General features: G+C 71.7%; 46 protein-coding genes, 1 tRNA gene and 6 pseudogenes (1 of these 53 running past the window's edge). 25 read left to right on the top strand and 28 right to left on the bottom strand.

Going from position 1 to position 57671, the window contains the following annotated elements:
- On the top strand, nucleotides 1-542 hold the 3' portion of the coding sequence (locus tag ABZ396_RS04365; protein ID WP_358920824.1) for a hypothetical protein. 67 nt of this gene lie to the left of the window's left edge; the window shows 542 of its 609 coding nt (coding positions 68-609); its start codon lies beyond the left edge, outside the window; it ends in the stop codon at nucleotides 540-542.
- Nucleotides 543-578: 36 nt separating this feature from the next.
- Here ABZ396_RS04365 and ABZ396_RS04360 read toward each other — a convergent pair whose 3' ends face one another.
- Nucleotides 579-1115: an HNH endonuclease gene (locus ABZ396_RS04360; protein WP_093502957.1), complete on the bottom strand. Its 537-nt coding sequence runs from the start codon at nucleotides 1113-1115 to the stop codon at nucleotides 579-581.
- A 320-nt stretch (nucleotides 1116-1435) separates the two neighbouring features.
- Here ABZ396_RS04360 and ABZ396_RS04355 point away from each other — a divergent pair, with 320 nt between their 5' ends.
- The 15 genes from ABZ396_RS04355 (at nucleotide 1436) to ABZ396_RS04285 (ending at nucleotide 21513) form a co-directional block, all read left to right on the top strand.
- Nucleotides 1436-2539, top strand: coding sequence for a mechanosensitive ion channel family protein (locus tag ABZ396_RS04355; RefSeq protein WP_358920826.1), 1104 nt, complete (start codon nucleotides 1436-1438; stop codon nucleotides 2537-2539).
- 415 nt (nucleotides 2540-2954) lie between these two features.
- Entirely contained in the window at nucleotides 2955-3098 is a 144-nt protein-coding gene (locus ABZ396_RS04350) for a hypothetical protein (RefSeq protein ID WP_358920828.1), read from the top strand.
- Between the two features lie 254 nt (nucleotides 3099-3352).
- Nucleotides 3353-4564 carry an ROK family transcriptional regulator gene (locus ABZ396_RS04345; RefSeq protein ID WP_358920830.1) on the top strand — a complete coding sequence of 404 codons (1212 nt, stop codon included), beginning with the start codon at nucleotides 3353-3355 and terminating at the stop codon, nucleotides 4562-4564.
- Nucleotides 4565-4645: 81 nt separating this feature from the next.
- On the top strand, nucleotides 4646-5989 hold the full coding sequence (locus tag ABZ396_RS04340) for an ABC transporter substrate-binding protein (protein ID WP_358920832.1): 1344 nt from the start codon (nucleotides 4646-4648) through the stop codon (nucleotides 5987-5989).
- 2 nt (nucleotides 5990-5991) lie between these two features.
- Nucleotides 5992-6933: a sugar ABC transporter permease gene (locus ABZ396_RS04335; protein WP_358920834.1), complete on the top strand. Its 942-nt coding sequence runs from the start codon at nucleotides 5992-5994 to the stop codon at nucleotides 6931-6933.
- 2 nt (nucleotides 6934-6935) lie between these two features.
- Nucleotides 6936-7832, top strand: a complete 897-nt coding sequence (locus ABZ396_RS04330) for a carbohydrate ABC transporter permease (protein ID WP_358920836.1) — start codon at nucleotides 6936-6938, stop codon at nucleotides 7830-7832.
- A gap of 7 nt (nucleotides 7833-7839) precedes the next feature.
- Entirely contained in the window at nucleotides 7840-9105 is a 1266-nt protein-coding gene (locus tag ABZ396_RS04325; RefSeq protein WP_358920838.1) for a 6-phospho-beta-glucosidase, read from the top strand.
- Nucleotides 9096-10067, top strand: a complete 972-nt coding sequence (locus ABZ396_RS04320; protein WP_358920840.1) for a BadF/BadG/BcrA/BcrD ATPase family protein — start codon at nucleotides 9096-9098, stop codon at nucleotides 10065-10067. Before ABZ396_RS04325 ends, ABZ396_RS04320 begins: the two co-directional genes overlap by 10 nt.
- A 417-nt stretch (nucleotides 10068-10484) precedes the next feature.
- On the top strand, nucleotides 10485-11855 hold the full coding sequence (locus tag ABZ396_RS04315; RefSeq protein WP_358920903.1) for a hypothetical protein: 1371 nt from the start codon (nucleotides 10485-10487) through the stop codon (nucleotides 11853-11855).
- A gap of 14 nt (nucleotides 11856-11869) precedes the next feature.
- Entirely contained in the window at nucleotides 11870-12910 is a 1041-nt protein-coding gene (locus ABZ396_RS04310; protein ID WP_358920842.1) for a glutamate ABC transporter substrate-binding protein, read from the top strand.
- Between the two features lie 50 nt (nucleotides 12911-12960).
- Nucleotides 12961-14295: a hypothetical protein gene (locus ABZ396_RS04305; protein WP_358920844.1), complete on the top strand. Its 1335-nt coding sequence runs from the start codon at nucleotides 12961-12963 to the stop codon at nucleotides 14293-14295.
- Nucleotides 14292-16841, top strand: a complete 2550-nt coding sequence (locus ABZ396_RS04300) for a tetratricopeptide repeat protein (RefSeq protein WP_358920846.1) — start codon at nucleotides 14292-14294, stop codon at nucleotides 16839-16841. The genes ABZ396_RS04305 and ABZ396_RS04300 overlap by 4 nt, the downstream gene beginning before the upstream one ends.
- A 3-nt stretch (nucleotides 16842-16844) precedes the next feature.
- Nucleotides 16845-18218 (top strand): PP2C family serine/threonine-protein phosphatase, encoded by a 1374-nt coding sequence (locus ABZ396_RS04295; RefSeq protein ID WP_358920848.1) that lies wholly within the window; start codon nucleotides 16845-16847, stop codon nucleotides 18216-18218.
- A gap of 133 nt (nucleotides 18219-18351) precedes the next feature.
- Nucleotides 18352-19692, top strand: a complete 1341-nt coding sequence (locus tag ABZ396_RS04290) for a VWA domain-containing protein (protein WP_358920850.1) — start codon at nucleotides 18352-18354, stop codon at nucleotides 19690-19692.
- Nucleotides 19693-19758: 66 nt separating this feature from the next.
- Nucleotides 19759-21513 (top strand): FHA domain-containing protein, encoded by a 1755-nt coding sequence (locus tag ABZ396_RS04285; protein WP_358920852.1) that lies wholly within the window; start codon nucleotides 19759-19761, stop codon nucleotides 21511-21513.
- A 21-nt stretch (nucleotides 21514-21534) separates the two neighbouring features.
- Here ABZ396_RS04285 and ABZ396_RS04280 read toward each other — a convergent pair whose 3' ends face one another.
- Nucleotides 21535-22527: a methyltransferase domain-containing protein gene (locus tag ABZ396_RS04280; RefSeq protein WP_358920854.1), complete on the bottom strand. Its 993-nt coding sequence runs from the start codon at nucleotides 22525-22527 to the stop codon at nucleotides 21535-21537.
- Between the two features lie 79 nt (nucleotides 22528-22606).
- On the opposite strand from ABZ396_RS04280, the gene ABZ396_RS04275 reads away from it, so the two are divergent.
- Nucleotides 22607-23011 (top strand): globin, encoded by a 405-nt coding sequence (locus tag ABZ396_RS04275; RefSeq protein WP_358920856.1) that lies wholly within the window; start codon nucleotides 22607-22609, stop codon nucleotides 23009-23011.
- 14 nt (nucleotides 23012-23025) lie between these two features.
- Here the strand turns inward: ABZ396_RS04275 and ABZ396_RS04270 are convergent, their stop codons facing one another.
- The 9 genes and pseudogenes from ABZ396_RS04270 to ABZ396_RS04230 form a co-directional block, all read right to left on the bottom strand.
- Nucleotides 23026-23694, bottom strand: a complete 669-nt coding sequence (locus ABZ396_RS04270; protein WP_358920858.1) for a hypothetical protein — start codon at nucleotides 23692-23694, stop codon at nucleotides 23026-23028.
- A complete protein-coding gene (locus tag ABZ396_RS04265; RefSeq protein WP_358920860.1) occupies nucleotides 23691-24101 on the bottom strand; it encodes a thioesterase family protein in 411 nt (136 codons plus the stop codon). Before ABZ396_RS04265 ends, ABZ396_RS04270 begins: the two co-directional genes overlap by 4 nt.
- Before the next feature lie 6 nt (nucleotides 24102-24107).
- Nucleotides 24108-25772, bottom strand: coding sequence for an energy-dependent translational throttle protein EttA (gene ettA / locus ABZ396_RS04260; RefSeq protein ID WP_358920862.1), 1665 nt, complete (start codon nucleotides 25770-25772; stop codon nucleotides 24108-24110).
- A gap of 318 nt (nucleotides 25773-26090) precedes the next feature.
- Nucleotides 26091-26432 (bottom strand): annotated as a pseudogene (locus tag ABZ396_RS04255) (UTRA domain-containing protein); the annotation flags it as partial.
- A 38-nt stretch (nucleotides 26433-26470) separates the two neighbouring features.
- Nucleotides 26471-26794 carry a hypothetical protein gene (locus ABZ396_RS04250; protein WP_358920864.1) on the bottom strand — a complete coding sequence of 108 codons (324 nt, stop codon included), beginning with the start codon at nucleotides 26792-26794 and terminating at the stop codon, nucleotides 26471-26473.
- Between the two features lie 36 nt (nucleotides 26795-26830).
- The gene (locus tag ABZ396_RS04245) at nucleotides 26831-28222 is read right to left on the bottom strand and encodes a Cys-Gln thioester bond-forming surface protein (protein ID WP_358920865.1); all 1392 of its coding nucleotides are present in this window, start codon (nucleotides 28220-28222) and stop codon (nucleotides 26831-26833) included.
- A gap of 381 nt (nucleotides 28223-28603) precedes the next feature.
- Nucleotides 28604-29074: a single-stranded DNA-binding protein gene (locus tag ABZ396_RS04240; RefSeq protein WP_358920867.1), complete on the bottom strand. Its 471-nt coding sequence runs from the start codon at nucleotides 29072-29074 to the stop codon at nucleotides 28604-28606.
- A gap of 315 nt (nucleotides 29075-29389) precedes the next feature.
- Nucleotides 29390-31666, bottom strand: coding sequence for a GTPase (locus ABZ396_RS04235; protein ID WP_358920869.1), 2277 nt, complete (start codon nucleotides 31664-31666; stop codon nucleotides 29390-29392).
- A gap of 3 nt (nucleotides 31667-31669) precedes the next feature.
- Complete coding sequence (locus ABZ396_RS04230; protein WP_358920870.1) at nucleotides 31670-33277, bottom strand: dynamin family protein; 1608 nt, start codon at nucleotides 33275-33277, stop codon at nucleotides 31670-31672.
- A gap of 321 nt (nucleotides 33278-33598) precedes the next feature.
- Between ABZ396_RS04230 and ABZ396_RS04225 the strand changes: the two genes are divergently transcribed.
- A tRNA-Arg gene (locus ABZ396_RS04225) sits at nucleotides 33599-33671 on the top strand.
- Between the two features lie 140 nt (nucleotides 33672-33811).
- On the opposite strand, the gene ABZ396_RS04220 is transcribed toward ABZ396_RS04225, so the two are convergent.
- The gene (locus ABZ396_RS04220) at nucleotides 33812-34501 is read right to left on the bottom strand and encodes a GAF and ANTAR domain-containing protein (RefSeq protein ID WP_358920872.1); all 690 of its coding nucleotides are present in this window, start codon (nucleotides 34499-34501) and stop codon (nucleotides 33812-33814) included.
- Between the two features lie 627 nt (nucleotides 34502-35128).
- On the opposite strand from ABZ396_RS04220, the gene ABZ396_RS04215 reads away from it, so the two are divergent.
- Nucleotides 35129-36088: a D-2-hydroxyacid dehydrogenase family protein gene (locus ABZ396_RS04215; RefSeq protein ID WP_358920874.1), complete on the top strand. Its 960-nt coding sequence runs from the start codon at nucleotides 35129-35131 to the stop codon at nucleotides 36086-36088.
- A 121-nt stretch (nucleotides 36089-36209) separates the two neighbouring features.
- Nucleotides 36210-36446 (top strand): chaplin, encoded by a 237-nt coding sequence (locus tag ABZ396_RS04210; protein WP_358920876.1) that lies wholly within the window; start codon nucleotides 36210-36212, stop codon nucleotides 36444-36446.
- Between the two features lie 109 nt (nucleotides 36447-36555).
- On the opposite strand, the pseudogene ABZ396_RS04205 reads toward ABZ396_RS04210, so the two are convergent.
- The 8 genes and pseudogenes from ABZ396_RS04205 to ABZ396_RS04170 form a co-directional block, all read right to left on the bottom strand.
- Nucleotides 36556-37384, bottom strand: a pseudogene (locus tag ABZ396_RS04205) (tyrosinase family protein).
- Nucleotides 37368-37865 carry a tyrosinase family oxidase copper chaperone gene (locus tag ABZ396_RS04200; RefSeq protein ID WP_358920878.1) on the bottom strand — a complete coding sequence of 166 codons (498 nt, stop codon included), beginning with the start codon at nucleotides 37863-37865 and terminating at the stop codon, nucleotides 37368-37370. Before ABZ396_RS04200 ends, ABZ396_RS04205 begins: the two are co-directional and overlap by 17 nt.
- Nucleotides 37866-37989: 124 nt before the next feature.
- Entirely contained in the window at nucleotides 37990-38505 is a 516-nt protein-coding gene (locus ABZ396_RS04195; protein WP_358920879.1) for a hypothetical protein, read from the bottom strand.
- Between the two features lie 116 nt (nucleotides 38506-38621).
- Complete coding sequence (locus ABZ396_RS04190; protein ID WP_358920881.1) at nucleotides 38622-39206, bottom strand: vitamin K epoxide reductase family protein; 585 nt, start codon at nucleotides 39204-39206, stop codon at nucleotides 38622-38624.
- Nucleotides 39206-39706 (bottom strand): DUF5949 family protein, encoded by a 501-nt coding sequence (locus ABZ396_RS04185; RefSeq protein WP_358920882.1) that lies wholly within the window; start codon nucleotides 39704-39706, stop codon nucleotides 39206-39208. The genes ABZ396_RS04190 and ABZ396_RS04185 overlap by 1 nt, the downstream gene beginning before the upstream one ends.
- Nucleotides 39707-39862: 156 nt before the next feature.
- A complete protein-coding gene (locus ABZ396_RS04180; RefSeq protein ID WP_358920884.1) occupies nucleotides 39863-40153 on the bottom strand; it encodes a hypothetical protein in 291 nt (96 codons plus the stop codon).
- Nucleotides 40154-40339: 186 nt separating this feature from the next.
- A complete protein-coding gene (locus ABZ396_RS04175) occupies nucleotides 40340-41098 on the bottom strand; it encodes a hypothetical protein (RefSeq protein ID WP_358920886.1) in 759 nt (252 codons plus the stop codon).
- A 269-nt stretch (nucleotides 41099-41367) separates the two neighbouring features.
- Nucleotides 41368-41607, bottom strand: coding sequence for a chaplin (locus ABZ396_RS04170; RefSeq protein WP_358920888.1), 240 nt, complete (start codon nucleotides 41605-41607; stop codon nucleotides 41368-41370).
- A 259-nt stretch (nucleotides 41608-41866) separates the two neighbouring features.
- Between ABZ396_RS04170 and ABZ396_RS04165 the strand changes: the two are divergent.
- Nucleotides 41867-42951: pseudogene (locus ABZ396_RS04165) on the top strand (DUF3344 domain-containing protein).
- Here the strand turns inward: ABZ396_RS04165 and ABZ396_RS04160 are convergent.
- Nucleotides 42949-44207 (bottom strand): annotated as a pseudogene (locus ABZ396_RS04160) (glycosyl hydrolase); the annotation flags it as partial. The pseudogenes ABZ396_RS04165 and ABZ396_RS04160 overlap by 3 nt on opposite strands.
- A 161-nt stretch (nucleotides 44208-44368) precedes the next feature.
- On the opposite strand from ABZ396_RS04160, the pseudogene ABZ396_RS04155 reads away from it, so the two are divergent.
- Nucleotides 44369-45771 (top strand): annotated as a pseudogene (locus ABZ396_RS04155) (ATP-grasp domain-containing protein).
- Nucleotides 45696-46952 (top strand): annotated as a pseudogene (locus ABZ396_RS04150) (FAD-dependent oxidoreductase). The pseudogenes ABZ396_RS04155 and ABZ396_RS04150 overlap by 76 nt, the downstream one beginning before the upstream one ends.
- Before the next feature lie 44 nt (nucleotides 46953-46996).
- On the opposite strand, the gene ABZ396_RS04145 reads toward ABZ396_RS04150, so the two are convergent.
- The 3 genes from ABZ396_RS04145 to ABZ396_RS04135 form a co-directional block, all read right to left on the bottom strand.
- A complete protein-coding gene (locus ABZ396_RS04145) occupies nucleotides 46997-47692 on the bottom strand; it encodes a chaplin family protein (RefSeq protein ID WP_358920890.1) in 696 nt (231 codons plus the stop codon).
- A 121-nt stretch (nucleotides 47693-47813) separates the two neighbouring features.
- Nucleotides 47814-48041, bottom strand: coding sequence for a chaplin (locus tag ABZ396_RS04140; RefSeq protein WP_358920905.1), 228 nt, complete (start codon nucleotides 48039-48041; stop codon nucleotides 47814-47816).
- Nucleotides 48042-48325: 284 nt separating this feature from the next.
- Complete coding sequence (locus tag ABZ396_RS04135) at nucleotides 48326-48742, bottom strand: rodlin (protein ID WP_358920892.1); 417 nt, start codon at nucleotides 48740-48742, stop codon at nucleotides 48326-48328.
- Nucleotides 48743-49006: 264 nt separating this feature from the next.
- Here ABZ396_RS04135 and ABZ396_RS04130 point away from each other — a divergent pair, with 264 nt between their 5' ends.
- Together ABZ396_RS04130 and ABZ396_RS04125 are read left to right on the top strand one after the other, a co-directional pair.
- Nucleotides 49007-49420, top strand: coding sequence for a rodlin (locus ABZ396_RS04130; protein ID WP_358920894.1), 414 nt, complete (start codon nucleotides 49007-49009; stop codon nucleotides 49418-49420).
- Nucleotides 49421-49665: 245 nt separating this feature from the next.
- Complete coding sequence (locus ABZ396_RS04125) at nucleotides 49666-50076, top strand: rodlin (RefSeq protein WP_359183802.1); 411 nt, start codon at nucleotides 49666-49668, stop codon at nucleotides 50074-50076.
- An 80-nt stretch (nucleotides 50077-50156) separates the two neighbouring features.
- Here ABZ396_RS04125 and ABZ396_RS04120 read toward each other — a convergent pair whose 3' ends face one another.
- The 4 genes from ABZ396_RS04120 to ABZ396_RS04105 form a co-directional block, all read right to left on the bottom strand.
- On the bottom strand, nucleotides 50157-52067 hold the full coding sequence (locus ABZ396_RS04120) for an AMP-binding protein (protein ID WP_358917004.1): 1911 nt from the start codon (nucleotides 52065-52067) through the stop codon (nucleotides 50157-50159).
- Between the two features lie 54 nt (nucleotides 52068-52121).
- Entirely contained in the window at nucleotides 52122-53666 is a 1545-nt protein-coding gene (locus ABZ396_RS04115; RefSeq protein WP_358917006.1) for a von Willebrand factor type A domain-containing protein, read from the bottom strand.
- 157 nt (nucleotides 53667-53823) lie between these two features.
- A complete protein-coding gene (locus tag ABZ396_RS04110) occupies nucleotides 53824-54678 on the bottom strand; it encodes an ABC transporter permease subunit (RefSeq protein ID WP_358917008.1) in 855 nt (284 codons plus the stop codon).
- Nucleotides 54675-57326 (bottom strand): CocE/NonD family hydrolase, encoded by a 2652-nt coding sequence (locus tag ABZ396_RS04105; RefSeq protein ID WP_358917009.1) that lies wholly within the window; start codon nucleotides 57324-57326, stop codon nucleotides 54675-54677. Before ABZ396_RS04105 ends, ABZ396_RS04110 begins: the two co-directional genes overlap by 4 nt.
- Nucleotides 57327-57671: the final 345 nt, after the last annotated feature.

Here is a 57671-nt window from a genome sequence, read left to right as displayed (position 1 = left end):
CCGGGACGACCGTCTTCGCCGTCTGGGCGGCGGCCCGCCTGGACAGCTGTCTGGACCCCGACCGCCGGGTCCCGGTCGTCGCGCTGGCCCCGCTGCTGGCGGCCGCGGTGATCGGGGTGAGCCTGTACTCGCCCTCCGACGAGCTGGACCGTACGGCCGTACGACCGTGGTGGCCGCGCCGGCTGGCGCAGCTGGCCGGGCTCACCGCGCTCGCGGCCGTGCTGCTGCCGCTGGCGGTGCTGGGGCATCCGGAGACCTTCGGGCCGCCGGCCGTGATCCGCAACACGCTGGGCTGTACCGGGGTGACGGCCGCGGCGGCGGTGCTGCTCGGCGCCCGGCTGAGCTGGTTGCCGCCCTTCGGTTACGTCAGTGCCGTGTACCTGGGCTCGGTGGGGGCGCGCGGAAGCGCGGCGACGGTGTGGGCGTGGCCCGTGCAACCGGGTGCGCAGCCGGGCGCGTGGGCGGCGGCGCTGGGCGCGTTCGCGGTGGGCGGCGCGCTGTACGTCGTACGCGGCGCGCGTGCGCAAGGGCCCCGTGGCTGATCCGGGCAGCCACGGGGTATGCGAAAGCCCGGGTCGTCAGGCGGATATGCCGTCGATCCGGGCCAGGGCGTCGTCCGCGCCGTACGGCTGCAAGTACGGCAGCCAGCGCGGGTCCCTATGGCCGGTCCCGATGATGCGCCAGGCCAGACCGGTGGGCGGGGCTGGTTTGTGCCGCAGCCGCCAGCCGATCTCGAAGAGATGGCGGTCGGCCTTGACGTGGTTGCAGCGGCGGCACGACGCCACCACGTTGTCCCAGACGTGCTGACCCCCGCGACTGCGCGGGATGACGTGGTCGACGCTGGTTGCGACGCCACCGCAGTACATGCACCGGCCCCCGTCACGCGCGAAGAGCGCCCTCCGAGTGAGAGGAACGGGCCCCCGGTAGGGAACCCGTACGAATCGCTTGAGCCGGACCACGCTGGGTGCGGGGACTGTGACGGTTGCGCTGTGCATATAGGCGCCGGATTCCTCCAAGGCGACAGCCTTGTTCTCCAGGACGAGGATGAGCGCGCGGCGGAGCGGTACGACGCCGAGCGGCTCGTACGACGCGTTCAGGACCAGGACATGCGGCACTGGGGCCTCCTTGGGCGTCGGCGGCGCGTGGCTCGCGCCGGGACGATCTGTGGCCAGTCTCCCCTCTTGCCTGGTGGACGCGCCACCATGTCCGCGTAACGGGCTGGGAGTGTTTTGGACCACACCGCATTCATCCCCCGGATACCCCCGTGTCCAAGCGGGCCTGTTCAATCGGGAGTGAGCACGGTCTCTCCTTCTCGTATCGGCCGGGCACACACACATTGCCCCGTTAGTGTGGTGATCCTGCCCGTCCGGTGACCTTCCCGTGACCTTGAACGCCGTGTCGGAGGGCAGTACCGCACCGCCTGGAGGTACCCGCCGTGTCCTTGCCCGCCGTCCTGCCGGCCGCCGGTTCGTCACCGTCGCCAACCCCCTCGGACTCGTCGACCCCGGCGGTGCCCACGCTCCAGGACGCCCAGCAGAGCGCGACGAACGCGGCGAGCTGGGTGGAGCAGAACTGGTCGACGTGGCTGGCGACAGGTCTGAAGGTGCTGCTGATCCTGGTGATCGCGGTCGTCCTCAGAACGGTCGTGCTGCGGGCGCTAACGAAGCTCATCGACCGTATGAACCGGACGGCCGAGTCGGCGGAGGGCACGACCCTCGGCGGGCTGCTGGTCAACGCCGAGCGGCGGCGGCAGCGCTCGCACGCGATCGGGTCCGTGCTGCGGTCGATGGCGAGCTTCGTGATCCTGGGCACGGCCGCGCTGACGGTGCTGTCCGCCTTCCAGATCAACCTCGCGCCGCTGCTGGCCTCGGCCGGTGTCGCCGGTGTGGCGATCGGCTTCGGCGCCCGCAACCTGGTCACGGACTTCCTGTCCGGCGTGTTCATGATCCTGGAGGACCAGTACGGCGTCGGTGACACGATCGACGCGGGGGTCGCCTCCGGCGAGGTGATCGAGGTCGGCCTGCGGGTGACCAAGCTGCGCGGCGACAACGGCGAGATCTGGTACGTGCGCAACGGCGAGGTCAAGCGAATCGGCAACCTCTCGCAGGGCTGGGCCACCGCCGGTGTCGATGTCACCGTCCGGCCCAGCGAGGACCTGGACCGGGTCCGGGCCACCCTCGACGAGGTCACCGAGAAGATGGCCAAGGAGGGGCCCTGGAACGAGCTGCTGTGGGGCCCGATCCAGATCCTCGGCCTGGACTCCGTCCTCATCGACTCGATGGTGGTCCGCCTCTCCGCCAAGACCATGCCGGGCAAGGCGCTGACCGTGGAGCGCGAGCTGCGCTGGCGGATCAAGCGGGCCTTCGATGACGCGAACATCCGGATCGTCGGCGGTGTCCCGACCGCGCTCTCGGAGGACGGCCTCACGGACCCGACCGCGACCGTGGCCGCGCCGTCGGTGTTCTCCAACACGGACTCCCCGCAGGTGGCAGCGGCCACCCCGATCACTCCGCAGCGGCCGACGGCGGCAGGAAAGTAGCGGAACGGGTCAGCACACACGTTCGAGTGAACGGTGGGGCATTCCGACGCCGTGCGGCGTCAGGGGTGCCCCATTGTTCCGTCGGGGCACCCAGCACGGGCTTGGCCTGGCATCAGCGCAACGAGGAGAACCAGGGATGAGCGCCGAGCCGATCATGGAGACCGACATGACGAAGCAGGACCCCTTGACCGGTTGATCGCGATCGAGGAGGCGTCGGCAGCGCCGATTCGAACCGAGTACGTCAAGGGGACGGTCATCGCGCCGCCGCAACCGAACAACCAGCACAACGCCGGCTCCTTCAAGCTCGCTGTCCAAGCCGACCCGCGCGGACTGGGACGCCGCCGCGTACACGGGCCACAGGGGGCAGAAGGCCGTCCTGCAGTTCCGCGCCGAGGGCAGCAAGGCGTACACGAACGTGAAGGGGATCACCTCCGGCACGAACGGCGCCCTGTCCACCACGGTGAAGGCGTCGAAGAGCGGCTACTACCGCTATGTCTTCGCCGGTACGGCGACCACCGCCGCCGCGACGGCCACGGGTGACTACACCAAGGTGAAGTAGCCCCTTCGGCCGCCTCACCCCAGGGCCCGCCCGGCCTTCCGGGCGGGCCCTTCGCTGTCCGGGCCCAGGTAACGAGTGCATTGCCGCGTCGGCGGGCTATTGACGCTCTCCTTCCGGCGGCCTACGTTTTCCAGCCAACAGGAAACTTTCCTAACAGTGATCAACGGGTGAGCGATCCGGATGAGTCGCCCGGGTGGACCGATCGCCCAGGTCACTGGGAAACTGAGCGGCTGGAAGGGCAGGTGTCGAACCGCATGGCAGGAACCGCCGGTACGCCGGGCACCCCGCGCGTGCTGCGCGCCATGAACGACCGCGCCGCACTTGACCTGCTGCTGGAGCACGGCCCGCTGTCGCGTACCCGGATCGGCAAGCTCACCGGCCTCTCCAAGCCGACCGCCTCCCAGCTGCTGGCGCGCCTGGAGGCGGCCGGGCTGGTCCTCGCGACCGGGACGAGCGAGGGCCGGCCGGGCCCCAACGCCCAGCTGTACTCGGTCAATCCGGCCGCCGCCCACGCCGCCGGGCTCGACGTCAACCCGGCCCGGATCCGGGCCGCCGTCGCCGACGTCACCGGCCGTACCGTCGGCGAGTACGAACTCCCCACCCCGGGACGGCGGTCGGCCCAGTCCGTGGTACGGCAGGTCACCGACGCCCTCGACGGTGCCGTGAAGGCGGCCGGGCTGGCCCGGGACGACATCCACCGGCTGGTCATCGGCACACCCGGCGCCTTCGACCCCAACACCGGCCGGCTGCGCTACGCCTCGCACCTGCCCGGCTGGCATTCCCCCGCGCTGCTCGACGACCTCGCCGCCGCGCTGCCGATGCCCGTCGAGTACGAGAACGACGTCAACCTCGTCGCGATCGCCGAACAGCGGCTCGGCGCGGCCCGCGGCCACGGCGACTTCGTGCTGCTGTGGAACGAGGAGGGCCTCGGCGCCGCCCTGGTCCTCGGCGGCCGGCTGCACCGCGGCTGGACCGGCGGTGCCGGCGAGGTCGGCTTCCTACCGGTGCCGGGCACCCCGCTGGTCCGCCAGGTCACCAAGGCCAACAGCGGCGGTTACCAGGAACTCGCCGGTTCCCAGTCCCTGCCCAGGCTCGCCGGCGAGCTCGGCATCGAGGACCTGCCGGCCGGGTCGCACGCCGAGGCCGCCGCCGCGCTCGTCGCCCGCGCCGCCGATCACGGCAGCGGGCCGCACCACGAACTCCTGCAGACCTTCGCGACCCGGCTCGCCACCGGTCTCGCCGCCCTCGTCTCCGTTCTCGACCCCGAACTCGTCGTCCTCAGCGGCACCGTCCTGACCTCCGGCGGTGAGGTGCTGCGCGCCCTGGTCCAGGCCGAGCTGGAGGAGCTGGCGGCCGCCCGGCCGCGGCTCGTCGTCGGCGACGTCCAGGAACACCCCGTGCTCCGCGGCGCACTGGAGAGCGCGCTCGCGGCCACCCGCGACGAGGTCTTCGACACCTCGCGCTGACCCGCACCAGACCCCGCACCGGCCCCCTTCAGCCCCCGCACCGGCCCCTTCCCTCACCGCCCGCCCCTGGGAGACCTTGCCATGCCCATACCCTTCGCTGCCCGAAAGACGGCTTTTGCCCTGACCGCCCTCACCAGTTCGCTCGCTCTTCTCACTGCCTGTACCGGCCAGTCCTCCTCCGGCGCCACCGACGACGCCTCCGCGAACACCACCATCAACTTCTGGCACGCCTGGAGCGCGCCGAGCGAGGTCAAGGCCGTCACGGCGCTGATCGCCGGCTTCGAGAAGGCGCACCCCAACATCCACGTCAACGTCGTCGGCAACATGACCGATGACAAGATCAACCAGGCGCTGCGCGCGGGCGGTGACAAGGCCCCGGACGTCATCTCGTCCTTCACCACCAACAGCGTGGGCAAGTTCTGCGACTCCGGCGCGCTGGTCGACCTCAACCCCTTCTTCAAGAAGTCGGGCATCGACCCGCAGACGACGTTCCCGAAGGCGATGAACGAGTACACCCAGTTCGACGGCGACCGCTGCTCGGTACCGCTGCTCGGGGACGCGTACGGGCTCTACTACAACAAGTCGGCGTTCAAGAAGGCCGGTATCGCCGGCCCGCCGAAGACCTGGTCGGAATTCCGGGAGGACGCGAAGAAGTTGACGATCGCTCAGGGCGACAGCTTCAAGCAGCTCGGCTTCATGCCGAACTACCACGGCTGGGAGAGCACGACCGAGCACTACCTCGGGCAGTTCTCGCCGACGTACTTCGACAGCCAGGGCAAGTCGAACGTCGCCAAGGACCCGGCTTTCGCCGCTGCCTTCACGGTCCAGAAGGATCTCGTCGGCGAACTCGGCGGCTACCAGAAGCTGGAGAAGTTCCGCGCCACGCTGGGCGACGAGTGGGGCCCCAAGCATCCCTTCCAGACCGGCCAGGTCGCCATGCAGCTCGACGGTGAGTGGCGGCTCGGCATGGCCCTGGACGCCAAGCCGAACTTCGACATAGGCGTCGCCCCGATGCCGGTCCCCGACGACCAGGCCGCCCAGTACGGCAAGGGCTACATCACCGGCACCATCGCCGGTGTCGCCGCCACCAGCAAGAAGCAGAACGCGGCCTGGGAGTTCGTGAAGTACATCAGCACCGACACGGACGCGGTGGTGAACTTCTCCAACGCCATCCACAACGTGCCGTCCACGCTGGCCGCCCTGAAGTCGCCGAAACTGAAGTACGACCCGCGGTTCAAGACGTTTCTGGACATCGCCGCGAACCCGGATTCCACGACGGCGCCCGCTTCCGTCAACGGCGGTGTGTATCTGACGACCGTCCAGCAGCTCGGCTATGACTACGAGAGCGGCAAGGTCACCGACCTGAAGGCGGCCCTGAAGCAGGCGGCCGTGCAGATCGACACGGACATCGCGCAGGCGAAGTAGCGATGAGCACGATCACATTGGCGTCGAAGCGCCGTAGGTCGGCGCTTCGGACGGTCGCCTTCATGTCGCCCTGGCTGATCGGTTTCGCGGTCTTCTTCGCGTATCCGCTGATCTCGACGGTCTATTTCTCGTTCATGCACTACGACGGTTTCAAACCGGCGACGTGGAGCGGTACGAAGAACTGGACGTACGTCTTCGAGCACTATCCCTTCTTCTGGCCCGCGATGCGCAACACGCTGTGGCTGGTGGTCGTGATGGTCTCGCTCCGGGTCGTCTTCGGCCTCGGCATCGGCATGCTCATCACGAAGATCAAGACGGGTACGGGTGTCTTCCGCACCCTCTTCTATCTGCCCTACCTGGCCCCGCCGGTCGCGGCCACCATGGCCTTCGCCTTTCTCCTCAACCCCGGTACGGGACCCCTCGACTCGATCCTGGAGAAGGTCGGCATCCCGGCCCCGGGCTGGTTCAACGACCCCACCTGGTCCAAGCCGGCCCTGACCCTGCTGGCGCTGTGGGGTGTCGGCGACCTGATGGTCATCTTCATGGCCGCGCTGCTCGACGTACCGGCGGAGCAGTACGAGGCGGCGGAGCTGGACGGCGCGTCCGCATGGCAGCGCTTCCGCTATGTGACGCTGCCGAACATCTCGCCGATCGTGATGTTCGCCGTCGTCACGGGTGTCATCCAGACGATGCAGTACTACACGCAGCCACTCATCGCCGGGAAGGTCGCCTCGGGCGTCATTCAGGGCGCGGGCACCCAGTTCGAGCCCGGCTACCCGGAGAAGTCGACGCTCACCCTCCCCCAGCTCGTCTACAACCTCGGTTTCCAGCGCTTCGACTACGGCTCCGCGTGTGTCGTCGCCCTTGTCCTCTTCGCCCTGTCCATGGTGTTCACCGCGTTTCTGATGCGGCGCCGGGGCGGTCTCATCCAGGCAGGTGACTGAACATGGCCCAGGTACTGGACCGGCCGGTGGACGTGACCCCGCAGCCGATGACGCCGGCCGAACGCACGGCCCGCCGCAAGGCGTTGCTGAACTGGGTGGCGGTCCACTCCCTCGGCGTCGCCGCCGCCCTCTTCTTCACCCTGCCCTTCGTGTTCGTCTTCCTGACCTCGCTGATGAGCGACAGCCAGGCGCTCAGCCGGGACCTGATCCCGCACACCTGGGAGTGGGGCAACTACCGGAAGGTCTTCGACACCCCCGGTTTCCTGACCTGGTGGCGGAACACGCTGTTCTACGCCGGTCTGGGCACCGTCCTGACCGTCGTCTCCTCGCTGCCGGTGGCGTACGCGCTCGCCAAGTTCCGCTTCCGGGGCCGCAATCTCTCGCTCATGCTGGTGATCTCGATGATGATGCTGCCACCGCAGGTGATCATCATCCCGATGTACCTCTTCTGGGCGAAGCAACTCGGCCTCTCCGGCACCCTGTGGCCGCTGATCGTCCCGATGGCGTTCGGCGACGCGTTCTCCATCTTCCTGCTGCGCCAGTTCCTGATGACGATCCCGAACGAGTACCTGGACGCGGCGAAGGTGGACGGCTGCGGAGATCTGCGGACCCTGCTGCGGGTGGTGATCCCCATGGCGAAGCCGGGCATCGCCGCGGTCGCCCTCTTCCAGTTCTTCTACGCCTGGAACGACTACTTCGGCCCCCAGATCTACGCCTCGGAGAACCCGGGCGCCTGGACCCTGTCCTACGGCCTGGAGTCGTTCAAGGGCATGCACCACACCGACTGGAACCTCACCATGGCCGCGACCGTACTGGTCATGGCCCCCGTGATCCTCGTGTTCTTCTTCGCCCAGAAGGCGTTCGTCGAGGGCGTCACGCTCACCGGAGTGAAGGGTTAACCCTGGTATGAAACTCACCGTGGTCGGCGGCGGCTCGACCTACACCCCCGAACTCATCGACGGCTTCGCACGGCTCAGGGACACCCTGCCCATCGAGGAACTGGTCCTGGTGGACCCGGCCGCCGAGCGCCTGGAACTGGTGGGCGGACTGGCCCGGCGTATCTTCGCCAGACAGGGCCACGACGGCCGTATCGTCAGCACCTCCGACCTGGACGCGGGCGTCGAGGGCGCCGACGCGGTGCTGCTCCAGCTGCGCGTCGGCGGCCAGGCGGCCCGGCAGCGGGACGAGACCTGGCCCCTGGAGTGCGGCTGCATCGGCCAGGAGACGACCGGCGCCGGGGGGCTCGCCAAGGCCCTGCGGACCGTCCCCGTCGTCCTGGACATCGCCGAACGCGTCCGCCGGGCCAACCCGAACGCCTGGATCATCGACTTCACCAACCCGGTGGGGATCGTGACCCGCGCCCTGCTCCAGGCCGGGCACCGGGCGGTCGGACTGTGCAACGTGGCGATCGGCTTCCAGCGGAAGTTCGCGAAACTGCTCGGTGTCACGCCGTCCGAGATCCACCTGGACCACCTCGGCCTCAACCACCTCACCTGGGAGACGGCGGTACGCCTCGGCGGCCCCGAGGGCGCGAACGTCCTGCCCAAGCTGCTCGCCGACCACGGCGACACCATCGCCGACGACCTCCGCCTGCCCCGCCCGCTCGTGGACCGCCTCGGCGTGATCCCCTCCTACTACCTGCGCTACTTCTACGCCCACGACGAGGTGGTACGGGAGCTGCGCACCAAGCCGTCCCGTGCGTCCGAAGTGGCAGCCATGGAAAAGCAGTTGCTGGAGATGTACGGCGATCCGGCGCTGGACGAGAAGCCGGAGCTGCTGGCCAAGCGGGGCGGCGCGTACTACTCGGAGGCGGCGGTGGACCTGGCGGCGGCGCTGCTGGGCGGAGCCGGCAACCCCTACCAGGTGGTGAACACGTACAACGGCGGCACGCTCCCCTTCCTCCCCGACGACGCGGTGATCGAGGTGCAGGCGGCGGTGGGCGCGGGCGGGCCCGTACCGCTGTCCGTCCCGGACGTCGACCCGCTCTTCGCCGGCCTGGTCGCGAACGTGACGGCGTACGAGGAACTGGCCCTGGAGGCGGCGCTGCGCGGCGGCCGCGACCGTGTCTTCAAGGCCCTCCTCTCCCATCCCCTCATCGGCCAGTACGAGTACGCCGAAGCCCTGACCGACCGACTGATCGCGCACAACCGGGAGCACCTCGCGTGGGCCTGACCGCAAGTGTCCTCGCCATCGACGCGGGCAACAGCAAGATCGACGTCGCGGTGGTGGCGGCCGACGGCGACGTCCTCGCCACGGCCCGCGGCGGCGGCTTCCGGCCGCCGGTGGTGGGCGTGGAGCAGGCCGTGGACGAGGTGGCGGCGGCGGTCGCGGAGGCGTACCGCGCCGCCGGGGTCACCTCCGTCGCCCATGTCTCGGCCTGCCTCGCCAACGCCGATCTGCCGGTGGAGGAGAAGCAGTTGGCCGCCGCGCTGGCCGCTCGCGACTGGGGCGGTTCGGTGACCGTCCGCAACGACACCTTCGCGATCCTGCGGGCCGGCGTGGCCGAGCCCCGGGGCGTCGCCGTGGTGTGCGGGGCGGGCATCAACTGCGTCGGCATGCGCCCCGACGGCCGCACCGCCCGCTTCCCCGCGATAGGGCGTATCTCCGGTGACTGGGGCGGCGGTTGGGGACTGGCCGAGGAGGCCCTCTGGCACGCGGCGCGGGCGGAGGACGGCCGTGGCGAGCCGACGGCCCTGGTCCGCACCCTCCCGGCCCACTTCGGCCTGCCGTCCATGTACGCGCTGATCGAGGCGCTGCACCTGGAGCACGTCGCGTACGGCCGCCGGCACGAACTCGCACCGGTGCTGTTCGCGACGGCGGCCGACGGTGACCCCATCGCCCGGTCGGTGGTGGACCGGCTGGCGCAGGAGGTGGTGACCATGGCGACGGTGGCGCTGACGCGACTGGAACTGCTGGACGAGGAGACGCCGGTGCTGCTGGGGGGCGGGGTGCTGACGGGCGGTCACCCGCAGCTGGACGACGGCGTACGGGAGCTGCTGGCGGCGCGTGCGCCGAAGGCGGTACCGAGGGTGGTGACGGCGCGACCGGTGCTGGGGGCGGCGCTGCTGGGGCTGGACGCGGTGGGCGCGGGAGCGGATGCGCAGGGGAGGGTGCGGACGTATTTCGAAGGGTGACGGTGGGTGGGGCTGGGGCCGGGGGGTGTCGCTGGGGCACAACTGCCCGCAGCTATGTATCCGACGCGACCGCAGCGCCCGGTAAGGGGCGTGGGGCTGTATCGATGTGCGGCTCCGCCGCGTGGGCGCGACCAGCCCCCACCGGCCCGCAGCCCGCGACGACGCAGCCCCAGCCCTCCGCGCCTCGGACTTCGCCACGCCGGCGGATGCCACCACACCACCCCTACGGAACCGAACCGATTCCCCCGGCGTATTCATGGGCAGGGGTTCCGCTGCGATCGGATCAGGATCCAGGGAAGGCCGGTGCCGAATATCAGTCCGGGCGGCGATACTGGGCGGCGACCGGATGACCGTGGGGGAGGTCAAGTGACACACCCGCCGACGAAGAGCGCGGCACCACCAGGCGCAGGCCCCGCCCTGCCCACCAGGCCCACCGTGCCCGCCCAGTACCGGCCGCCCTCCCCCACCGCAGGGCGCCGCACCGCATTCGCCGAAGCCGCCGAGCAGTTGCGGACCGCGGCGACGACAGAGCCCGGCCGGCTGCGCGTCATCGGCGCCGTACTGGCCGTCCTGATCGTCGCCTTCGGTGCCGTCACCGCCTGGCAGATGACCGACCGCGCGGCCGCCGCCGACGACGTGCTGCACCGCAGCCAGCCGCTCAGCTCGGGCTCGGCCGACATCTACCGTTCGCTCGCGGACGCCAACACCGCAGCCTCCAGCGGCTTCCTGGCGGGCGGTCAGGAGACGTCCGCCTCCCGCCGGCGATACGAGACGGACATACAGACCGCCGCAGCCAAGCTCGTCACCGCCGCAGCCAACTCCGAGCCCGGCTCCCCCTCCGAGGCGGCCGTGGTGAAGCTGAACAAGCTGCTCCCCGAGTACAAGGGGCTCGTGGAGCGGGCCCGGGTCTACAACCGGCAGGGCTACCCGGTAGGCGGCGCCTATCTGCGCTACGCGAACGAGAAGATGCAGAAGGAGATGCTCCCGGCGGCGGAGGATCTCTACACGAAGGAGAACGCGCGGCTGTCGTCCGACTACGCGGACGCGACCCCGTACCCGTGGGCTGCCATCGTCCTCGGGCTGCTCGCCCTCGCCGCGCTCGGCTGGGCCCAGCTGCGCCACTACCGCCGTACGAACCGCGTGCTCAACCACGGCCTGGTCGCGGCCTCCGCGGCCACCGTCATCACGCTGCTGTGGCTGGTCGTCGGCCACACCTTCGCCCGCGCCGGCCTGGACGGCTCATACGACCACGGCGTCCGCTCGCTGAACGTGCTGCACGACGCCCGGATCGCCTCCCTGAAGGCGCGGGGGAACGAGAACCTCAGCCTGGTCGCGCGGGGCGCGGAGACGGTCACGGTCGACGGCGGGACCTACGACGCGTACTACTACGACTTCGACCGGGACATGGCCGCCCTCGGCAAGGGCCTCACCCAGGCCGCGGCGCTCGCGGACGACTCGGCGGGCAGCAAACCCGTGCAGGCGGCCGAGGGCAACATGAAGGTGTGGAAGGAGCGGCACGCCGACGCCCGCACCGAGGACGAGAACGGCGACTACCAGGCGGCGCTGGACAAGGTGATCGGCGCCAAGGGCGCGACCGCCGAGTGCTTCGACAGCGTCGACACGAACCTGAAGAACGCTCTGGCCCACGAGGAGACCGAGTTCCAGCAGCGGGCCACCGACGGGCGGGACGCGATGTCCGGGCTGCCGATCGGTGCCGCCATGCTGGGTGTGGCGGCGGCGTCGGGCGCGCTGTTCGGTGTCGGGCGCAGGCTTTCGGAGTACCGGTGAGAGGAGGCGTGGCGATGTTCGTGCAGAGGATGAGGGCCTCCCTGCGCGGCTGGGGCGGAGTGGGCGCGATGGCGGTCGGCTGCGCTCTGGCGCTGGCGTTCGCCCTGCTGCTGCCGCTCACCCAGTCCGCCGGGCAGAGCGACACGGACGAGGGGCTCGGCGGTCCTGGACTGGCCACCGGCAGCCCGGCGAAGGCCGATGAATGTGTCGACTCCCAGGCGCAGAACGAGACTTGGCCGCCGTCGGGCGCGGACGGTACGACGATCGACGCCATCAAGTCCCGTACGGGCGCCAAGCGGAAGCTGATCGTCGGCGTCGACCAGAACAGCTACCGCTGGGGCTACCGCAATCCGAACAACTCGGGTGCGGAGCTGGAGGGTTTCGACATCGACCTGGTGCACCGGATAGCCCAGGACATCCTCGGCGACCCGAACGCCGTGCAGTTCAAGGCGATTCCGACCAGCCAGCGGATACCGGCGATCCAGGACGGCCGCGTCGACATGGTGGTGCGCACGATGACCATCAACTGCGACCGGCTGAAGGACGTGGCGTTCTCCGCGCCGTACTTCAAGACCGGCCAGCAGGTCCTCGCGCCCAAGTCGTCGGCGATCACCGGCTACAACGGCACGCTGGCGCACAGGAGGATCTGCACGGCGGCCGGTTCGACGGCGTACGCCAAGCTGGACGCCGACAAGAAGTCCGGGAAGCCGGCCGCCTCGGCGGACATCTCCACCACCGTGCCGAACCAACTCGACTGTCTGGTGCGGTTGCAGCTCGGTGAGGCCGACGCGGTGGTCACCGACGGCGCGCTGGCCGCCAGCCAGGCCGCGCAGGACCCGACGGTCGAACTCAAGGGCGCCGCCTTCACGACCGAGTACTACGGCGTGGCGATGAAACGGGATGCGACCGATCTGGTACGCCGGGTCAATCGGATTCTGGTGGACTACCGGGCCGACGGCTGGCAGGCGTCGTACGACAAGTGGCTGTCGGCGACACTGGGAGCGGACTCGACGGCGTCGAAACCACCCGCGCCGCAGTACCTGCGCACAAGCTGACCCGCATCCGCAGGGCCGGCCCCGACAAGCAAGCAAGCGAGAGGTGATCGATGGGCGTCACGGACCCCGCCGGGCCGGTGATGGACCGGGACGAGGTGGACCGTGCGCTGGCGCGGCTCGGCGCGGAGCACGAGGCGATCGAGACCTCGCTGCTCGCCCTGCAGGACCACGCGGGCCGCAGACTCCTGGAAGGCGCCCAGCTGACCGGGACCACCCGGGAGCGGTGGACGACCGCCGAGGCGTCGATCAGCCTGCTGTGGGCGTATTTCGACGCCTACACGGACGCGTTGCGGACCGCCCGGGAGATCCGGTCGCGGCGCCGCTGGTCCAGCCGTGAGGACCTGGTGGAGCTGACCGAGCTGCTGCGCGGCGAGTCGGTCACGGTGGCGGGCAGCGCCACGGCGACGGCGAACGCGCCGACGCTGCTGTCGGCGGCCGGCCGGCTCAGCGAGCGCTTCTCGCTGGTGACCCTGGTCGACCGGATGAACGAGCTGTACGCGACCTCGCTGGACATGGTCGTCACCGCCGACGCGGTGTGGTCGGCGCTGCCCGCGCGGATCGATTTACTCGCCGCCGAGCTGCAGCGCACCCGCAAGCTGGCGCACTCCGTCGGGGTGCGCCCGGGCGAGCACCCGGCGGGCGACGACCTGGAGCGGATCACCCGCACCCTGACCAGGCTCCGTGAGGACGTCGTGTCGGATCCGCTGGCCTTCTGGGTTCCGGCGCAGGGGAGTTCGGCGCCGGGCGGCGGCCGGCCGGACACCACGGTGTACGACCGGGAGGCGCAGGCGCTCGAGGAGGTGCGGCGGGAGATCGACGCCGTGCTGACGGTACGGCAGGACGCGGAGGCCCGGCTGATCAAGCTGCGGGACGTGCTCTCCCGCGCGGACCGCACCCTCGCCGAGGCGCGTACCGCGCGCGGTGAGGTGCTGGCGAAGATCGCGGCGACCGAGGTGCCGGTGGTCAGCGGCCCGCCGACCGCGCTGCAGGAGCAGCTGACGACGGCCGCCGAGTACCGCAGGATGGCCCAGTGGCACCGGCTGTCGCCGCTGCTGGAGTCCCTGGAGCAGAAGGCGGAGGACGAACTGCTGCGCGCCCGCGAGTCGTTGACGGCCGTCACCGCGCCGCTGGCGGTGCGCGCGGAGCTGCGCGGCCGGCTGGACGCGTACAAGGCGAAGGTGGCCCGGCACGGGCTGGCGGAGGACCGGTTCCTGGTCGAGCGGTACGACGCGGCCCGGCGGATGCTGTGGAGCGCGCCCTGCGACCTCAGGGTCGCGGAGCAGGCGGTGCTGCGCTATCAGCAGGCGGCGGCCGAGGCGCTGGGCGCGCCGCGCGTGCCGCAGCAGAGCGGTCCCGAGGACCGGCGGGGGGGAGTAGAGCCATGAGTCAGGCAGGACAGTCGTGCCAGCGGCCGGGCTGCGAGGGGTCGTACGAGGACGTGGGCGGCGGTGAGCTGTACTGCGACACCTGCGGTCTGGCCCCGGTCGTCTCGGCTGGGGGTCCCCCCTCCGGGGGAGGGCTGGTCGGCTCGCCGCCCACCGGGATCACGGCCGGCGGCAGGGGCTCCGCGAGCAGCGGGAGCTCACGCTCCAGCAGCCGCAGTTCACGTACGTCCTCGCAGTCGTCGAAGTCGCGGCGCTCGGTCTCCGGGCGGCTCTCGCGCTCCCTGTCGGGCAGGTCGACGGGCCGTTCGGTGTCGGTGCGCAGCTCCGGTTCGTCGACGAGCGGGTCGGGGCGCAGCCGGCTGGGCGCGGGGCTGGTCACGGTCCCACAGGTGCCGAGGCCGGACCCGCGCGAGATGGTGCTGGAAAACCCGGAAGTGCCCGAGCGGAAGCGGTTCTGCTCGCGCTCGGACTGCGGGGCGCCGGTCGGGCGGGGCCGCGGTGACCGGCCGGGCCGGACCGAAGGGTTCTGCACCAAGTGCGGCAACCCGTACTCGTTCGTGCCCAAGCTGAAGGCCGCCGATGTGGTGCACGGCCAGTACGAGGTCGTGGGCTGTCTCGCGCACGGCGGGCTCGGCTGGGTCTACCTCGCCGTGGACCGGGCGGTGTCCGACCGCTGGGTGGTGCTCAAGGGCCTGCTCGACACCGGCGACCAGGACGCGATGGCCGCCGCGATCTCCGAGCGGCGGTTCCTCGCGGAGATCGAGCACGCCAACATCGTGCGGATCTACAACTTCGTGGAGCACCTGGACCAGCGCACCGGCTCGCTCGACGGCTACATCGTCATGGAGTACGTCGGCGGCAAGTCCCTCAAGGAGATCGCCAACGCCCGCCGTACGGCGGAGGGCCGCCGGGACCCGCTGCCGGTGGAGCAGGCCTGTGCCTACGGCATCGAGGCTCTTGAGGCCCTCGGCCATCTGCACAGCCGCAACCTGCTGTACTGCGACTTCAAGGTCGACAACGCCATCCAGACCGAGGACCAGCTCAAGCTGATCGACATGGGCGCGGTGCGCCGCATGGACGACGAGGAGTCGGCGATCTACGGCACCGTCGGCTACCAGGCCCCGGAGGTCGCCGAGGCCGGCCCGTCGGTCGCGTCCGACCTGTACACCGTCGGCCGTACGCTCGCCGTGCTCACCTTCGACTTCCAGGGGTACACGACCGTTTTCGTGGACTCGCTGCCCGACCCGGACAACATCGAGGTCTTCCGGCAGTACGAGTCCTTCTACCGGCTGCTGGTCCGGGCCACCGAACCGGACCCGGCCCGCCGGTTCGCCTCCGCGCAGGAGATGGCCGAGCAGCTGACGGGCGTGCTGCGCGAGGTCGTGTCGGTGCAGACCGGCAAGGCCCGGCCCGCGCTGTCGACGCTCTTCGGGCCCGAGGTCAAGGTCACGGACACGGAGCTGTTCCCGAAGCTGGACGGGGACGTGTCCCGGCTGGGGGCGCGGGCGATGGCCTCCAGAACGCTCGCCCTGGAGCCGCCGGGAGCCGCCGGGGCCGCGGCCAACGCGGTCGGCCCGGCGCGCACCCCGGGCTCCCCCGCCCTGGTCAGACCCATCGACACCCCGGCCGCCGCCCTCGCCCTGCCAGTCCCGCTGGTCGACCCGAGCGACCCGAACGCCGGTTTCCTGGCGGGCCTGATGATGACCTCGGCCCCGGGCGAGCTGCTCGGCGCGCTGACCGCCGCGCCGACCCGGACCGTCGAGACCCGGCTGCGCCAGGTCCGCGCCCTGCTGGAGAGCGGCGACCACGAGGCCGCCCTGACCGCGCTGGGCACGCTGGAGGACGAGCAGCCCGACGACTGGCGGGTGGTGTGGTACCGGGGGGTGGCCGCCCTGGTCACCGGGGACTTCGAGGGCGCTGCGCTGTCCTTCGACGCGATCTACGACGCCTTCCCCGGCGAGTCCGCGCCCAAGCTGGCGCTCGGCCTGTGCGCGGAGGTGCTCGGCCAGCTGGACAACGCGGCCGAGTACTACCGGCTGGTGTGGGCGACCGACCCGAGTTTCGTGAGCTCCGCCTTCGGCCTGGCCCGGGTACGGCTGGCGGCCGGGGACCGGCGCGGTGCCGCGCGTACGCTGGAGTCGGTGCCGGAGGCGTCGATCCACTACACGGCGGCCCGGGTGGCTGCCGTACGGGCGCGGCTGCGGCACCGGACCGCGACGCCCGACGACACGCCGTTCCTGGACGATCTGACGGCCGCCGCCGGGCAGATCGAGGCGCTGGACGCCTACGGTCTGGATCCGGCGCGGCGCGAGCAGTTGTCGGCGGAAGTCCTCGGCTGCGCGCTGGACTGGATACTCTCCGGAGGCCAGGGAGCCCAGCCCGCCGTCGGCGGCCGGGTGCTGCTCGGCAGCGGTCTGGACGAGCGGGGCCTCCGCTTCGGCCTGGAGCGCTCGTACCGCACGCTGGCCAGACTGGCGACCGGCGGTGAGGAGAGGATCGACTTGGTGGAACGGGCCAACCGTTACCGCCCCCGGACGTGGGTGTAGTTGATGTCGCAGATGCCCCAGCAGGCCGCAACGGCGAAGTGCCCGAGCTGCGCGGAGCCGCTCGAATCGGGTGACCGGTTCTGCGGTGCGTGCGGGTACGACCTGTCGGCCGTGCCCGCCGCGCCGCAGGACGACCCGACCCTCACCATGGGCGCCTCCGGCGTGGACTGGCCACCGCCCGAGCCGGAGAGCTCCGGGCCGCCCGCGGCCCCGCATCTGCCGACGGATCTGCCCGGCACCGACTCGGGCGGCGAGCCGCTGCCGGGTTCGCCGCCGCACGGTTCGCCGGCGCCGCCGGCCCCCGGGGTGCGTTTCGACCGGCCGCCGGAGCCCGACGACTCCGACGACTCCGACGACTACCCGCTCCAGGCGCCGGACCCGAGGCTGTCCGCCTCCGCCGCCGACCCCGGGGACCCCGCGGACCCCGCGGACCCGGCCGACCCCGCCGAGTCGGCGGGGTCCACGCAGATGTGCGTGGCCTGCCGGGCCGGCCGGGTCGACGACGACGGCTACTGCGAGAACTGCGGGCACGCCCAGCCGCGTGAGCGCGACCACATGGAACAGGAGTCCGGCCCGTTGGCCGCCGTGAGCGACCGCGGGCTGCGCCACCACCGCAACGAGGACGCGTTCGCCGTGGGCCACACCGCGCTGCCCGACGGCACCCCGGCGATGCTCGCGATCGTCTGCGACGGCGTCTCCTCGGCGACCCGCCCCGACGAGGCCTCGCTGGCCGCCTCCCGGGTGGCGAGCGAGGAACTGCTGGCCGCGCTGCCGCAGGGCACGCATCCGCAGCAGGCGATGCACGAGGCGATCGTCGCCGCCTCCCAGGCCGTCAACGCCCTCGCCGAGGAACCCCCTTCGGCCCGCGAGCACACCCCGCACCAGAACGCCCCGGCGTGCACGATCGTCGGCTCGATCGTCGCCGCGGGCCTGCTGGTGGTCGGCTGGGTCGGCGACAGCCGCGTCTACTGGGTGCCGGTGGACCGCAGCGCGCCGCCGGCCCGGCTCACCGAGGACGACTCCTGGGCCGCGCAGATGGTGGCCGCGGGGCTGATGAGCGAGGCGGAGGCGTACGCCGACGAGCGCGCCCACGCGATCACCGGCTGGCTCGGCGCGGACGCCTACGAACTGGAGCCGCACACCGCTTCCTTCAAGCCGGACCGGCCTGGTGTGGTGGTGGTGTGCACCGACGGCCTGTGGAACTACGCGGAGTCGGCCGAGGAGATGTCCGAGGTCGTCCCCGCCGACGCAGCCGTACGGCCGCTGCACGCGGCCAGGGTCCTGGTCGGTCACGCCCTGGACGGCGGGGGCCACGACAACGTAACAGTGGCGCTGCTCCCGTTCCCGGCGCCGCCGCAAGGGGCAGGATCCGCCTGAGGTCGCGCAAAACGGCCGTAAACGGGAAACAGGATCGGGGCAGCGCAGGGGAAAGCACCGGTGGACCGGAGGGGACCGGTCCGCACATTGTCAGCACCCACCGCGCGTGGGGTGGAGGGGGACCAGAGCAGCCATGGCCAATTTCTCGAAGTCGAACGTGCCGCAGTTCTCGGTGGACGTGTACCAGAACGAGTACCTGCCGGAGGGCGGCCGGGAGGTCAACGCGATCGCCACGGTGACGTCGACCGGCGGCGGCACCGCCGGGAGCGTGGCCGGGACGTCGTACGCACCCGGGCAGGGGCCGGCGGCCGGAGTGGCGATCATGGTCGACTGCTCGGGCTCGATGGACTACCCGCCGACCAAGATACGCAACGCCCGGGACGCCACGGCGGCAGCGGTCGACACCCTGCGTGACGGCACCCACTTCGCGGTGATCGGCGGCACGCACGTCGCCAAGGAGGTCTATCCGGGCGGTGGCCGGCTCGCGGTGGCCGACCGCACCACCCGGGAGCAGGCCAAGCAGGCGCTGCGCAGGCTGAGCGCGGGCGGTGGTACGGCGATCGGCACCTGGCTGCGCCTCGCCGACCGGTTGCTGTCCTCGGCGGACCTCACGATCCGGCACGGCATCATGCTCACCGACGGCCGTAACGAGCACGAGTCGCCGGAGGACCTGAAGGCCGCACTGGACTCCTGCGCCGGGCGGTTCACCTGTGACGCACGCGGGGTGGGCACCGACTGGGAAGTGAAAGAAGTCACAGGGGTCGCCTCCGCGCTGCTCGGCACCGCCGACATCGTCGCCGACCCCACGGAACTGGCCGCCGACTTCACGCAGATGATGGAGACGGCGATGGGCAAGGAGGTCGCGGACGTCGCGCTGCGGCTGTGGACGCCGGTCGGTACGACGACCAAGTTCGTCAAGCAAGTGGCGCCCACCGTCGATGAGTTGACCGGCCGCCGCACCGAGGCGGGACCGCGCGCCGGGGACTACCCGACCGGCTCCTGGGGCGACGAGTCCCGCGACTACCACATCTGCGTGGAGGTCCCCACGGCCGGCCTCGGCCAGGAAATGCTCGCCGCACGGGTGTCGTTGGTCGTCCCGCAGCCCGACGGCACTGTCCAGAACCTGGGTGCGCAGGGGCTGATCAGGGCGGTGTGGACGGACGACATGGTCGCCTCGACCTCCATCAACCCCCAAGTCGCCCACTACACCGGCCAGGCCGAACTCGCACAAGCCATCCAACAAGGGCTCGATCTGCGCAAAGCGGGCGATATGGATGGAGCAACGGCCAAACTGGGTCGGGCCGTTCAGCTCGCCGGCGCCTCCGGGAACGCGGATACTGCGAAACTGCTTGCGAAGGTGGTGGACGTGGTCGACGCCGCGACAGGTACTGTGCGATTGAAGGCGAAGGTTGCGGAGGCCGACGAGATGACTCTCGAAACAAGGTCCACAAAGACTGTTCGTGTAAAGAAGTGACCTGGCAACACACGCAGGACACCCAGACAGGCTCAGGACGAACCTGACAGAGAGGGAAGCACCGACATGCCGACCTGCCCGAACGGACACCAGTCGGGTTCCGACGACTGGTGCGAGGTGTGCGGTCACCGCATGGCCGGTGCCGTGCCCCCGCCGCCGCCCCCGCCGACCGCCGGCGGCTACGGCTTCCCGCCGCCCGCGCCCGGCGCCCCGGCCGGTGGCCCGGCCGGTGGCCGTCATCTGTCCGCCGTGCCGAACGCGCCCGAGCCGGAGTTGTGCCCGCAGTGCCGTACGCCCCGTGAGGGTGGTGCGCCGTTCTGCGAGGAGTGCCGCTGGAACTTCCTGACCAACACGGCCACCTCGTACACCCCGGCCGCCCCGCGCCCACCCGCGGGCGGCGGCCCGGCCGCGCCCACCTTCCGGCCGCCCACCCCGCCGTCGTACGGCGGCAACACCGACTCGTACGAGTACCAGGGCTCGCGTCCCTCCCAGATGAACCGTCCGGCCGAGCCGATCCCCTCCTTCGGCAGCGAGCCCTCGGGCCCGACGCCGTTCGCGGGCGAGCGCGGCGGCGGCCCGTCCGGTCCCCCGTCCCCTCAGGCGTACGGCAACGACCGCGGCCAGTCCGGCCCACCTGGTCCCTCGGCGTTCGGCAACGACCGCGGCCAGTCCAACCCGCCCGGGCCGTCGGCCTTCGGCAACGACCGCGGCCAGTCCAACCCACCGCCCTTCGGAAGCGACCGCGGCCAGTCCGGCCCACCTGGTCCCTCGGCGTTCGACAACGACCGCGGCCAGTCCAACCCGCCCGGTCCCTCGGCCTTCGGCAACGACCGCGGCCAGTCCAACCCGCCGCCCTTCGGAGGCGACCGCGGCCAGTCCGGCCCACCGCCCTTCGGAGACGACCGCGACCCCTCCGGTCCGTCGGCGTTCGGCGGTGACCGCGGCCAGTCCAGCCCACCGCCCTTCGGAGGCGACCGCGGTCCTTCGGCTCCGCCGCCGTCGTTCGGCGGCCCTCCGGGCCAGAACTCCGGCGGTCCCTCCGCTTTCGGCAGCGCCCCCGGCTCCGGCCAGGCCTCCGGCCCCTTCACCCGCGACCCCTCCGGTGGCCCGGCCGCCGGTCCCTTCGGCGGTGGGGACCCGTCCCGGCCGCCGGTTCCGCCGTCGCCCGGCGGTCCCGGCTCGCCCACCGGTGGCAGTCCCGGGGCCTTCCAGCAGTCGGCCCCGCCCGCGCCGCCCGGCTTCCCGCAGGAGACCGGCAGGCCCCCGGCAGGCGGCCCGTCCTTCGGCGACGACGACTGGGTGATCTCCCCGCCGTCGGCCGGCCCCGGCGCCCCTGGCGCCCGCTCCGGCGGCTACGGCTACCCGCAGCCGGGCTCCCCGGCCGGCCCCGCCTTCCCGCAGGCTCCGCAGGCTCCGGCGACCTGGACGGCGACGATCGGCCCGGACCGCGAGTACTTCATGGCGATGATGCAGCGCTCGGGCCCGGAGGCGGCCGGCCTCAACCTCCCCGCGTACTCCCCCGAGCAGCAGCGCACGCTCACCGGCAACCAGGTCACCATCGGCCGCCGTCGGCACTCCACCGGCGACACCCCCGATGTCGACCTGTCGGTACCGCCGGAGGACCCGGGCGTCTCGCACCAGCACGCGGTCCTGGTCCAGCAGCCGGACGGCAGCTGGGCGGTCGTCGACCAGAACTCGACGAACGGCACGACGGTGAACGGCGGCGAGGAGCCGATCCAGCCGTTCGTCCCGGTGCCGCTGCAGGACGGGGACAGGGTGCACGTCGGCGCCTGGACGACGATCACCGTCCGGCGAGGGTGAGCTGCAGTACCCGCACGGGGCTCAGACCGGGAGCGGCCAGACGCACGGCCCTTCCCGGTCGTCCAGCCACACCCACTCCCTGTCCTTGTCCACCGTGACCCCGTACCGCTCACGGCCGGGCATCCCCTCCCGCACCCACACCTCATAGGCCTCCCGAGGGCTGAGCACCCCCCGGGTCAGCTCCGCCAGGAACTGGAACAGCTCGTCCTCAAGAGCGCGGAACGGCACCCCACTCACGTCCCCCACCCCCACCCGCTCCACTCCGCGCAACGGCACAAAGAACGCGCCCGACGGCAGAAACCGGCCCTCGGCACAGCCCCCGCCGCGCACGGTCAGCGCCAGCAACCCCGTGGCCACCGGGGTGAGAATCCGCGCCCCCGCCACGCACTGCGCGACCCACGCCCGCGGCACGCTCGGCAGCGCACACGTCGCGATGATCCGGTCGAACGGCGCACGCTCGGGCACCCCCCGCGCCCCGTCCCCCGTGACGACGGCCGGCCGGCTACCGGCCGCGGCCAGATGCCGCCGCGCCGACTCGGTGATCTCCGGATCCACATCCACCGTGGTGACAAGGTTGTCGTCCCCGAGCCGATGGGCCAGCAGCGCCGCGTTGTACCCGGTCCCCGCGCCGATCTCCAGCACCCGGTGGCCGTCGGCCACCCGCAGCGCGACGAGCATCCGCGCCATGAGCGAGGGCTGGCTGCTGGAGGACATCAGTTCGCCGTCGCGCAGCCGGGTCGCCAGCGGAACGTCCTCGTAGGCACCCCGCACCCAGCGTTCCCGGGCCTCGGGATCGGGGGTCTCGCCCCACCGGCGCTCATAGCCGCGCGCCCCGGCGACGTAGTAGTACGGCACGAACAGGTGCCGGGGCACCGCCTCGAACGCCTCCCGCCACACCGGCTCCGCCGCCCAGACCCCCTCGGCGTCCATCTCCCGCACCAGCTTGCCCCGCGCCACGGCGGCATGCCCTTCGATGTCCGGGACTTCCGAGATCTCCGCGTCGTGGGCGCCCATGGGTCCACCCTAGAGCCCCGTCTCCGCAGCGGGTCCTAAGCCTTGAGTCCTCGGTCACCGCATCTGAGACGATGTACGGGTGAGAGAGATTCGGCGCGGCACGCTTCAGGAGAAGACCTTCTACGAGCAGGTCGGCGGGGAGGAGACCTTCCGCCGGCTCGTCCACCGTTTCTACGAGGGCGTCGCCGGGGATCCGGTCCTGCGGTCGATGTACCCGGAGGAGGACCTGGGTCCGGCCGAGGAGCGGCTCACCCTGTTCCTCATCCAGTACTGGGGCGGCCCCACGACGTACAGCGACAACCGCGGCCACCCCCGGCTGCGCATGCGGCACGCCCCGTTCGCCGTGGACCGGGCGGCGCACGACGCCTGGCTGAGGCACATGCGGGTGGCCGTGGACGAGCTCGGCCTCTCCGAGGCGCACCGGGAACAGCTCTGGAACTACCTCACCTACGCGGCCGCCTCGATGGTGAACACCCCGGACTGACCGGGGGCGGCGGCTCAGCGGACGCTGACGTCCAGCGCACCGAGTCCCGCCCGCCGTACGGCGATCGATCCGAACGGCGTGCGCAGCCGCAGCCACGCCCCCGCGGAGAGCAGCACGGCCTCGTCGGTCGGCCGCAGGAAGCCCAGCGACTGGGCCGCGTGCACGGCCCGTACCGGCAGCCGGGTGCCGCCCACGGTCCGGGACCAGATGTCCCGCCCGATCCGGTCGAGTTCGGCCCGGGTACGGCTCTGCGGCGCCAACTCCGCCGTACGCGACCGGAATTCACCCACCGAGGCGGCCACCGTGGCCCGTAGCGCCTGTGGCGCGGGCAGCCCCGGCTCCGGTTGCCAGCCACCGCGTGGCGGCAGCACACCCGCCCACGGCGGCCCGGTGACCGCGCCCGGCACCCCGGCCGTGGCGGCCTGCTCGTCCACCGACTCCAGCAACTCCCCCGCCGAGACGGTCACATCGAGTGTGACGTCGAGACCGCTCTCGTACGGCTTCGCGAGCCGCACCGCGCGGATCGCCAGCACCTCGAAGGACGGCGGCCGGCCGAAGACGGCCAGCGCGGTACCGGCCGCCTGGAGGCGTACGGCTGCTCCACGGTCGTAGTGGAGCAGCCGGGAGAGGAAGGCCGCGAGATCCGCCGCCTCCCCGTCGTCAGCGAGGTGGAGCACCGTCATGCGGCGACGGCCTCCTCCTTGTCGTCCCGGTACTCCTCCAGGAAGTCCCGCTCCTCGGCGGTGATCCGGCGCGGCCGGCCCGTGTCGAAGTCGAACGGCACGACCACCGTCGAGGCCCGTACGTAGACCAGGTCGTCGTCCTTCACCTCGTAGGCGACGGTGAAGGACGCGGCCCTGATCTCGGTGACCCACAGCTCGATGCCGACCGGATCGGGCCGGTGCACGAGCTGGCGCTTGTAGTCGATCTCGTGGCGCGCCACCACCGACCCCTGCTTGGACTCCTTGCCGCGCCGGGACAGGAAGTCGATGCGGGCCTCCTCCAGGTAGCGGAGGAAGATCGCGTTGTTGACATGTCCGTACGCGTCCATGTCGGACCAGCGCAGGGCGCAGCGATAGATGTGGCGCAAGACCGATCAGCCCCGGGTCAGCTTCTTGTAGGTGGCACGGTGCGGACGGCCGGCGTCCGGTCCGAGCCGCTCGATCTTGTTCTTCTCGTACGACTCGAAGTTGCCCTCGAACCAGAACCACTTGGACTCGCCCTCGTAGGCGAGGATGTGGGTGGCGACCCGGTCCAGGAACCAGCGGTCGTGGGAGACGACCACCGCGCAGCCCGGGAACTCGAGGAGCGCGTTCTCCAGGCTGGAGAGGGTCTCGACGTCCAGGTCGTTGGTGGGCTCGTCGAGGAGCAGCAGGTTGCCGCCCTGCTTCAGGGTCAGCGCCAGGTTGAGCCGGTTGCGCTCACCGCCGGAGAGGACGCCGGTCGGCTTCTGCTGGTCCGGGCCCTTGAAGCCGAAGGCGGAGACATACGCGCGGCTCGGCATCTCGACCTGGCCGACGTTGATGTAGTCGAGCCCGTCGGACACGACCTCCCACAGCGTCTTCTTCGGGTCGAGGTTGGCGCGGGTCTGGTCGACGTAGGAGATCTTGACGGTCTCGCCGACCTTGATGTCACCGGCGTCCGGCGTCTCCAGCCCCTGGATCATCTTGAACAGGGTCGTCTTGCCGGCGCCGTTCGGGCCGATGACCCCGACGATGCCGTTCCGCGGCAGCGTGAACGAAAGCCCGTCGACAAGGATCTTCTCGCCGAAGCCCTTGGACAGGTCGTTGACCTCGACGACCACGTTGCCCAGGCGGGGGCCCGGCGGGATCTGGATCTCCTCGAAGTCCAGCTTCCGCATCTTGTCGGCCTCGGCAGCCATCTCCTCGTACCGCGCGAGACGGGCCTTGGACTTGGCCTGGCGCCCCTTGGCGTTGGAGCGGACCCACTCCAGCTCTTCCTTGAGGCGCTTCTGCCGCTTGGCGTCCTTCTGGCCCTCGACCTTGAGACGGGTGGCCTTGGTCTCCAGGTACTTGGAGTAGTTGCCCTCGTAGCCGTGCAGTCGGCCGCGGTCGACCTCGCAGATCCAGCCGGCCACGTTGTCCAGGAAGTACCTGTCGTGGGTCACGGCCACGACGGTGCCCTCGTACTTGGCGAGGTGCTGCTCCAGCCAGTTCACCGACTCGGCGTCGAGGTGGTTGGTGGGCTCGTCGAGGAGCAGCAGGTCGGGGGCCTCGAGGAGCAGCTTGCAGAGCGCGACGCGGCGCTTCTCACCACCGGAGAGGTTGGTGACCGCCCAGTCGCCGGGCGGGCAGCCCAGCGCGTCCATGGCCTGCTCCAGCTGGGCGTCGAGGTCCCAGGCGTTGGCGTGGTCCAGCTCCTCCTGGAGCTTGCCCATCTCGTCGAGCAGCGCGTCGGAGTAGTCGGTCGCCATCAGCTCGGCGATCTCGTTGAACCGGTCGAGCTTGCCCTTGATCTCGGCGACACCCTCCTGGACGTTCTCCAGGACGGTCCTCTCCTCGTTCAGCGGGGGCTCCTGGAGCAGGATGCCGACGCTGTAGCCGGGAGAGAGGAAGGCGTCGCCGTTGGACGGCTGCTCCAGCCCCGCCATGATCTTCAGCACGGTCGACTTACCGGCGCCGTTCGGACCGACGACGCCGATCTTCGCCCCCGGCAGGAAGCTCAGGGTGACGTCGTCGAGGATCACCTTGTCGCCGTGCGCTTTGCGCGCCTTGCGCATGGTGTAAATGAACTCAGCCAAGAGAAACCGTCCGGCAGCTTGAAACTGGCAGTGGGCAGATACACCCCATCTTGCCTGACGTCCAGCCTTGGGTGTTAACCCGTTTGGTCAGGGGGCTGTGAGCTGGGGGTTTGCCGGTGGCGGCTGTGGCCCGTCTGTCACTGTCGGTCGCCGTTGAGTGGCCTCGGGGAGCGTCGGACGGCCCAGAGACGACACTCGGCAGGGAGCTCGTGGTGATCAGCGCAGAGCAAGGGGGGCAGGGCGGAAACAGCATCCGGTACAGGCTCGCGCCCACCAGAGCAGCAGTAATGAACCCGTCGGCCGGCCTAGGACTGCGGGCTATCGACTGATGGGGATCTCGTAGACGATCTCGCAGTGGGCGGCGGGCACGACGATGTCCGCGGTCTCGACGGGCCGCCCCTGGTCGCTGTAGTAGGTCCGCCGGATATGGGTGACCAGAGCAGCCTTCTGAATACCGAGGAGTGATGCTTCCTCGGCGGTCGCCTGCCGGGGTTCCGGCTGCTCCACGGCGTGGCTGACAGTGATCCCGATGGCGGCCATGCGGTTCACGACGCCCGTCCCGGCGTGCGGGCCTCCCTCAGGGAGGACGACAAGGGTGCCGGCGGTGAGGTCGTAGGGCTCCCAGCTCGTGGACAGCTGCACGGGCCTGCCGTCGGCCAACTAAGACGGGCGCCCGAACCGCGAACCCGTAGACATCGTCACCCACGACCCAACGCGGTAGGTTCCCGCAAAGCCCGGTGGAGCAGTAGGGCGGTGACCGCCGCCGCCCCCACTACTCCCGCCGAACGGAAGGGGCGGGAGGAGCGCCAGGAAAGGACCGAACACCGGGACTGTGCCGACAGCAGCGATCCCGTGCTCATCCATGATCCGGCTGAGATCACGGACGGGGCCGAGCCGACCGATCCGATGGACAGTACGGACCCCACCGAGCCGATCGACAGCACCGAGTCCTGCGACCACAGGGACAGCACCGAGTCCGAGGAGGCTCTGTGTTTCGCCGGCACCGTGGGTGACTGGGTCATGAGGCCATACTGCCCGGCGGAGCCGTTCGGCGGGGATCAGTCGCCGGCCGGGTTCTCCCGCCGGCGGAGGATCACCAGGACCGCGCCTCCGATCACCACGAGGCCGATGGCGACGCCCGTGATCACGCCGGTCGCGGGGTCCCCGCCGGTGGCGGCCAGGTTGACGTTGGCGGTGGTGCCGCCGACCGAGGCGGGGCTGGGCTCGCTGAGGGTCTGGGTGGTGAGCCCGCTCTCGCCGGCCTCGGTGTTGCAGTCGAGGACGCCCGTGAAGCGCCGTTCGAGGCCGTTGGGGCCGGTGATCGTGAAGTCGTAGGCCTGGTCCTCCTGGAGCGGGATGGTCACCGTCCGCGAGGTGTTCGCGGGGATGGTGTGCTCGGTGCCCATCAGCTCGAAGGTGAACGGCTTGTCGCCGGTGTTGGCCGCGGTGATGTCCACGCCGCTTTCGGCGCAGTTCTTCTCGGCCGACAGTGCCGGTATCGCGCCCTGGGCGGCCCAGGTCGCGTTCGCGGTCGCGGCGACCGTGGACTCGCTCGAGCCGGCCAGGATCTGTGTCTGGCTGCGGCTGTCGGAGGTGAAGGCGCGGCCGACCGGGACGGTGGTCGACGCCTGGACAGTGAGTTCGGCGGAGGCGTGCGTGGCGTCGTCGGGGACCTTGAAGTACAGCTCGCTGCCGTCCTGCGCCACGGTGACCGGCTTACCGGTCTTGTCGGTGATCCGTACGCCGCTCAGGGCCGCGTCGGCGGGCGGGACCACGGTGACGGTGTGGGCATTGGTGTGGACGGTGACCGGGCCGAGCAGGCCGCCCGGGCGGCCGGATACCGCGGGCGGGTCCAGGGCCAGCGAGGCGTGCGGCTCCGTCTGGCGGCGGGCGCTCTGCTCCAGGTAGTCGGCGAGCTTCTCGGCCTGGGGGGCGACGGCTTCGACGTCCGCGCCGACGTCCGGGTCGGAGTACCGCCAGATCGCCACCTGGGTGCCGGCCGCCGCGTCCTGCTCTGTGAGGCTGCCGGCCCCGGCCTCGCGGGCGAGCGCGGCGAGGTCGTTGACCTGCGGGTAGGAGTTCTGCAGGATCCAGCGGATCTTGCCGGCGTTCTTGTTGGCGCCCAGCGAGGTGCCACTCCAGGCCGTCTCGTGGTACTTGGCGTCCCGCTGGGTGGGGTTGTGGAGGTCGACGCAGTAGGTCTGGAGCGTGCCACCGCCGTCCACCGACATCTCGAACAGGCCCGCGGACACCTGCTCGTCACCGCTGTCGCCGTGTACGACGGCCTCGCCGTAGGTCTTGAGGCCGCTTATGGTCGCCGTCGCCCCGCTCTGGCTCTGGCTGGTTCCGTCGTCGGCCGCGGCCCGGCCGGCGCCGGTCAGCGCGGCGGCGGCCACCAGTCCGGACGCCAGTGCCGCGGCGGCCAGGCGGGCCACGCCTCTCGCGGACACGGCCGTGCCGGAGTGCCTGGCGGACGCGCGGGGCGCCGAGGAACCAGAGAACGCAGCGAGCACAGAATTCCCCTTCGAGCAGGACCCCTTGAACGCGGGGGGGCGGTCCCACCAGCAGAATCAGCGGCCCCAGAGGCCACGTCCGGCATCCTATGGATCAGCGGGACCGCCTATTCCCGGTGAGATGGTCGGATGAGCGATCCGATCCGTAATCGTTATCGCGGGACCGCGGATGAGCAGGGCTTATCGACAAATCCACCCGGTCGTCGCGGCGGGCAGCTCGGCGTGCATGTGCCGATAAGCCGTCAAGGGGCGTTCAAACGACCGCAGTTGGACTGGGGCGGCCGTGACGAACGGTCCGTCGCGCGGGCCGATTTGACGTCACGTCACCGCCACGGGCTCCGATTGCTGCTGCTGCGCGGCGGATTCGGGGGACTCCGCCGGTGTCTCCCAGTTCGGCTCCGGGCGGGGCGGTGCGGGTGCCTCCGCCTCCGGCTTCCCGGCGCGTCGGAAAGCCGCCGTACCGCGTGCGAGGTCGTGGCCGATCGCCACCGCGTCGATGTCGGCGGAGGTCCACTGCTGGCCCTCCCGGGTCTCGGTGCGCACCTTCAGCCGCCCCTGCACGACGACCGGGTCGCCGACGGACAGCGAGGCCGCCGCGTTGGTGGCGAGCTGCCGGTTGGCCCACACCGTGAAGAAGTTGGTGTGGCCGTCCGTCCAGGTGTTCTTCTCTCGGTCCCAGTAGCGCGAGGTCACCGCCAGCCGGAACCGCGCCGACGGCCCCGCCGCCAGCTCCCGGTAGACCGGCTGCGTCGCCACGTTGCCTACCGCGCAGACCAATGTCTCGTTCATCACGAACCCCTCCCTCACCCGGCCGCCGTGGCCGGGGCGGATCCGCGTACGGGTCCGTCCCGTACGGCTATGTCCAGCGCGGCGGCCGCCCTCGTGGCGATCGCCGCGAGACCAGACTGCCGCCGCCGGGCCGGACCCGCCGAGCGCTGTGGACCGCCGCCGACCTGTGGAAAACCCCACCACCCGGACGGGTGACCCGCCTCCCCGGCAGCGGCATCACCCCACCCTGGCCGCCGCCCGCGTCACCCGGGTCCCTGCGGACGTCACCCCCACCCGGGCCCCTGCGGCATCACCCCACCGAGTCCCTTGCGGGCGTCACCGCACCCCGGCTCCCGCCCGTGTCACCCGGCCGTACTGCTCCCGCACCTCCCGGTACCGCAGCAGCTCCGCCGCCACCGGATCCAGCACCCGGGCCCGCCCGCACCCGGCCGCCGCCTCCCGCAGTCGGCGCTCCGCCTCCAGGCCGTACCGCCGGGCCGGTCCTCGCGCCGCCATCCGGCAGCCCCACTCGACCAGCGGCCCGCCGACGATCCCGGCGATCATCAGCAGCACCGGCACGCCCAGGTTGGGCGCCATCACCCCGGCGATCTGACCCACCAGCCACAGCCCGCCGACCACCTGGAGAAGCGTCATGGCGGCCTGGGCGAGCACCGCCACCGGCCACCAGCCCGGCCGCGGCGGCCGGCCCGGTGGCAGCCCGGCCCGAGCGGCCAGGTCGTCGAGCGCCTCCGACAGGCCCTGCGAGCCGCGTGCGGCCGCCTCGCGCACCGCCTGCGCCCAGGGCGCGGGCAGTCCGGCCGAGGCCCGGTCGGAGACCGTGCGCACCGCCTGTTCGACGCGCTGCCGCGCGGTGGCCTCCTCCTCCGGCTGGGCCTGCTGCAGGCGTCCCGTGGGCTGCTCGCCGCGCCCCTGGTACCAGCGCCACAGCCGCAGCCAGGGGGTGCCGCAGGCCCGGTTGGCATTGCGCAGCCAGGCCCGTTCGGCGGCCTCGCCCGCGGCGGTGGCGCCCACCGCGTCGGCCAGTCGCGCGGCGAAGTCGTCGCGCGCCTCCTCGCTGAGCCCGGGGCGGCGCCCGGTGGCGTACACGGGCCGCAGCCGTTGTGCGGCGGCGTCCACGTCGGCGGCGACACGGCGGGCCGCCGCGCCCCGCTCCGAGACGAACTGGCCGAGTGTCTCGCGCAGTTCGCCGATGCCGTCCCCGGTGAGCGCGGACAGCGAGAGCACGGTGGCGCCCGGTTCGCCGTACTCGCCGAGCGCGATGCCGTCCTCGTCGAGCAGCCGGCGCAGATCGTCGAGGACCAGGTCGGCGGCCTCGCCGGGGAGCCGGTCGGTCTGGTTGAGGACGATGAACATGACCTCCGCGTGACCGGCCATGGGCCGCAGATAGCGCTCGTGGAGGACCGCGTCGGCGTACTTCTCGGGGTCGACGACCCAGATCACCGCGTCCACCAGCCTCAGGATCCGGTCGACGTGTTCGCGGTGCTGGACCGCGGCCGAGTCGTGGTCGGGCAGGTCGATCAGGACCAGCCCGCGCAGTTGCGCGTCCGCCTCCGGGTTGTGCATCGGGCGGCGGCGCAGCCGGCCCGGGATGCCGAGCCGGTCGATGAGGGCCGCGCCGCCGTCGCTCCAGCTGCACGCGATGGGCGCGGCGGTGGTGGGGCGCCGTACGCCGGTCTCCGAGATGGCGACGCCGGCGAGCGCGTTGAACAGCTGCGACTTGCCGCTTCCGGTGGCGCCGGCGATGGCGATGACGGTGTGCTGGCCGGAGAGCCTGCGCCGGGCGGCCGCCTCGTCCAGGACCCGGCCGGCCTCGGCGAGGGTGCGGCTGTCGAGGCGGGTGCGGGAGAGGCCGACGAGTTCGCGCAGGGCGTCGAGGCGGGAGCGCAGCTGGCCGTCGTACGCCAGCGGGGCGGGGGGCGGGGCGCCCGGGCCACGGGTCTCCAGGACGGGGGCGGCCGGTTTGGCGCTCTCGGTGACCCGGCGGGCGATGAGGCCGTCGTCCCAGACGTCGTCGGCGGTGGCCGGGTCGTCGTCGGCCGGCTCACGCTGCTCTCGCACGCGCGCGTGCGGCACGGTCTCGGTCTCGCCGGCGGCCTCGGCCCGTTCCGCGGGCTCCGCCCCGGTCCCGCGCCGGTTCTGGGGCCCGTCCGGTACGGACTCCTTGACGAGGCGCGGCCCTGAGTCCTTCACGAGGCGCGGTCCTGAGTCCTTCACGGGATCCGGCGCGGAGTCCTTCACCGAGGCCTTCACGGAGGCCTTCGCCGAGTCCTTGACCGAATCCATCACGGTGTCCTTCGCGGTGTCCTTCGCCGTGTCCTTCGCGGTGTCCGTCTCAGAGGCCTTCACCGGGTCAGGAACGGGGTCGTGAACGGAGTCCGGTCCGGGATCCCGGCCCGGGCCCCGTACCTGCTCCCGCCCCGGCTCCCGTACCGGCTCCCGCCCTGGCCCCCGTACCGCCTCGGGCGCGGAGTCCGCTGCGGTCGGCCCGCTTTCGAAGTCACTGGGGTGGTCACCGGCGTAGTCACCGGTGTGATCCCTGCGGTTCATGCGGTCCATGTGATCCGTGTGGTCGTGGTCAGTGACGGCGGTCACCGGTCACCTCTCCTTCTGGAGGACGGACAGGGCGGCGATGAGTTCGGCCTGGGGTTCGGGGTGGACGTCGAGCACGTCCAGCGGGGCGAGGCGGCGTTCGCGTTCGGTGTGCATGACGCGGTCCACGTGCTCGGTGAGCAGCCGTCCCGCACGGTCGCGCAACCGAAGCGCGCCGTGGGCGCCGATGCGCTCGGCGAGCCGCTCCCCCGCGACGCGGGTACGGCGGCCGCCGAGCAGCGCGGTGGCCACCAGGGCGGCGACGGCCTCGGGGTCCGGCGCGACACTGCGGTCGAGCCTGCGCACCTCGTCGTCGGCGTACTCCTCCAGCTCGCGCCGCCAGCGCCGGACGGCGATACCGATGCGGTGCTCGGCGCTCTCCAGGGAGGGGTCGCGATCGGTGAGTCCGGGGGCGGCGGAGGCGGGTTCGCGGCGCCAGGCGTCGTCGATGCGTTCGTCGGCGGCGGTCACGGCGCACAGCAGCAGCGCGGCGAGACTCTCCACCAGGGCGTCCAGGAGTTCGCCGGCGGCGCAGTCGACGGGGAAGGCGCGCCAGCGCTTGAGGGCGTCACCGGCGATGACGGCGCCGTTCTGCAGCCGGCCGCGTACGCGCGCGTGCTCGCTGTCGTAGGCCGTCTCGACCGCGGAGGTCAGGCGCAGGGCCGCGGCGTACTGGGCGGCGGCGGCTGCGGCCAGCTCGGGCATCCGGGCCTTGAGGGAGTCGAGGACGCCGTGGGCGGTGCGGGCCAGGGTGTGCTGGCGGGCGCCGGGGTCCTGGGCCTGCTGCAGGAGCCAGGCGCGCAGCGGGGCGACGGCGGTGGCCGGGAGCAGCCCCCCGCCCCACGCCGACTCGGGCAGCTCGGGCACGGTGAACCGAGGTACGTCGCCGAGCCCGGCCTTGGTGAGCAGGGCGCCGTACTGCCGGGAGACCTCGGAGACGACCTGGTGGGGGACCCGGTCGAGGACGGTCACCAGGGTGGCGTCGTACTCCTTGGCGGTGCGCAGCAGGTGCCAGGGGATGGCGTCGGCGTAGCGCGCGGCCGTGGTGACCATCACCCAGATGTCGGCGGCGCAGATCAGTTCGGCGGCGAGAAAGCGGTTGTCGACGACCAGGGAGTCGATGTCGGGGGCGTCGAGGAGGGCGAGGCCGCGCGGGAGGCTGTCGACGGTCTCGACGCGCAGCACGCGCCCGGGGTTCTCGCCGGGCAGGAGGGGGTCGTCGCCGGGTTCCTGGTGCGGTACCCACACGCGTGTGAGGTCGGGCAGCACGCGCATGCCGCTGAACCAGTGATGGTCCTCCGGATGACAGACCAGGACCGGCGTGCGGGTGGTCGGCCGCAGCACGCCCGCCTCGCTGACCCGGCGGCCCACCAGAGAATTGACAAGGGTCGACTTGCCGGCGCCGGTCGATCCGCCCACGACAGCCAGAAGGGGCGCTTCGGGCACTTTGAGTCGGGGCACCAGATAGTCGTCGAGCTGGGCGAGCAGTTCGTCGCGATTGGCACGCGCGCGTGCGGCCCCCGCCAGGGGCAGCGGAAAGCGTGCGGCGGCGACACGGTCGCGCAGAGCGGAGAGTGTGTCGAGCAGCTGGGGCCGTACGTCCAAGGTCACCACATGCGAAGAATGCCCAATTTTAGGGGAATTCTGAAGCATATAGACATGTCTGCGCGCCGACAGAACACAACGGGCGGAAGGGACGACTGGGACGGAGGCACAGTCGAGGCATAACGAGTGCACAACACCCGGTGCGTCCGGCGCCAAAAGCGATGCACGATTCGTACCTGCCTGCGATTATCAGGACCGCTTCACCGAACCTCCACATTGAGCCACGGAGGCGAAGCAACTGGGACGAGGACCGGGGAGTTCTATCCTTGTCCCCGGCAACGTCACGGACGGGCCCGCACCAGGGCAGTACGTACGAGGCCAGCACGGCCGGCCCCCGTAGCTCAGTGGATAGAGCAGGCGCCTTCTAAGCGCTTGGCCGCAGGTTCGAGTCCTGCCGGGGGCGCTCACTCCACGGCCCTCCGTCTTCACGTGAAACCGCAGGTCAGGCACCGTTTGGGCAGGGCTTCGCGGGCCACGGGTCCAGTCGTCGCGGGCACCCGCGAAAGGGCTGGTTGTCGACGCCGTACGCAGCCGCCCGCACCGTCAGGACAGCGGGCCCTGTTCGCAGACCCGGCGGGCGACCTCGCGGAGCTTGATGTTGTTCTCCTGCGAGTAGCGGCGCAGTACGTCGAAGGCCTGCTCCTCGGTGAGGTGGTGGCAGCCCATCAGGATGCCCATGGCCTCGCCGATCAGGTGCCGGGTGGCGACGGCCTGTTCCAGCTGGGCCTGGGTGCGGGCGCCGGAGAAGGCCACCGCCGCGTGGGAGGCCAGCAGCCAGCCGGCCAGTTCGCTGGCTTCGGTGAAGGCGCCGGGTCGGTGGGAGTAGATGTTCAGCGCGCCGAGTTCCTCGTCCTCGGTGTACAGCAGGAAACCCACCATGCTGCCCACGCCGAGCCGGTGCGCCTGGGGGGCGAATTCGGGCCAGCGGGGCTGCTCCCGGGTGAAGTCCCGGATGCGGAACACCCGCTCCCCGTCCTTGGCGCGGGTGACGTCGAAGCACGGCCCCTCGCCCAGCCGTTCCTGGAGCCGGTCGCTGTCGACGACCAGTTGCTTCGTGGGGGCGAGCGTCCGCACCTTCTTGCCGTGCAGCACCAGAATGCCGGCCGCGTCGCAGCCCTCCACCAGCTCCGTGGCCGAGGCGGTGATCCGGGCCAGGGTGGCGTCGACCGACTCCTGTGCCAGCAGGTCCCGCGCCATCGAGGCGAGCTCCTGCGCGAACTGGGCCCAGTCCATCGCGTACGCCGCCTCTCGGTCCGTCCCGCTCTCAGCATGTCATGCGGAACGAAGAAACCGGGGTGCCGTCGAAACCCGGATGACATCGTTGTCAGCAGCCGTTACGAAGAGCCTGGAAAAAGGCGTGGAGCATCCGCTGAATCAAGCGCGGCAGCCTTTGGCCGGAGGGTCAACCCCCGGTGGAAACAGATGAGTTGGCGTTCGCTGGCCGGCCACGGTGACGGCGAGCACCGCGCCCGCCCGCAGCCACCGGGCGGCGCTTCCGCCCAGCAGACCCACATCGGCCTTGAGCCGAACAGCACGACCAGCACGACACCTCGGCGTATCGCCGTTCGGCCCGCGCGGCCCACCGTGGGAGCAGCGGTCGTACGACCACGAACGTGACAGCCGCGAAGCCGACGGCGCACCCCCGCGATGACCAGCGCGTCCATGGGCGAGCCGCCCGTCGCGGGCGGAGCCGACCAGCAGCACCACCCGCAGCGGGCGGGTGACCCGGCCGACGGCGGGAATGTCCGGCCCGCCGGTACCTGCGCCGGCGCCTGGACCGTGTCCGGCCGGGACGCGCGGGAACGCCGCGCAGTCCCACGCCCCTTCGGGCGCGCTGACGGGGGCCGGTACGGTGAGGCAATGCGTCTTCGGTGTGCTGTGCTCGACGACTTCCAAGGGGTGGCGGGAGAGTTCGGGGACTGGTCTTCCCTCTCCGACGAGGTCGACGTCGTCTCCTTCCGCGAGCACCTCAGCGGTGCGGACGAACTCGCCGCCGCTCTCGCCGACTTCGACATCGTTGTGACGCTTCGCGAGCGCGTCGCCTTCCCCGGTTCCCTCCTCGACCGGCTTCCCCGGCTGCGGCTGCTGATCGCCTCCGGGATGCGCAACAGCGTCATCGACTTCGCGGCCGCCGAGGCCAACGGGGTCACGGTGTGCGGTACGGCGTCCTCCTCGACCCCTCCCGTGGAGCTGACCTGGGCGCTGCTGCTGGGGCTGGCCCGGGGTCTGGCCGAGGAGAGCACCGCGCTGCGCACGAACGGGCCGTGGCAGTCCACCGTCGGTGCCGACCTGTACGGGCGGCGGCTCGGGCTGCTCGGGCTGGGGAAGATCGGCGGCAGGGTCGCCCAGGTCGGGCTCGCCTTCGGGATGCGGGTGAGCGCCTGGAGCCAGAACCTCACCAAGGAGCGTGCCCAGGAGGTCGGGGTCGAGCTCGCGCCCAGCAAGGAGGACCTGCTGGCCGGCAGCGACTTCGTGTCGGTCCATCTGGCGCTCGGCGACCGTACCCGCGGTCTGCTGGGCCCCGCCGAACTCGCCCTCCTCAAGCCCACCGCCTACCTCGTCAACACCTCCCGCGCGGCCATCGTCGACCAGGATGCCCTGCTCACCGCGCTGCACGAGGGCCGGATCGCGGGTGCCGGCGTCGACGTCTTCGACGTCGAGCCACTGCCCGAAGGCCACCCCGTGCGCACCGCGCCACGGCTCCTCGCCACCCCGCACCTCGGCTATGTCTCGTACGCCAACTACACGACGTACTACGGCCAGGCGGTGGAGAACATCCGGGCCTTCCTGGCGGGTTGCCCGGTACGGCGGCTGCCCTGACCCGGGCGCTTGGAGTGATCGTCCGGTGATCGGCGTGACCAGCCGCAGGTCGGGGCGTTGAACGGGGAGTGCGGCGGCTGGTCCTGCCGCCGCACTCCCCGTTCGACAAGAAGGAGAACTGATGTCACGCATCGCGAAGGCTGCGGCCGTCGCTCTCGGCACCGGCGCTGTGGTGATCGGCGGAGCCGGTCTGGCTCTGGCCGATGCGGGCGCCCAGGGTGAGGCCGTCGGCTCCCCCGGCGTCCTGTCCGGCAACCTCCTCCAGGTCCCGGTCAACATCCCGGTCAACGTGTGCGGCAACACCATCGACGTGATCGCTCTGCTGAACCCGGCGTTCGGCAACACCTGCGTCAACTAAGGCCACGACGAAAGCGGCGACAACAAGGCCGGCTACGGCTCCTGAGCCACCGTGCCCGCGAGAGCCCCGGCGCCCTGGGTGCCGGGGCTGTTTCGGTGTCCGGTGCGCCTCATGCGTACCGGTAGATCCGGCTCATGTCCTCCAGGGATCCAGGGGTGACGTCCCACGGCGGTATCTTCTGGCCGCGGGCGACGATCCGGTGGTGCTGCGGGTCGCCGGGGCCGGGCCTTCCAGCGCTCCCACTGCAGGTCGACGAAGGCGTGATGCAACCAGAAGACGGGGTCATTGACGGAGGCGCCGCCGAGCATCGCCCCGCCGACCCAGCGGTGCACCCGGTTGTGGTTGCGCCAGGACGCGCTGCCGCTGCCGGTCCCCCAGCCCTCCAGCTTGTTGCGGAAACCCCGGGTGACGGTCGAGTCCCAGGGGGCGACGTCGTACACCGGGTCGTCCAGCGCATGGGAGAGCTCGGCCGTGGTGGGCAGTCCGATCGGGTCGCGGGAGCGGCCCAGGTCCCGGGTGAGGAACTCGCCGTCAGTGACGCCCTCCTTGATCGTCCAGTGCCCGGCCGCGTACGCGAACGGCCCGGTCATCACCTGCCGGTCCCGGGCCCGGCCGTTTCCGCCGAGCAGGTCCTTGGTCCAGGGGACGGAGGACGTCGTACGGTCCTTGGTCCAGTCCCAGTACGGCACGGTCACCGCCCCGTCCACCCGGCGCAGGGCGCGCTCCAGCTCCAGCAGGAACCGGCGGTGCCAGGGCAGGAAGGAGGGGGTCATATGGGCGGTGCGCAGCCCGTCGTCGCCGTCGGCGGTGTAGTGGTCGATGTGCATCCGCACGAACTCGTCGTACTCGCCCCGCCGTTTGACCTCCAGGAACGCCTTCACGAGCCGTTTGCGCTCGCCGGCCGTCAGCCTGCTGACGTCCTTACGCACGTACGCCATGGTCTCCCCCCATGTGCATCATGTGTCCCCCGCCCATCGGCCCCGGGGCCAGTTCGCGCAGCCGCTGTCCGGGCCCGATCTGGTCGACGGCCGCCCGGGCCGCCTCCAGCGGGGTGGGGTACGAGGTGTAGTGGTCGACCATGCTGAGCCAGGTGCCGTCGGCCCGCTGCATCAGATGCAGCGGCCGGCCGTCCACGGTGACCTGCCACTCGCCCTGGCCGGCGAGCCGCCCTGCCACCGGGACCAGCACACCGTGAATACGGCGGCCCTGGTAGGTCTCGTCGAAGGAGGTGCCCGCCGGTCCGTCCGCCGGGGGCACCGGGCGGGAGGCGGCGACCACCGGGGCGAGCGCGACGGCGGCCGCGGCGGCGAGCAGCCCCCGTGTCACCTCGCGCCGCGTCGGTCTGCCCGTCCCGGCTCTGTCCGGCTGCCCGGCCCCCGGCTCCGCGCCCACCGCCACACCACCGACTCCGACGACCATGCCCACTCCTCGTACGGTTCACCGATCGCTGTCGGTACCGGTAACCGCCGGAAGGGCCGCCCGGTCACCGCCGCGCAGCCATCCGGTGCACGGCCGGGCCGAAACGGCGTTACCGCAGCCGGAGTTACAGGCCGGGGCCGGCGCCCAGGTCGCCGCCGGCGACCATGTGTACGACCGGGGCGAGCACACCGGCCTGGGGCAGCTTCAGGTCCGGCAGGCCGAAGTTCCGCGGGTTGGGCGCGGTGAGCGGGGCGTCCACCGACAGACCGGGAGCGAGGGCGCGCAGGTCGTTGGCGGGGGCGTCGACGCCGACGTGGTCGAAGCCGTCACCGAGGACGTGCGGAAGCGGGGCACGGAGGTCCAGGCCGGGCAGTCCACCGCTGAGCGGGAGCTGCGGCAGCGCGCGGTCCGGGAGGAGCCGGCCCTCGACGTAGCGCGGCCCGTCGGGGGCGCCGGGCATCAGCAGCGGCAGTTCCATGCCGAGCTTGGGCACCTCCGTGTTGAGGGACTTCTCGACGCCGTCCAGGGGCACGGGGACGGGGACCGTGCCGGCCGCGGCGGCGGGCGTGGCGGTGGCGCCCACGGCGGCCGCGAGGCCCGTGACGGCGGCGGCAAGGGTTCCTCGGGTGGTCGGCTTCATGTCAGGTACGGGCCCTTTCAGGAGGCGGGGGAGCGACGTCCGTACCGGGTAACGAGCCGGAAAACGACCTCAGTTCACAATTCGCCCGGGTGCAGCATTAGTCGGCTGTTCACTCATCACCTCGTCCAGAAGTCCCACCAGCGGGTCAGGATCAGCATGCCGAGGACCCCGATGTGCAGCAGTGGGAGCACCCAGGTGAATTGGTCGAGGAATTCCCGCAGCCACGTCGGCGCGGGCAGGAATTGACGGCGTACGGCGAAGGAGGTGACGTACCAGAACAGCAGGATGGTGGCGACCCAGGCCAGACAGCACCACAGGCACAGCGCGTCGATCCGGTACAACGACTCGAACTGCAGCCAGGACACGAACCCGACACCGAACAGGCAGCCGGCGTCGAACAGCAGCCAGTACCAGGCGGGGAAGCGGGCCCCGGCCAGCAGGCTCACGCCGACGCAGATCACGACGGCGTAGGCCACCAGGCCCAGCATCGGGTTGGGGAACCCGAAGGCCGCGGCCTGGTCGCTCTTCATCACGCTGCCGCAGGACACCACCGGGTTCAGGCTGCACCCGGGCACGAAGTGCGGGTTCTCCAGCAGCTTGAACTCGTCGAGGGTGATGGCCCAGGAGGCCACCAGCCCGGCCGCCCCCGCGACCACCATCAGCAGCGCGAACCCCCGGCCGGCGCCCGCGGCCGGGCGCATCAGCCGCGCAGACTGCGGGCCGGCAGCACGACGTGCGCGGCGGCCGTCAGGGTCGCCTCGGCCCCGGCGAAGTCCCTGAGCGCCTCGGGGGTGACGGGCTTGCCGGGCTCGGCTCCGGGCCAGGGGCGGGTGGTGAACACCAGGTAGGCGTAGCCGCGTTCGCCGACCGCGGCGAGCCACTCCTGGGGCGCGGGGCACTGGGCGGTGAGCGGGGCGAGGTTGAGCACGGCCTGACCGGCCTCTACGAGCAGGGTGACGGGCAGGCTGGGCCGGGCGGTGCCGTCGACGAGGTCGCCGCCGACCGGCAGGCCGTTGTTCTTCAGCAGCGCCTCGATCGCGGCCGAGGTGGCCTCCGCGCCGCACTCGGCGTCACCGAGAGGGTACGCCAGCAGGTAGGGCATGTCGGTGCCGTCGGGGGCCTCGCCGCTCCAGGCCAGTACGACGATCGTGCCGAGGTCGGCGGCGCGGAAGGGGCGGGTTTCGCGTGGGGTTGAGGTCACCGCGCGACCCTATCGACGGGCCGCCGGGCGGCCGGGCGCCCGCTCACCCGACCGGCGGACGCCCGACGGGCTCCGCCACACGAACGAGGGACACCCCTCGGCCTCCCTCGAACGGTGTCCCTCGAACGGCCCCTCGGCGAGCCCGGCCGCGTCGCCTCAGCTCTGCAGGGGCAGACCGCCCAGCAGCGGGTTGTGCTGGTTGAGGGAGCCGGCCGCGCCCTTGACCGTGCTGAGCAGGGAGTCCTTGTTCTCGGTGTTGAGCGCGTCCGACTGGTGCTGCAGCGGCATCGCCTGGTTCAGGTCCATGGGGGCCTTGGCGAGCGAGTTCACGGCGCCGGTGAGACTGGTGGGCGTGAGGTCGGTGGTGTTGTAGGCGAACGCGGGCGCGGCGGCGCCGGCGAGAGCCACGGAACCGGCGACGACGGCGGCGGCCTTCAGGGACTTCATCGTGTTCCTTTCTTCGGCGACTTTCGGCAACGCAAGCCACCAGCGGGAATCTGACCCCGTGCATAACGACGTCCCGGCAGGCCGGAAACCCCGTGCTCGGAAGACATATGAGATCCCGGAAACATTTATGAGATCCCCTGCGATCCCCTGAAGTCGTCGCGGTAGCGCGCTCGGCCGCCGGTCCGGTCAGCCCGCGGGCAGCGGGAGCGGCGTGGATGCCGGCAGGCCGGGCACGGCGGCGGGGCCCGGCAGGTTGGGCGCGGGCAGGCCACTGCCGAGCAGGTTCGCGGCGAGCAGGTCGACCAGGCCGGTCACCACGGCGTTGGCGGCCGTCAGCACCTGGCTGACGTCCCCGGAGGCGGCGGCCTTGAGGAGTTTGTCGACCGCGGTCCGCAGGGTGGTCAGCGCGTCACCGGTCGGGTCCTTGGCTACGGGGGCGTCACCGAGGCCCTTGGCCTCGGCGGCTGCCGGCACGGCGAACGCGGCGGGCACGGCGGGGGCACTCGGCACGGCCGGCGCCGACGGCACCGCCGGCGTGGCGGGGGCGGTCGGGGTGGCCGGCGGAGCCGTCGGCTTCGCCGCTGCCGGAGAGGCCGCGGTCGTGGGCGTGGCGGCGGGCGCGCTCGGGGCCGCCGCCACGACCTGGGCGACGGCCGCATTCACGGCGTCGCCGAGCTGGGTCGCCTGAGCGGCGGTCAGCCGGCCGTTGTCCGCCGCCAGCACGGTGTTGAGGAGGTCGGTGACCGGCTTGAGCACGGTCCCGAGGTTGCCCAGCGACTTGACCTGGGCGAGCAGCGCGTCGGCCCCGGGGACGGGCGCCTGGGACATCGCGTGGGTACGCTCGTGGGCCGAGTCGGCGGCGACGGCCACCGGGCCGGTGATCCCGGCCGGCAGGAGGGCGCAGAGCGCGGTGGACGCGAGACGCCGTGCGGGCAGAGCACGCATGGGTGTTCCTTTCGATGTGCGTCGGATCCTGCTGCCCACCGTGAATTCACCCTTGCCAGCCTGCAACCGCTCGGTCACCCACCGTCACCGGTCGCTTTCCGTGACGCCGGCATCGTGCCTGATGAGCACCCGCCAAGGCCGCCCCGCAACTTCCGCCCCGGCTCCGCCCGTTCGAGGGAACGCCCGGGCACCGCACCCGGACGCACTAACCGGCCGCCCGACCGCGGGATGTGCGGGCGAACGGCCGGCCAAAGGGAACAGCCGCGGCGTCAGCCGTTGGCGCAGGTGTTGCCGAACGCGGGGTTCAGCAGGCCGATCACGTTGATGGTGTTGCCGCAGACGTTGACCGGCACGTGGATCGGAACCTGGACCACGTTGCCAGACACCACGCCCGGGGAGTTGGCAGCGGCGCTGCTCGCGCCGCTGTCGGCGGCGGCCACACCGGCGCCGCCGGCGACGGCCGCGACGGCGGCGGTGGACAGGACCAGGCCCTTCGCGAAACGCGACATGGAGAGATGCTCCTTGGGGTCGAAACAAACATCCGGGCGGATGCCCAGCGCTGTGTCAACGCGGTGCACCGGCTCGGGTTGTGCCGCCAAAGGAGTGATCTTCAGGAAGGCCTCCTTCACTATTCCGACATACTTGCCCGCTTTCTAAGGATCAGTACGGATAGCACCTGGAATTGCGGACCTTCCGACTTACCCGTATTGCCATCACATCGCACTCTTCCCGCCTCCCCCTCCTCTCCCCGAAAGAGCGAAGCCGGTCATGCGCAATCCCCTGGGCCCGCCGCTGCGCCGTGCGGCGGTGAGTGCGCTCGCCCTCGCCTCGATGGCTCCGGGCACCGCCCGGGCGACCGCCCCGCCCTCCCGGGGGCCCCGCGCATCCCCTTCGCCGAGCGCTACCGCGGGCTGCAGCGCGGCGGCTTCGCGCGCGGCCAGCGCGTCGATCAGCTGCCGTACGACGTCCGGCCGGCCGGACGACCCGCCCTGTTCGGCCGCCCGGGAGGGCCAGGTCCCGGCGGTGAACGGGAACTTCGACATGTTCTACGTCGACGACGCCCCCTCACCTACGACTCCTCCCGCGCCGAGGTCCGGCTGCCGGAGGGCTCCCGGGTGACGTACGCGCGGCTGTACTGGGGCGGCAATCTGCTGGCCGGCGAGCAGAAGCCGGCCGAGGACGACGGGCGGGTGCTGATCGCCGAACCCGGCGGCCAGTACAAGGAGTTGCTCGCCGACACGGTCGTGGGGCACCGGGCGGCGGGCGGCGGGCGGCGCGGACGCCTTCCAGGCCTCGGCGGAGATCACCGACCCGGTCCGGTCGAGCGGCTCCGGACTGTGGACCGTCGGCCAGGTGAACGCCGCCATGGGGAGGTCCAGGTCCGGTGCCTGGGGCGGCTGGACGCTGGTGGTGGCGTACGAGAACCCGGCGGAGCCGCTGCGCACCTCTCCCTCTGGGACGGCTTCGACTCCCTCGACGGTCCGGCCGAGGTACGGCTGAACGGGCTAGGTGTCCCGCGTGGCGCCGGCGGCCGGGTGGGCCTGATGGCCTACAACGGCGACCGGGGCGGCACCGGCGACTCGCTCACGTACACCGCCGCCGGCCGTGCCCCCACCCCGCTCGGCGACCCCGTCAATCCGGCCGACGACGTACTCAACTCCACGATCAACGACCCCGGCCGGGTACGCGCCCGGCGTGAGCCGGCGTACGACAACACGCTCGGCTACGACTCGGATGTGTTCGATCTCGGCACCGGTCTCGCGCAGGGCGGTGACCAGCTGACCTTCCGGCTCGTTTCCCAGCGCGACGCGGCGTGGGCGGGCGCGCTCTTCGCCGCCGTGGACGTGCAGTAGCCAGCACTCGACCCAGTCGCCCAGGTCCATCGGCGCGCAGTTGGCCGGGGGCGTCGTGCTGGGGTGGGACTGGGAGTCGGCTTGGGGGCCGGATTCGTGGTCGGGCTGTCCGGCTTGGGTGTCGGGGTGGGTGTCGGCGTCGGTGTGGACGACGGGGTGTCGGGGCGGCCGAAGAGGGCCGAGCGGTAGATCCGCGACGAGCGTGGGTTGTCCGAGCACTGCCAAACGCCGTGCGGGCAGTAGTCGGTCAGCGTGTTGTACAGCGGCTTGTGCTCGTCAATCCAGGTGAGCATCCGCTTCATGTACTCGGCGTTGTCACCGTTGCGGAAGAGGCCCCATTCCGGATAGGAAATGGGTTTCCCGTGGGCCTTCGCGAAATCGACATGCTGCTGAAGTCCATAAGGCTCCCGCACCTGTTCGCCGAAGGACAGACCGGTCGGCTGGTCGTAGGAATCCATGCCGACGATGTCGACCGTGGCGTCCCCGGGATAGCACTGCGTCCACGGTACGGCGTCGCGGCCCCGGCTCGGCGTGAAGTCGAACCGGAATTTCTGGCCCGGCACCGAACGCATGGTGGTGACGACCCTGTTCCAGTACTTCTTCCAGGCCTCCGGGTCCGGCCCGCAACGATGGGTGTAGGTAGTGCCGTTCATCTCCCAGCCGAGCACGATGACCGTGTCCGGCACGTCCAGCTCCACCAGTCGCTCGGCCAGGGCCCGGAAGTGGTGATCGAACCGGCCGGCGGCGCCCTGCCCCAGCAGCGACCGGACCTCGGCGTCCCCGATGTGGTCCTCGTTGCGCTCCTGCATGGGCACGTTGAGGACGAGCGTCCGGTCGGCCTTCTCCCGCCGCCAGTGCGCCCAGACGTCCAGGAAGCCGGGTGCGCCCTCGATGTCGGCCCAGCGGTTGCCGGGCAGATACGTGTGCGCGACCTTCAGCTCGGTGCCGCCGAGCCAGCCGCTCAGCTGGGCCATGCGGGCCACGCCCAGCGGGCCGGAGTCCAGGAAGGCCCCGAAGGCCGGGGGCGCCGCCTTGGGGGGCGTGGGGGCGACCGGCACCGGCAGGGGAGCCGCCGACGCCGGGACGGACGTCGTGGGCGTAGGAGCCGGTGTCGGGTCCGTGGCCCACGCCGCCCCCGCACCCGCGGCGAATCCGGGACCGGTCGCCAGGGTCGCCGAGGCGAGGACGACCGCGGCCGCGAACACGGCCGGCCGAGGCAGGCGGGACCTCGGCCGCTTCCGCTGCTGTGGAGCCATGCCTGCTCCTTTCTCCACGAGTTCTCGTCCGTTCGCACATTCGCTGAGGAAGTGCCACTTACTGACACTCAGTCATATCAATATGAATTCCGCCAGTGCGGCTGCGGCTTTCGGGTGCGCCGAACGTCCGCACGGGTGAACGAACGCTAAGCAAAAGGTCCGTGTCGCTGCTAGACATCCGGGTTCCCACGGTTCTGCTGCGGATCGACCGGAATCCCTTTCACCACGGCACCCTGGGGGTCGTGCGCTCGCTCGGCAGAGCCGGCGTGGACGTCCATGTGGTCGCCGACTCCACCGGCAGTCCGGTCGTCAGGTCCCGTTTCGTACGGCAGCTGCGTCCGCCGCCGGCGGCGGACGCGTCCCCCGCCGAGATCGTGGCCGTGCTGCGCCGGGTGGCGGCGCGGATCGACCGTCCGGCGGTGCTGATCCCGATGGACGACGCGAGCGCGATCGCGGTCGGCCGGCTCCGCGAGGACTTGGCGCCCACCTATCTGCTGCCGCAGCAGCCCGCCACGCTCCCCGAACGGGTCGCCGACAAGGCCGAGTTGGCCGACGTGTGCGCGGCGGCCGGGATCCCGCACCCGCAGACCCTGCTCCCGGACAGCGCCGAGCAGGCCGCCGCCGCTGCCTGGCGGCTCGGGCTTCCGGTGGTCGCCAAGTGGTGCAGGCCCTGGCTGGTGCCGGCCGGGTCCGGACTGCGCAGCACGGTGGTGGTACGCGCGGCCCGGGAGGCACGGGAGCCGTTCCTGCGGGTGGAAGAGGCGGGCAGCAGACTGCTGCTGCAGGAGTTCCTGCCACCGGGCCCGGGACCGCGACTGGTTCTTCCACGGCTACGCCGACCGCACCGGGGCGGTACGCGCGGGCAGCCCCGGCCGCAAGCTGCGGGCGTGGGGCGGGTCTGACCGCGGTCGGCCTGTGGACGCCCAACCCGCAGGTCCAGGCGCTGGCCGAGCGACTCACCGGCGAACTGGGCTTCCGGGGCATCTTCGACCTGGACTTCCGGCGCTGCGGCAGCACCGGCCGCTACCACCTCCTCGACTTCAACGCCCGTCCGGGCACCTAGTTCCGGCTCTTCGCCGACAGCGCCGGCCTGGACGTCGTACGCGCCCTGCACCTGGATCTGACCCACCGTCCGCTGCCCGCCGGCGCGCCGCTCGCCGGGCGGGCGTTCGTGGTGGAGAACTACGCGCCGCTGAGCGCGCTGCGACCGGCCCCGCGCGGGCGCGAGCTCGCCTGGAACGCGCCGGACGACCGGGGGCCGGGCCTCGCGATGTGGGGGCTGTGGTGCCGGCACGTGACGCGCCGGCTCCTCGGCCGGCTGCGCCCCGCCGCCGGCCCGGCACATCGTCCGCACTCCCCCGTGGTCCGCCAGGCCGGGCAGCCCCCCGTGACCGGCCCCCTGGACGAGAAACTCTCCGCAGTGTCCGGCGTCTCCAGCCTCTCCGGTGTGCCCGACCGGTCCGACGACGAGAAAGCGAGCAGCTGCTGGTGTACGACCTGCTGGTGGTGGGCGCGGGCCCGTACAGCCTGTCCATCGCGTCCCACGCCGCGGCAGCGGGCCTGAACGTGCGTGTCTTCGGCCGCCCGATGGCGTCCTGGCGTGACCACATGCCCCGCGGGATGTTCCTCAAGTCCGAACCGTGGGCCTCCAACCTGTCGGACCCCGAGGCACGCTGGCGGCTGGACGTGTACTGCGCGGGCCGTGGCGTCACGGCCCGGCACGGGCGGCCGATCCCGCTGGACATGTTCACCGAGTACGGCCTGTGGTTCGCCCGCGACGCCGCCCCGCCCGTCGACGAACGCATGGTCACCCGGGTCGCGCCCAGCGCCGGCGGCTTCGAGGCGACGACCGAGGACGGCGAGACCCTGCGCGGCCGGACCGTCGCCCTCGCCGTCGGCGTACTGCCGTTCGTCGAGATCCCGTCCGCGCTGCGCGGGCTCTCCCCCGAGCTGGTCTCGCACAGCAGCCACCACGCCGACCTCGACCGCTTCCAGGACCGGGACGTCACGGTGATCGGCGGCGGCCAGGCGGCCCTGGAGACCGCCGCGCTCCTCGCCGAACAGGGCAGCCGGGTGCGGGTGTTGGTGCGCGCGGACCGGCTGTGCTGGAAGGAGGTGCCGCCGCCCTGGGAGCGCCCCTGGTGGGAGTCGGCGCGGGCCCCGCACAGCGGCCTCGGCCCCGGCCTGGCGCAACTGGTTCTACTCCGAGCGGCCGGGCCTGTACCGGCGGCTCGCCGAGCCGACCCGGGCGCGGATCGCGGCCACCGCCCTCGGCCCGGCCGGCGCCTGGTGGGTGCGCGAGCGGGTGGAATCCAGGGTGGAGGTGCTGCTCGGCCGCGAGGTGACGGCGGCCCGGGCCACCGCGGGCGGGGTGCGCCTGGACACGGCGGTGCGCGGCGGCGGGACGGGCACCCTGGAGACCGGACACGTCATCGCGGCGACAGGGTTCAGGGCGACCCGGGAGCGGCTCGGGCTCCTGGCCGACGACCTGCGTACGACGCTGGTGACGGGGCCGACGGGGCGCCGGAGGTCGACCGGGGCTTCGAGTCGTCCTACCCCGGGCTGTTCCTGGCCGGTCTGGTCACGGCCGCGGGCTTCGGCCCGGCGATGCGCTTCGTGCACGGCGCCACGTTCACCGCGGGCACGCTGGTGCGCGGGGTACGGCGGCGGCTGCGCTGGGGCCCGGCCGGCTGGGGCATCCCGGCGGGGCGCCGGCAGCCGGCACCGGACGCGGTGCGAGGCTGACGGGCGGGTGCCGGACGCTCTGGGCGTCCGGCACCCGGCTTCCGCTACGAACGGCGAGACGCGGCTCGGCCCCGTCGGTACAGGATCGTCCCGCCCGCGATCAGCGCCGCGCTGGCGGCCGAGGTCGCGAGCATGGCCTCACTGCCGGTGTGCGGCAGGGTGGGCGGCGGCCCCTGGCGCTGCCCGCCACCGGGCGGGGTGGTCTGACTCGGCGGAGTCGACTCTTCCGGCGGAGTCGTCTGACCTGGCGGCGTCGACGGACTCGGAGGGGTCGAGTGCCCCGGAGGGGGCGTCTGAGCCGGAGGGGTCGAGTGCCTCGGCGGCGTCGTCGACGGAGTCGGCGGAGGCGTCTCGCTAAGGGGGGGAGACGCCTCACCACCGGATGGGGGCGGGGCGTCGTCTCCGGCCGCAGGAGGTGTCTCGGCGTCGTGGGCCGGCGGGGTCTCGCGGACGTCGACCGGTGGTGTGACGCCGTCGCCGTTGTGCTCGTCCGCGTCCGACTCGCTCGCACAGGAGTTGCCGAAGGCCGGGTTCAACGCGGCGGCCACGTCGACCGAGTTGCCGCAGATGTTGACCGGCACGTTCAGCGGAGCCTGCACGTTGTTGCCGGACAGGACACCCGGCGAGCCGCCTGCGGCTCCGGTCGCTTCCGTGTCGGCGAGCGCGGGACTGCCGTACAGGGACAGAATGCTCGTCGCGGCTGCGGCCGCGACCATTCCCCTGCTGAGGGTCTGTCGCAATCTCGTTGTCTTTCCTGCTCGGAGAAGTGGGAAGGCCGGCCTCGGAACGCGGATGCGAAGGATCGACGGTCCGAGGCCGGCCCTGACACAGCCGGGGGGCTGATGTGCTGCGCTGACGTCGTCAGGCGTTGGCGCAGCCGTTGCCGAACGCCGGGTTCAGCAGCGCGATGACGTCGACGGTGTTGCCGCAGACGTTGACCGGAACGTGGATCGGGATCTGCACCACGTTGCCGGAGAGCACGCCCGGAGAGTTGGTAGCAGCACCGTTGGCGCCGGAGTCGGCGAAGGCAGGGGCGGCACCGCCCAGGGCCAGGATCGCGCCGGCGACCACAGCAGCGGACTTCTTCATGAACTTTCCCTTCTCTGCGGTCATGCCCGTGTGACGGCCGAAACCGAGCGAGCACAGCATGGATGGCTCGCACCATGACCGGCAGGCTGTAGAACGAGGAATAGACGGCCGAAGAAACTACGGAACGCGTGCCATCGGGTAATTCACCCGAACGCCTTCATAGAATTACGGATCATAGGGGAAACACTTCTCCAGACAGCCCTCGGAAATGCGGTGGCACGGCGAAAGCCCGCCCGGGCGGCGCGTCAACGCACACCGCCCGAACGGGCTTCACCAAACGCGGGTCACTGGTTGGCGACGCCGTTGGCCGCGAGGACCGAGATGTCGTCCAGGATGTGCGACACCGGCTCGTCGCCCTTGGCCTGGGTGGAGTTCTCGGCGCACTGCTGGTTCTGCGGCGCGGACAGGATCGGCACATCCTGGGCCACGCCGACGGCGGCGATGATGCCGAGGATCGCCTGGAGGTTCGCCTTCGCGGGCAGACCGACACAGAGCTTGTTGAGCGAGCCCTGCACCAGGGTGGCCTGCGGGCTCATCCTGCCCGTGGTCACCTGGTTGCCGAACGCCTCCTGGGCGCCGCTGCCGCTGGCGGAGGTCGTGCCGTGGTCGTTGCCGGTGGCAAGCGCCTGGGGGGCTGCCGCCGCCGACATACCTACGACGGACGCGGCGACCGCCGCCGCGGCCATTGCCTTCTTCAGCATTTCGCTTCCTTTCCTGGCTCCTGGCCAAGACGGACGTTCCTGACCGGCATCAACCCCCTGTGTCCGGAACGGTTGCGGCGGCGGCCGGCACGTCACCCGATCGGACCGGTGGCCGCCCGGAATTCCCCGGAGCCCAGGCCCGCGTCCGAATCCGGGGATTTCCGGACCGTGGGCCATCGGAGTGAAGAGGAGCAACCAATCGGGTCGCGGCCAGTTGACCAGAGAGCTCCGGTGGACGGGGTGTCTTCAGAAGGGAATTGACAAGTGATCAAGAAGGTACTGGCCGCCGCCACTGTCGCAGCCTCCGTTGTCGGCGCCACGGCCGCGGCCGCCTCGCCGGCCCTGGCCACCGGCGACGACCACGGCACCACCTCGGCCAGCGGCACCGGCGCCTACCAGTCGTTCGGCAACTCCGCCACGTACGGCAACATGAGCCCCCAGATGGCGCTCATCCAGGGCTCCTTCAACAAGCCCTGCATCGGCCTCCCGGCGAAGCTGAACCTCCAGGGTCTGGTCGGCGTCGCCGCCGTCGGCGTCCTGCAGGACGTGCCGATCCTCTCCGCGCCGCAGAACCAGCAGTGTGTCGAGAACTCCACCCAGGCCAAGGGCGACGAGCCGCTGTCGCACATCCTGGACGACATCTCGGCCCTGTCCGCCAACGGCACCGGCAACAACTAGTCCGGACGCCTTCCGGACTCTTTCCGGGTCCCTTCCAAGGGCCCTCGGCCGATGTGTCGCCGTGTCTCGTCTCGGCGGCACGTCGGCCCGCCTCGTTTCTGTGGCACCCGCCCTCCGAGGGGCGCTCGTGCATTGATCGGAATGCGCTACTCCAAACAGGGCAAAGCACGCAACCCAGGCGGAGCTCCGGCAGTTGACGATCACACAGCTCCTCCCCGGAGTCCGCTTTTCGAAAGGGAATGAACATGAAGAAGCTGTGGGCAACCGCGGCCGTTGCCGCCACCGTCGCCGGGCTCGCGGCCACGGCCGCCCCCCAGGCCCTGGCGACCGGCAACGACAACGGCACCACCTCGGCCAGCGGCACCGGCGCCCGGTCGGAGTTCGGCAACTCGGCCACGTTCGGCGACCAGAGCCCGCAGCTCTCGCTGGTTCAGGGCACGCTGAACAAGCCGTGCATCGGCCTCCCCGCCAAGGCGAACCTCCAGGGCCTGGTCGGCCTCGCGGCCGTCGGCGTCCTGCAGGACGTGCCGATCCTCTCCGCGCCGCAGAACCAGCAGTGTGTCGAGAACTCCACCCAGGCCAAGGGCGACGAGCCGCTGTCGCACATCCTGGACGACATCTCGGCCCTGTCCGCCAACGGGACCGGCAACAGTTAGTCCAGACGCTCCGCGGGCGGCGGGCCACCGGTTCTACCGGTGGCCCGCCGCCTGTTTTCATGCCCTCTCGTGCCGCGCGCCTACGTGCGGTAGAGCGCCTCGATCTCGTCGGCGTAGCGGGCGGTCACCGCGTGCCGCTTCACCTTGAGGGACGGGGTGAGCAGGCCGTTGTCCTCGGTGAAGTCGCCCTCGACCAGAGCGAAGGAGCGGATCGACTCGGCGCGGGAGACAGCCGCGTTGGCGTAGTCGACCGCCTTCTGCACCTCGGCCCGCAGCCGGTCGTCGCGCACCAGCTCGGCGAGTGGGGTGTCCGGAGGCAGCCTCCGTACGGACAGCCAGTGGGCGACGGCATCGGGGTCCAGGGTGATCAAGGCGGCGACGAAGGGCCGGCTGTCGCCGACGACCAGGCACTGGCCGACGGGCGCGCGGCTGCGCAGCCGGTCCTCCAGTACGGCCGGGGAGACGTTCTTGCCGCCGGAGGTGACCAGGATGTCCTTCTTGCGGCCGGTGATGGTGAGATAGCCGTCCTCGTCGAGCGCGCCGAGGTCGCCGGTCGCGAACCAGCCGTCGTCCGGCAGTACTTGGGCGGTCGCGGCCGGGTTGTTCCAGTACGACCGGAAGACCACCGGCCCCTTGATCAGCACCTCGCCGTCGCCGGCGATACGGACGGCTGTCCCGGGGATCGGCTGTCCGACCGTGCCGGGGCGGGGCGCCAGCGGGGGTACGACGGTGGCGGCCGCGCTGGTCTCGGTCAGGCCGTAGCCCTCGTAGACGACGATCCCGGCCGCGTGGAAGAACAGGTTGAGGTTCCGGTCGAGCGGGGAGCCGCCGCTGATGGCGTACCGCATCCGTCCGCCGAGTTCCTTGCGGATGCGGCGGTAGACCAGCAGGTCGTACAGCGCCCAGGCGGCGTACAGTCCGGGGCCGGGGCCCTTTCCGGTGCCGAGGAACTTGTTCAGGTGGGCCTCGGCGAAGCGCACGCCGATCCGTTCCGCCCGGTCGAAGGAGGCGGCCCGGCCGATCTTCTCGGCCGTCGCCCGCCCGGTGTCGTGGATCTTCTCGAAGAGGTACGGCACCCCGACCAGGAACGTCGGCCTGAACTCCCTTAGTGCGGGGCGCAGTTCGTCCGGCTTCACGCTGGGGAAGTGGCCCATCTCGATCCGGCCGGTCAGACAGGCGACTTGGAGCGTACGGCCCAGGATGTGGGCGAGCGGGAGAAACAGCAGGGTCGAGGCGGTCTGGCCGGTGACCGCCCGGAAGACGGGGTACAGCAACTCGACCGTGTTGGCGGCCTCGGCGTGCAGGTTGGCGTGGGTGAGGACACAGCCCTTGGGACGGCCGGTGGTGCCGGAGGTGTAGCAGACCGTGGCGGTCGAGTCGGGGCCGAGGGTGCCGCGGCGCTTGGTGACGTCCTCGTCCGGGATGTCCTCGCCGAGGGTGATGAGGTCGGCGACCGCGCCGGCGTCGAGTTCCCAGATGAGCGGGGGCTGGGGGTGCCGGGCGGTGCCGGTGGTGACGGTGGCGGTGTTCTCCTGGGTCTCGGTGACGACATGGCGGGCGCCGGAGTCCCGGACGATCCACTCGACCTGCTGCGCGGAGGAGGTGGGGTAGACCGGGACGCTCACCCCGCCCGCCGACCAGATGGCGAAGTCGAGGACCGTCCACTCGTAGCGGGTGCGGGACATTACGGCGATCCTGCCGCCGGGTTGGAGACCGGCGGCGATCAACCCCTTGGCGACGGCGGTCACTTGGGCGGCGAAGGCGGCTGCGGTGACCGGGCCGTCGGGGCGTCGTAACGCCGTGGCGCCGGGTTCCTCGGCCGCGTTGGCGTAAGGGAGGTCGGCCAGGGAGCCGGTGGTGAGGGGTGGGGCGAGATTCTCCCGGCGCGCCTCCCGTACGACCCCGGCCTCGTCCTTGACGACTTCGACCTTGCCTCGGTCGGCCAGGTCGGTGCGTCGACGTGCTCGCTTGAGGTCGCTGCGTACGCCCATGGGGCGTCAACTTACCCATAAGTAAGGAAAGGTCAATGGGTCTCGCCGTACGCCCTAGCGGGGCGCTGCCTCACCGATCGCGGTGGAGAGGTCGGTGACGTCCTTGTCCTCCGTCGCCTCTGCCAGCGTCGCGGCCCGGGAGTGGAGCCTCGTCAGGCTCGGGCTCCCCGGCATGTCGTATTCGCCCCCGGCCAGCGCGTCCGCGAAGTAGGCCGCGACCGCCGTCACCTGGAAGCGGGGGGACGCGGTCCACACCGAGTCGTCCAGGGCGCCTGTTTCCATGGAGCCCTCGTTCTCGTGCGGGGTGCGGGTCTTCGGGTCCAGCCAGCGGACCGTGGCCGTCGCCAGGTGGCCCGCCGTGTGCGGCTTGGTGCGGACCGCGTACAGGGCCGTCACCGTGTGGCCGGGGCCCACCTCGCCGCCGTCGACCCGGTCGTCGCGGAAGTCCTGGTCGGCGATCTTGCGGTCCTGGTAGCCGATCAGCCGGAAGTCGGCGACCGTGTGCGGGTCGAAGGCCACCTGGGCCTTGGCGTCGCGAGCCACCAGGGCGATGTTCTGCGGGAGTTGACGGCAGAAGACCTGGGCAGCGGTCTCGGTGTCGGAGACGTATGTCGTGTGGCCGTCGCCCTTGTCGGCGAGGCGTTCCATGAGCGCGTCCCCGTAGTCGCTGCCCACGCCCACTCCGAACAGTGTGATGCCGTACTCGCGGCGGTCGCTGTCGATGCGCTCGAGGATGGCGTTCGGGTCGGTCTCGCCGTCGTTGGCGAGGGCGTCGGAGATCAGGACGACGCGGTTGGTGGCGTTCCTGCGCAGTCCCTTGACGGCGGTGGCATAGCCGGTCTCCACGCCCTCGCCGAGGTTGGTGGAGTAGAGGGCGGTGAGGCCGTCGACGGCGTCGTGGATCTCGGCGCGGTGGCCGGCGAGGCGGGTCGTCGGCAGGACCGTCTCGGCGTGTTCGCTGAAGGCGACGATCGCGACCGAGTCGTCGTCGCGCAGCCGGTCGGTCATCGTGTCCAGGGACTTCTTGGCGAGGTCCAGGCGGCCCGGCTCGTCCATGGAGCCGGAGACGTCGATGACGAACGTGAGGGCGGCCGGCGGGCGTGCGCCGGTGGCCTCCGAGGGGCGGGTGGTGAGGCCTACGCGGACCAGGGACCAGTCCGGGTCGCTGGTGCGGGCGCCGTCGACGGTGACCGTGAAGCCGTTGTGCCCGGGGGTGCGGTAGTCCTGGCGGAAGCTGTTGACGAACTCCTCGGGCCGGATGGTCGAGGGGTCCGGGCGGCGGCCGTCGGCGAGGGTGCGGCGGGCGTAGCCGTAGGAGGCGGTGTCGACGTCGAGGGCGAAGGTGGAGAGGTACTCGGAGGAGGGGGCGGAGGGGGCGGAGGGGGCGGAGGGGGCGGAGGGGGCGGAGGGGGCGGAGGGGGTGGAGCCGGTGGCTTCGCCGCGCTGCGCCCGGGTGGGGGCGGGCGCCGGAAGACCGGTGTAGCTGGGGCTGTTGCCGTGGTTCTGGTCCGCGCTGCAGCCCGTCAGCAGCAGGGCGCCCGCGGTGATGAGAGCGAGGAGTGCCCCGCCCATCTGTCGTCGGGTCCGGTATCGCTCCATCGCGTGTGCCCCCTGTGCCGGTCGGAGTCGACTTCCTGACTTTCTGTCGACTCTGACGGCGCAGGGGGCCGGAACGTGCGCCCCGATGCGTTGCGGATGGATTTCGAAGCGGCCACGGACCAGGCCTGTCGAGGCCGGAGGGAGATCGTCCGGTGACCTAGGAGACCACGTCCTTGCGGGCGAAACCCCGGAAGGCCAGGGCGAACAGCACCAGGGCGTACGTTATGGAGATCGCGGTTCCCTGGATCATGCCGGACCATTCCGGATGCGGCTGTACGACGTCCGCCCAGGCGTACTGCCAGTGGGCGGGCAGGAAGTCGCGCCAGCCGCCGAGGGCCGTCACCTGGTCGAGAACGTTGCCGACGATGGTCAGGCCGACCGCGCCGCCGACCGCGCCCAGCGGGGCGTCCGTCTTGGTGGAGAGCCAGAACGCCAGTGCCGCGGTGACCAGTTGGGACAGGAAGATGTACGCCACCACGACCACGAGGCGCTGGGTGGCCGTGCCGGTGTCGAGCTCGCCGCCCGTGGGGATCTGGAGCGGTCCCCAGCCGTAGGCGGCCGTGCCGACGGCCACGGAGACCAGCGGAAGCAGGATCATCGCGGCCAGGCTGAGCCCCAGCGCGACCACGAGCTTGGACCACAGCAGGCGGGCCCGGGGCACGGGTGCGGCGAGCAGATAGCGCAGGGAGGACCAGCCGGCCTCCGAGGCCACCGTGTCCCCGCAGAACAGGGCGACCGGGATGACCAGCAGGAACCCCGCCGACACGAACAGGTTGACCGCGGCGAAGTTGGCGCCGGAGGCGGTGGCCGTGTCCAGCAGGGTGACCTGGCCGTTCTGCCTGCCCGGCTGGCCGCCGATCGCGAACGCGATCAGCAGCACGAACGGCAGTGCGACCAGGATCCCGCCCATCACCAGCGTGCGGCGGCGCTTCAGCTGGCGGACCAGCTCGACGCGCAGGGGCAGGGTCCGGCCTGCCTGATAGCCGGAGGCGACCTCGGTGAGCGTGCTCATGCGGAACCTCCGATCAGGGTCAGGAAGGCGTCTTCGAGACGGCGGTGGGGGCCCACCGACGCCACGGGCACGTCGAGGCGCACGAGTTCGGCGACCAGACGCGGTGCGCTGCCGCCGGGCTCCATACGGACCAGCAGACCGTCGTCCGTGCGGGTCACCGAGGCGACGCCGGGCAGCGCGGCCACCTTCTCCACGACCGGCTCCTCCACGGGCAGGCCCGTGCCGACGAGCAGGGTGTCGCCGGAGCCGATGATCTCCGCGACCGGGCCGGCCTGTATCAGCCGGCCGCGGTCCATCACCACGAGGTGGGTGCAGGACTGCTCGACCTCGGCGAGGAGATGGCTGGAGACGATCACCGTACGGCCGGCGGCCGCGTACCGGATCATCACCTGGCGCATCTCACGGATCTGCGGCGGGTCGAGGCCGTTGGTCGGTTCGTCGAGGATGAGCAGGTCCGGCAGGCCGAGCATGGCCTGGGCGATGGCGAGGCGCTGGCGCATACCCTGCGAGTACGTGCGGACCGCGCGGGCCAGCGCGTCGCCGAGCCCGGCGATCTCCAGTGCCTCCTCGATGTGGGAGTCCGCCGCCGGGCGGCCGGTGGCCTGCCAGTAGAGCTCCAGGTTCTCCCGGCCGGAGAGGTGCGGCAGGAAGCCCGCGCCCTCCACGAAGGCACCGACCCGGGAGAGGACGGGTGCGCCCGGGCGGATGGCGTGGCCGAAGACCCGGACCTCGCCGCCGTCCGGCTTGATCAGGCCCATCAGCATGCGGAGTGTGGTGGTCTTGCCCGCGCCGTTCGGGCCGAGCAGGCCGAGGACCTGGCCCTTCTCGACGCGGAAGGACAGCTCACGCACCGCGTACCGGTCCGTGGAGCCCGCGTAGCGCTTGCTCAGGTCCGTTATCTGCAGCGGTACCTCGGCAAGCCCGGGAGCCGGTGCCGGGGTGGCGGTACGGCGGCGGCCGGAGAGCAGCAGGGCCAGGGCGACGACCGCTCCGGCCAGCGGCAGCCACCACACCCACGCGGGCAGCGGCGCGGCGGCCGTGGCGACCTGGGGTGCCGTGGGCACGCTGAGGGCGCCCTTGAGGGAGACCGTGTAGGTCGCCGGGGCGGTCGGGGAGGCGTAGCCGAGGTCGGTGGAGGCGAGGACCAGGCGCAGGCGGTGGCCCTTCTGCACCTCGTGGTCGATCGCCGGGAGGGTGATCGTGACGTCCTTGCCGGACCTGGCTCCCTGGACGCGGACCGGGGTGACCAGCTGGGAGGGCAGCACCTGCTGGGTGCCGTCCGGGCCGACGTCGTACACCTTGCCGAAGAGCACGGCGTCGTCGCTGGTGGAGGTGATGTGGACGGTGGCCCTGGGTGAGCCGGTGATCTGCACGTTGTCGGCGACGGGCGCCGAGTCGAAGCGGGCGTACTGGCCCGGGAAGTCCAGGGAGACGCCGACGCCGAGGGAGGACAGCTGGGCGAGGCCGCCGGCGGCGGCGCCGAGGCCGGGCAGGGCGGAGACGCCGGGCGGGCTGGCGCCCGCCGGGTTCTCGACATGTTGCGTGCGGCCCGTCAGGGCGATCGACTGCCGGTCGCTCTCCAGGCCGGGGTAGCTGTCCGAGGTCGCGCCCCGCAGCTGGGCGGTGCCGTCGGCGGAGTCGATGCCTCCGGTGCGGGTGATCCGGAAGGCCGGGCCGGTGTCGGTGGCCTTGTCGCCCTTCAGGTAGCGGTCGAACCAGGAGGTGACCCGGCCCTCGAGACGGCTGCTCTCCAGGTCGCCGCCGTCATGGCCGCCGGCGATCCAGTCGACGTCGACGGGGGCGCCGTTGGCCCGGATCGCCTTCGCGGCCGCGTCGGACTGGGCGAGCGTGAAGAGGGAGTCGGTCTGGCCCTGGAAGAGGAGGGTGGGCACCTTGATGCGGTCGCCGACGGCCGACGGGGAGCGTTCCTCCAGGAGCTTGGCCGCGGCCGCGTCCGGCTTGCCCGACTCGGCGACCCGGTTGTACATCGCGCACAGCGCCGGCTCGAACCTGGCGCAGCCGCCGCCGGAGTTGAAGAAGATCCCGGCCCACAGCTTCTTGAACACGCCGTTCGGGAACAGGGCGTCCGCGAGGTTCCAGTACGTGATCGACGGGGCGATCGCGTCCACGCGGTGGTCGTAGCCAGCGGTCAGGAGGGAGATGGCACCGCCGTACGAGCCGCCCGCAATGCCGACGCGCGGGTCGCCGGTCCCGTCCAGCTGGACCTGGGGCTGTTTCGCCAGCCAGTCGATGAGCCGGGAGACGTCGGCGACCTCGCCCTTCGGGTCGTTCAGGCCGATCCTGCCGGTCGACTTGCCGAAGCCGCGGGCGGACCAGGTGAGGACCGCGTAGCCCTGGCGGGCGAGGTTCTCGGCTTGCTGGCGCGTGTCGTCCTTGGAGCCGCCGAAGCCGTGGGCGAGGAGGACTGCGGGGCGTCGGCCGGTGCCGGCGGTGGTGAAGAACGAGGTGTCCAGATGCACCCCGTCCACCGCCATGACTTTGTCGGACCGGTGCACCGGGGGCGGGTCGTCGGACGCGACGGCCGTCCATGTGCCGGCGCCGACGAGCACCACGACGGCGGCCGCGGCGGACAGTAGTCGCCGCGGCCGCCGAAGCAGGGCTCGTAGGCCGGGGGGTCGAAGATCCATGCCTCAACGGTACGGGCCTGCACTGACATCCGATGCCGACGGAGGGGTGAACCCCTGGCCATCCCTCGGTAGTACGGGGTGCCTCGGTGTACTTCGAGCGCGGTACGGCGGGTTGCGCGAGTTTTCGAACGTCCGGGCGGTGGGGGCTGTTTGCGCAGTTCCCCGCGCCCCTGTCGGGGCGCCTCCGTCTATGCGGACAGTTGCGCGCCGTCGTGGTTGCTCGCGCAGTTCCCCGCGCCCCTGTCGGGGCGCCTCCGTCTATGCGGACAGTTGCGCGCCGTCGTGGTTGCTCGCGCAGTTCCCCGCGCCCCTGTCGGGGCGCCTCCGTCTATGCGGACAGTTACG

The organism is Streptomyces sp. NPDC005866 (assembly GCF_040629895.1).
Taxonomy (GTDB): Bacteria; Actinomycetota; Actinomycetes; order Streptomycetales; family Streptomycetaceae; genus Streptomyces.
Note: the sequence above shows the minus strand (reverse complement) of the source record. Positions and strands in the feature narration are given on the sequence as shown.

Coding starts and splice junctions, on each gene's coding strand:
- ABZ396_RS04210 (WP_358920876.1), top strand. CDS start 36,210: ATGTCACGCATCGCGAAGGCTGCGGCCGTCGCTCTCGGCACCGGCGCT.
- ABZ396_RS04200 (WP_358920878.1), bottom strand. CDS start 37,865: ATGGTCGTCGGAGTCGGTGGTGTGGCGGTGGGCGCGGAGCCGGGGGCC.
- ABZ396_RS04285 (WP_358920852.1), top strand. CDS start 19,759: ATGCCGACCTGCCCGAACGGACACCAGTCGGGTTCCGACGACTGGTGC.
- ABZ396_RS04330 (WP_358920836.1), top strand. CDS start 6,936: ATGGCCCAGGTACTGGACCGGCCGGTGGACGTGACCCCGCAGCCGATG.
- ABZ396_RS04105 (WP_358917009.1), bottom strand. CDS start 57,326: ATGGATCTTCGACCCCCCGGCCTACGAGCCCTGCTTCGGCGGCCGCGG.
- ABZ396_RS04135 (WP_358920892.1), bottom strand. CDS start 48,742: ATGCTGAAGAAGGCAATGGCCGCGGCGGCGGTCGCCGCGTCCGTCGTA.
- ABZ396_RS04270 (WP_358920858.1), bottom strand. CDS start 23,694: ATGACGGTGCTCCACCTCGCTGACGACGGGGAGGCGGCGGATCTCGCG.
- ABZ396_RS04240 (WP_358920867.1), bottom strand. CDS start 29,074: ATGAACGAGACATTGGTCTGCGCGGTAGGCAACGTGGCGACGCAGCCG.
- ABZ396_RS04190 (WP_358920881.1), bottom strand. CDS start 39,206: ATGCGCCCGGCCGCGGGCGCCGGCCGGGGGTTCGCGCTGCTGATGGTG.
- ABZ396_RS04125 (WP_359183802.1), top strand. CDS start 49,666: ATGAAGAAGCTGTGGGCAACCGCGGCCGTTGCCGCCACCGTCGCCGGG.
- ABZ396_RS04280 (WP_358920854.1), bottom strand. CDS start 22,527: ATGGGCGCCCACGACGCGGAGATCTCGGAAGTCCCGGACATCGAAGGG.
- ABZ396_RS04305 (WP_358920844.1), top strand. CDS start 12,961: ATGGGCGTCACGGACCCCGCCGGGCCGGTGATGGACCGGGACGAGGTG.
- ABZ396_RS04300 (WP_358920846.1), top strand. CDS start 14,292: ATGAGTCAGGCAGGACAGTCGTGCCAGCGGCCGGGCTGCGAGGGGTCG.
- ABZ396_RS04115 (WP_358917006.1), bottom strand. CDS start 53,666: ATGGAGCGATACCGGACCCGACGACAGATGGGCGGGGCACTCCTCGCT.
- ABZ396_RS04345 (WP_358920830.1), top strand. CDS start 3,353: ATGGCAGGAACCGCCGGTACGCCGGGCACCCCGCGCGTGCTGCGCGCC.
- ABZ396_RS04120 (WP_358917004.1), bottom strand. CDS start 52,067: ATGGGCGTACGCAGCGACCTCAAGCGAGCACGTCGACGCACCGACCTG.
- ABZ396_RS04170 (WP_358920888.1), bottom strand. CDS start 41,607: ATGTCGCGTTTCGCGAAGGGCCTGGTCCTGTCCACCGCCGCCGTCGCG.
- ABZ396_RS04220 (WP_358920872.1), bottom strand. CDS start 34,501: ATGGACTGGGCCCAGTTCGCGCAGGAGCTCGCCTCGATGGCGCGGGAC.
- ABZ396_RS04175 (WP_358920886.1), bottom strand. CDS start 41,098: ATGCGTGCTCTGCCCGCACGGCGTCTCGCGTCCACCGCGCTCTGCGCC.
- ABZ396_RS04250 (WP_358920864.1), bottom strand. CDS start 26,794: ATGACCCAGTCACCCACGGTGCCGGCGAAACACAGAGCCTCCTCGGAC.
- ABZ396_RS04195 (WP_358920879.1), bottom strand. CDS start 38,505: ATGAAGCCGACCACCCGAGGAACCCTTGCCGCCGCCGTCACGGGCCTC.
- ABZ396_RS04290 (WP_358920850.1), top strand. CDS start 18,352: ATGGCCAATTTCTCGAAGTCGAACGTGCCGCAGTTCTCGGTGGACGTG.
- ABZ396_RS04140 (WP_358920905.1), bottom strand. CDS start 48,041: ATGAAGAAGTCCGCTGCTGTGGTCGCCGGCGCGATCCTGGCCCTGGGC.
- ABZ396_RS04295 (WP_358920848.1), top strand. CDS start 16,845: ATGTCGCAGATGCCCCAGCAGGCCGCAACGGCGAAGTGCCCGAGCTGC.
- ABZ396_RS04215 (WP_358920874.1), top strand. CDS start 35,129: ATGCGTCTTCGGTGTGCTGTGCTCGACGACTTCCAAGGGGTGGCGGGA.
- ABZ396_RS04340 (WP_358920832.1), top strand. CDS start 4,646: ATGCCCATACCCTTCGCTGCCCGAAAGACGGCTTTTGCCCTGACCGCC.
- ABZ396_RS04325 (WP_358920838.1), top strand. CDS start 7,840: ATGAAACTCACCGTGGTCGGCGGCGGCTCGACCTACACCCCCGAACTC.
- ABZ396_RS04180 (WP_358920884.1), bottom strand. CDS start 40,153: ATGAAGTCCCTGAAGGCCGCCGCCGTCGTCGCCGGTTCCGTGGCTCTC.
- ABZ396_RS04110 (WP_358917008.1), bottom strand. CDS start 54,678: ATGAGCACGCTCACCGAGGTCGCCTCCGGCTATCAGGCAGGCCGGACC.
- ABZ396_RS04310 (WP_358920842.1), top strand. CDS start 11,870: ATGTTCGTGCAGAGGATGAGGGCCTCCCTGCGCGGCTGGGGCGGAGTG.
- ABZ396_RS04335 (WP_358920834.1), top strand. CDS start 5,992: ATGAGCACGATCACATTGGCGTCGAAGCGCCGTAGGTCGGCGCTTCGG.